Annotated in this window: 50 protein-coding genes, 4 tRNA genes and 1 pseudogene (1 of these 55 only partly in view); 26 read left to right on the forward strand and 29 right to left on the reverse strand. The window is 61.8% G+C overall.

The window, feature by feature from the left end; genetic code table 11:
- Window positions 1-92: 92 nt before the first annotated feature.
- From msrQ to mrcB, 9 genes are all read right to left on the reverse strand, one after another.
- Window positions 93-713 (reverse strand): protein-methionine-sulfoxide reductase heme-binding subunit MsrQ, encoded by a 621-nt coding sequence (gene msrQ, locus BMW74_RS11960; protein WP_093419444.1) that lies wholly within the window; start codon window positions 711-713, stop codon window positions 93-95.
- Window positions 713-1,726, reverse strand: a complete 1,014-nt coding sequence (gene msrP / locus BMW74_RS11965) for a protein-methionine-sulfoxide reductase catalytic subunit MsrP (protein WP_093419449.1) — start codon at window positions 1,724-1,726, stop codon at window positions 713-715. The genes msrQ and msrP overlap by 1 nt, the downstream gene beginning before the upstream one ends.
- A 63-nt stretch (window positions 1,727-1,789) precedes the next feature.
- Entirely contained in the window at window positions 1,790-2,647 is an 858-nt protein-coding gene (gene pssA, locus BMW74_RS11970; protein WP_093419454.1) for a CDP-diacylglycerol--serine O-phosphatidyltransferase, read from the reverse strand.
- Between the two features lie 144 nt (window positions 2,648-2,791).
- Window positions 2,792-3,808, reverse strand: a complete 1,017-nt coding sequence (ilvC, locus tag BMW74_RS11975; RefSeq protein ID WP_093419457.1) for a ketol-acid reductoisomerase — start codon at window positions 3,806-3,808, stop codon at window positions 2,792-2,794.
- 51 nt (window positions 3,809-3,859) lie between these two features.
- Window positions 3,860-4,351 carry an acetolactate synthase small subunit gene (ilvN, locus tag BMW74_RS11980; protein WP_003176102.1) on the reverse strand — a complete coding sequence of 164 codons (492 nt, stop codon included), beginning with the start codon at window positions 4,349-4,351 and terminating at the stop codon, window positions 3,860-3,862.
- A 2-nt stretch (window positions 4,352-4,353) separates the two neighbouring features.
- Entirely contained in the window at window positions 4,354-6,078 is a 1,725-nt protein-coding gene (locus BMW74_RS11985; RefSeq protein ID WP_093420481.1) for an acetolactate synthase 3 large subunit, read from the reverse strand.
- Window positions 6,079-6,563: 485 nt separating this feature from the next.
- Window positions 6,564-6,899, reverse strand: a complete 336-nt coding sequence (locus BMW74_RS11990; protein ID WP_093419462.1) for a YqcC family protein — start codon at window positions 6,897-6,899, stop codon at window positions 6,564-6,566.
- Window positions 6,899-7,651, reverse strand: a complete 753-nt coding sequence (locus BMW74_RS11995; protein ID WP_093419467.1) for a tetratricopeptide repeat protein — start codon at window positions 7,649-7,651, stop codon at window positions 6,899-6,901. The genes BMW74_RS11990 and BMW74_RS11995 overlap by 1 nt, the downstream gene beginning before the upstream one ends.
- Before the next feature lie 16 nt (window positions 7,652-7,667).
- Window positions 7,668-9,992 carry a penicillin-binding protein 1B gene (gene mrcB, locus BMW74_RS12000; protein WP_093419473.1) on the reverse strand — a complete coding sequence of 775 codons (2,325 nt, stop codon included), beginning with the start codon at window positions 9,990-9,992 and terminating at the stop codon, window positions 7,668-7,670.
- A gap of 116 nt (window positions 9,993-10,108) precedes the next feature.
- Between mrcB and BMW74_RS12005 the strand changes: the two genes are divergently transcribed.
- The 3 genes from BMW74_RS12005 (at window position 10,109) to BMW74_RS12015 (ending at window position 12,591) form a co-directional block, all read left to right on the forward strand.
- Entirely contained in the window at window positions 10,109-11,665 is a 1,557-nt protein-coding gene (locus BMW74_RS12005) for a bifunctional aminoglycoside phosphotransferase/ATP-binding protein (RefSeq protein WP_093419479.1), read from the forward strand.
- A gap of 91 nt (window positions 11,666-11,756) precedes the next feature.
- Complete coding sequence (locus BMW74_RS12010; RefSeq protein ID WP_093419485.1) at window positions 11,757-12,101, forward strand: pentapeptide repeat-containing protein; 345 nt, start codon at window positions 11,757-11,759, stop codon at window positions 12,099-12,101.
- Window positions 12,102-12,318: 217 nt separating this feature from the next.
- On the forward strand, window positions 12,319-12,591 hold the full coding sequence (locus BMW74_RS12015; RefSeq protein WP_093419490.1) for a TfoX/Sxy family protein: 273 nt from the start codon (window positions 12,319-12,321) through the stop codon (window positions 12,589-12,591).
- A 238-nt stretch (window positions 12,592-12,829) separates the two neighbouring features.
- Here BMW74_RS12015 and BMW74_RS12020 read toward each other — a convergent pair whose 3' ends face one another.
- The 3 genes from BMW74_RS12020 to BMW74_RS12030 are packed head-to-tail and all read right to left on the reverse strand — an operon-like array spanning window position 12,830 to window position 15,518.
- Window positions 12,830-13,597 carry a heme ABC transporter ATP-binding protein gene (locus BMW74_RS12020; RefSeq protein WP_093419495.1) on the reverse strand — a complete coding sequence of 256 codons (768 nt, stop codon included), beginning with the start codon at window positions 13,595-13,597 and terminating at the stop codon, window positions 12,830-12,832.
- Window positions 13,597-14,580 (reverse strand): FecCD family ABC transporter permease, encoded by a 984-nt coding sequence (locus BMW74_RS12025; RefSeq protein WP_175479209.1) that lies wholly within the window; start codon window positions 14,578-14,580, stop codon window positions 13,597-13,599. Before BMW74_RS12025 ends, BMW74_RS12020 begins: the two co-directional genes overlap by 1 nt.
- A gap of 50 nt (window positions 14,581-14,630) precedes the next feature.
- Window positions 14,631-15,518, reverse strand: a complete 888-nt coding sequence (locus BMW74_RS12030; RefSeq protein ID WP_093419505.1) for a heme/hemin ABC transporter substrate-binding protein — start codon at window positions 15,516-15,518, stop codon at window positions 14,631-14,633.
- Between the two features lie 174 nt (window positions 15,519-15,692).
- Between BMW74_RS12030 and BMW74_RS12035 the strand changes: the two genes are divergently transcribed.
- Window positions 15,693-16,010: a Rieske (2Fe-2S) protein gene (locus BMW74_RS12035; RefSeq protein WP_093419510.1), complete on the forward strand. Its 318-nt coding sequence runs from the start codon at window positions 15,693-15,695 to the stop codon at window positions 16,008-16,010.
- Here BMW74_RS12035 and sfsA read toward each other — a convergent pair.
- The gene (sfsA, locus tag BMW74_RS12040; protein WP_093419513.1) at window positions 16,007-16,720 is read right to left on the reverse strand and encodes a DNA/RNA nuclease SfsA; all 714 of its coding nucleotides are present in this window, start codon (window positions 16,718-16,720) and stop codon (window positions 16,007-16,009) included. The genes BMW74_RS12035 and sfsA overlap by 4 nt on opposite strands.
- A complete protein-coding gene (locus tag BMW74_RS12045) occupies window positions 16,720-17,892 on the reverse strand; it encodes a pyridoxal phosphate-dependent aminotransferase (protein WP_093419516.1) in 1,173 nt (390 codons plus the stop codon). Before BMW74_RS12045 ends, sfsA begins: the two co-directional genes overlap by 1 nt.
- A gap of 333 nt (window positions 17,893-18,225) precedes the next feature.
- On the opposite strand from BMW74_RS12045, the gene dksA reads away from it, so the two are divergent.
- From dksA to BMW74_RS12115, 13 genes are all read left to right on the forward strand, one after another.
- Complete coding sequence (gene dksA, locus BMW74_RS12050) at window positions 18,226-18,669, forward strand: RNA polymerase-binding protein DksA (protein ID WP_093419521.1); 444 nt, start codon at window positions 18,226-18,228, stop codon at window positions 18,667-18,669.
- A gap of 136 nt (window positions 18,670-18,805) precedes the next feature.
- Window positions 18,806-19,699, forward strand: coding sequence for a tRNA glutamyl-Q(34) synthetase GluQRS (gene gluQRS, locus BMW74_RS12055; protein WP_093419525.1), 894 nt, complete (start codon window positions 18,806-18,808; stop codon window positions 19,697-19,699).
- A 78-nt stretch (window positions 19,700-19,777) separates the two neighbouring features.
- Window positions 19,778-19,954, forward strand: a complete 177-nt coding sequence (locus BMW74_RS12060) for a hypothetical protein (protein ID WP_003176118.1) — start codon at window positions 19,778-19,780, stop codon at window positions 19,952-19,954.
- Window positions 19,938-22,892 (forward strand): sensor histidine kinase, encoded by a 2,955-nt coding sequence (locus tag BMW74_RS12065; protein WP_175479203.1) that lies wholly within the window; start codon window positions 19,938-19,940, stop codon window positions 22,890-22,892. Before BMW74_RS12060 ends, BMW74_RS12065 begins: the two co-directional genes overlap by 17 nt.
- Before the next feature lie 22 nt (window positions 22,893-22,914).
- Window positions 22,915-24,351 (forward strand): sigma-54-dependent transcriptional regulator, encoded by a 1,437-nt coding sequence (locus BMW74_RS12070; protein WP_093419534.1) that lies wholly within the window; start codon window positions 22,915-22,917, stop codon window positions 24,349-24,351.
- A 707-nt stretch (window positions 24,352-25,058) separates the two neighbouring features.
- Entirely contained in the window at window positions 25,059-26,462 is a 1,404-nt protein-coding gene (locus tag BMW74_RS12080) for a polynucleotide adenylyltransferase PcnB (protein ID WP_093419543.1), read from the forward strand.
- 4 nt (window positions 26,463-26,466) lie between these two features.
- On the forward strand, window positions 26,467-26,952 hold the full coding sequence (gene folK / locus BMW74_RS12085) for a 2-amino-4-hydroxy-6-hydroxymethyldihydropteridine diphosphokinase (RefSeq protein WP_093419548.1): 486 nt from the start codon (window positions 26,467-26,469) through the stop codon (window positions 26,950-26,952).
- A 297-nt stretch (window positions 26,953-27,249) separates the two neighbouring features.
- Window positions 27,250-28,050, forward strand: coding sequence for a 3-methyl-2-oxobutanoate hydroxymethyltransferase (gene panB, locus BMW74_RS12090; RefSeq protein WP_093419553.1), 801 nt, complete (start codon window positions 27,250-27,252; stop codon window positions 28,048-28,050).
- Entirely contained in the window at window positions 28,047-28,907 is an 861-nt protein-coding gene (gene panC / locus BMW74_RS12095; RefSeq protein ID WP_093419558.1) for a pantoate--beta-alanine ligase, read from the forward strand. Before panB ends, panC begins: the two co-directional genes overlap by 4 nt.
- Before the next feature lie 375 nt (window positions 28,908-29,282).
- Window positions 29,283-30,947: a glucose-6-phosphate isomerase gene (pgi, locus tag BMW74_RS12100; protein ID WP_093419562.1), complete on the forward strand. Its 1,665-nt coding sequence runs from the start codon at window positions 29,283-29,285 to the stop codon at window positions 30,945-30,947.
- A gap of 68 nt (window positions 30,948-31,015) precedes the next feature.
- Window positions 31,016-31,888, forward strand: coding sequence for an oxygenase MpaB family protein (locus BMW74_RS12105; RefSeq protein WP_093419567.1), 873 nt, complete (start codon window positions 31,016-31,018; stop codon window positions 31,886-31,888).
- 151 nt (window positions 31,889-32,039) lie between these two features.
- Complete coding sequence (locus BMW74_RS12110) at window positions 32,040-33,056, forward strand: class I SAM-dependent rRNA methyltransferase (protein ID WP_093419571.1); 1,017 nt, start codon at window positions 32,040-32,042, stop codon at window positions 33,054-33,056.
- Between the two features lie 94 nt (window positions 33,057-33,150).
- Window positions 33,151-36,096, forward strand: a complete 2,946-nt coding sequence (locus tag BMW74_RS12115) for a DUF748 domain-containing protein (RefSeq protein ID WP_093419575.1) — start codon at window positions 33,151-33,153, stop codon at window positions 36,094-36,096.
- Between the two features lie 159 nt (window positions 36,097-36,255).
- Here the strand turns inward: BMW74_RS12115 and BMW74_RS12120 are convergent, their stop codons facing one another.
- On the reverse strand, window positions 36,256-36,603 hold the full coding sequence (locus BMW74_RS12120; protein WP_093419578.1) for a BON domain-containing protein: 348 nt from the start codon (window positions 36,601-36,603) through the stop codon (window positions 36,256-36,258).
- A 192-nt stretch (window positions 36,604-36,795) separates the two neighbouring features.
- Window positions 36,796-37,212: a pilin gene (locus BMW74_RS12125; protein ID WP_093419582.1), complete on the reverse strand. Its 417-nt coding sequence runs from the start codon at window positions 37,210-37,212 to the stop codon at window positions 36,796-36,798.
- Window positions 37,213-37,450: 238 nt separating this feature from the next.
- On the opposite strand from BMW74_RS12125, the gene BMW74_RS12130 reads away from it, so the two are divergent.
- The 4 genes from BMW74_RS12130 to yacG are packed head-to-tail and all read left to right on the forward strand — an operon-like array spanning window position 37,451 to window position 40,351.
- The gene (locus BMW74_RS12130; protein ID WP_093419586.1) at window positions 37,451-38,659 is read left to right on the forward strand and encodes a type II secretion system F family protein; all 1,209 of its coding nucleotides are present in this window, start codon (window positions 37,451-37,453) and stop codon (window positions 38,657-38,659) included.
- Window positions 38,660-38,661: 2 nt separating this feature from the next.
- Entirely contained in the window at window positions 38,662-39,534 is an 873-nt protein-coding gene (locus tag BMW74_RS12135) for a prepilin peptidase (RefSeq protein ID WP_093419590.1), read from the forward strand.
- Complete coding sequence (coaE, locus tag BMW74_RS12140) at window positions 39,531-40,154, forward strand: dephospho-CoA kinase (RefSeq protein ID WP_093419595.1); 624 nt, start codon at window positions 39,531-39,533, stop codon at window positions 40,152-40,154. The genes BMW74_RS12135 and coaE overlap by 4 nt, the downstream gene beginning before the upstream one ends.
- Entirely contained in the window at window positions 40,151-40,351 is a 201-nt protein-coding gene (gene yacG / locus BMW74_RS12145) for a DNA gyrase inhibitor YacG (RefSeq protein ID WP_093419599.1), read from the forward strand. Before coaE ends, yacG begins: the two co-directional genes overlap by 4 nt.
- A 3-nt stretch (window positions 40,352-40,354) precedes the next feature.
- On the opposite strand, the gene BMW74_RS12150 is transcribed toward yacG, so the two are convergent.
- The 3 genes from BMW74_RS12150 to BMW74_RS12160 all read right to left on the reverse strand — a co-directional run bounded on the left by BMW74_RS12150 (window position 40,355) and on the right by BMW74_RS12160 (window position 42,329).
- The gene (locus tag BMW74_RS12150; RefSeq protein WP_093419603.1) at window positions 40,355-40,570 is read right to left on the reverse strand and encodes a hypothetical protein; all 216 of its coding nucleotides are present in this window, start codon (window positions 40,568-40,570) and stop codon (window positions 40,355-40,357) included.
- A gap of 63 nt (window positions 40,571-40,633) precedes the next feature.
- Window positions 40,634-41,320, reverse strand: coding sequence for an energy-coupling factor ABC transporter permease (locus BMW74_RS12155; protein WP_093419607.1), 687 nt, complete (start codon window positions 41,318-41,320; stop codon window positions 40,634-40,636).
- A 76-nt stretch (window positions 41,321-41,396) separates the two neighbouring features.
- Window positions 41,397-42,329 (reverse strand): LysR family transcriptional regulator, encoded by a 933-nt coding sequence (locus BMW74_RS12160; RefSeq protein ID WP_093419611.1) that lies wholly within the window; start codon window positions 42,327-42,329, stop codon window positions 41,397-41,399.
- A gap of 121 nt (window positions 42,330-42,450) precedes the next feature.
- On the opposite strand from BMW74_RS12160, the gene BMW74_RS12165 reads away from it, so the two are divergent.
- Complete coding sequence (locus BMW74_RS12165; protein WP_093419615.1) at window positions 42,451-42,681, forward strand: DUF2790 domain-containing protein; 231 nt, start codon at window positions 42,451-42,453, stop codon at window positions 42,679-42,681.
- Window positions 42,682-42,689: 8 nt separating this feature from the next.
- Here the strand turns inward: BMW74_RS12165 and BMW74_RS25615 are convergent, their stop codons facing one another.
- From BMW74_RS25615 to BMW74_RS12185, 4 genes are all read right to left on the reverse strand, one after another.
- Window positions 42,690-43,580, reverse strand: coding sequence for a methyl-accepting chemotaxis protein (locus tag BMW74_RS25615; RefSeq protein WP_305881714.1), 891 nt, complete (start codon window positions 43,578-43,580; stop codon window positions 42,690-42,692).
- Window positions 43,577-44,845: an OprD family porin gene (locus BMW74_RS12175; RefSeq protein ID WP_093419619.1), complete on the reverse strand. Its 1,269-nt coding sequence runs from the start codon at window positions 44,843-44,845 to the stop codon at window positions 43,577-43,579. The genes BMW74_RS25615 and BMW74_RS12175 overlap by 4 nt, the downstream gene beginning before the upstream one ends.
- Before the next feature lie 113 nt (window positions 44,846-44,958).
- On the reverse strand, window positions 44,959-46,161 hold the full coding sequence (locus BMW74_RS12180; RefSeq protein WP_093419622.1) for a benzoate/H(+) symporter BenE family transporter: 1,203 nt from the start codon (window positions 46,159-46,161) through the stop codon (window positions 44,959-44,961).
- Between the two features lie 97 nt (window positions 46,162-46,258).
- Entirely contained in the window at window positions 46,259-47,602 is a 1,344-nt protein-coding gene (locus tag BMW74_RS12185) for an aromatic acid/H+ symport family MFS transporter (protein WP_093419626.1), read from the reverse strand.
- A 325-nt stretch (window positions 47,603-47,927) separates the two neighbouring features.
- Here BMW74_RS12185 and BMW74_RS12190 point away from each other — a divergent pair.
- The 4 genes and pseudogenes from BMW74_RS12190 to BMW74_RS12205 all read left to right on the forward strand — a co-directional run bounded on the left by BMW74_RS12190 (window position 47,928) and on the right by BMW74_RS12205 (window position 52,896).
- Window positions 47,928-50,578 (forward strand): annotated as a pseudogene (locus tag BMW74_RS12190) (autotransporter outer membrane beta-barrel domain-containing protein).
- A 69-nt stretch (window positions 50,579-50,647) separates the two neighbouring features.
- Window positions 50,648-51,274 carry a DUF1780 domain-containing protein gene (locus tag BMW74_RS12195; RefSeq protein ID WP_093419630.1) on the forward strand — a complete coding sequence of 209 codons (627 nt, stop codon included), beginning with the start codon at window positions 50,648-50,650 and terminating at the stop codon, window positions 51,272-51,274.
- A gap of 89 nt (window positions 51,275-51,363) precedes the next feature.
- Entirely contained in the window at window positions 51,364-51,537 is a 174-nt protein-coding gene (locus BMW74_RS12200; protein ID WP_093419635.1) for a DUF3094 domain-containing protein, read from the forward strand.
- 60 nt (window positions 51,538-51,597) lie between these two features.
- A complete protein-coding gene (locus BMW74_RS12205; RefSeq protein WP_093419639.1) occupies window positions 51,598-52,896 on the forward strand; it encodes an NAD(P)/FAD-dependent oxidoreductase in 1,299 nt (432 codons plus the stop codon).
- Window positions 52,897-53,178: 282 nt separating this feature from the next.
- Here the strand turns inward: BMW74_RS12205 and BMW74_RS12210 are convergent.
- The 6 genes from BMW74_RS12210 to pgeF all read right to left on the reverse strand — a co-directional run.
- Window positions 53,179-53,255 (reverse strand) — tRNA-Pro (locus BMW74_RS12210).
- 95 nt (window positions 53,256-53,350) lie between these two features.
- Window positions 53,351-53,426 (reverse strand) — tRNA-Lys (locus BMW74_RS12215).
- Between the two features lie 5 nt (window positions 53,427-53,431).
- Window positions 53,432-53,508, reverse strand: a tRNA-Pro gene (locus tag BMW74_RS12220).
- A gap of 9 nt (window positions 53,509-53,517) precedes the next feature.
- Window positions 53,518-53,593, reverse strand: a tRNA-Asn gene (locus tag BMW74_RS12225).
- Between the two features lie 300 nt (window positions 53,594-53,893).
- Complete coding sequence (gene clpB, locus BMW74_RS12230; protein ID WP_093419649.1) at window positions 53,894-56,458, reverse strand: ATP-dependent chaperone ClpB; 2,565 nt, start codon at window positions 56,456-56,458, stop codon at window positions 53,894-53,896.
- A 131-nt stretch (window positions 56,459-56,589) separates the two neighbouring features.
- Window positions 56,590-57,021 carry the 3' portion of a peptidoglycan editing factor PgeF gene (gene pgeF / locus BMW74_RS12235; protein WP_093419657.1) on the reverse strand. Its footprint extends 294 nt past the window's final position, so only the last 432 of its 726 coding nucleotides appear in the window; the start codon falls outside the window, past its right edge; it ends in the stop codon at window positions 56,590-56,592.

Here is a 57,021-nt window from a genome sequence, read left to right on the forward strand (position 1 = left end):
CATAACTCTTTGTTTACCAAGGAGTTTTCCGTTTCGACTGCGCCGGAAGTGGGGCGAATTATAGACTTCCAGGATCTGCCGTCAAGCGCTTATTACGCTTTTGTTGCAACAGGTGCTTTTCTAGCTATCAGCCGGGGGATTCGACGGGCTACCGGGGGTATACGCAGCACCAATAGCGTTGCGCCAATAGAGGCATAGATAACCCACTCCTGCAGATCCGCTCGAACAATCCAAAGCATGTGCAGCAACCCAAGCCCAAGAATCAGGTAGACCAGGCGGTGCAACTTCTTCCAGCGTGCCCCCAAACGGCGCTGACTGTAGCGATTGGAGGTGACCGCCAGCGCGAGTAAACACAGGAACCCCAGGCCACCGACAATAATGTAGGGCCGCTTGCTCAACTCCACACCCAACTGAGACCAATCCAATCCCAGGATAAAAACCAGGTAGGCACTCACATGCAGCACCCCATAAGCAAAGCACCACAACCCCAACTGCCGCCGTACAGCGATCCACCCCGCCCACCCCGTCAGCTTCTGCATGGGCGTCATACTCAGGGTGGACAGCAGCAAAATCAGCACCCCCAACCCAAGTCGGTCAACCAGCACCTTTCCCGGGTCCGGCCCCAGCGCGGAGTTCCAGGCCTCATACAGCCAAAGCAGCGGCCAAACCGCAGCCACCATAAAGATCCCAGCGCGCCACACGGGAAACCGCATCAGTAGTTCTTCCGCAAATCGAGGTTGCTATAAAGAGAAGCCACTTCATCCGCATAGCCATTGAACATCTGCGTATCGCGCACATTCGGCTTGAACAGCCCGCTCGGCAACCGCCGCTCTCGCGCCTGCGTCCAGCGCGGGTGATCGACCGTCGGATTCACATTTGCGTAAAAGCCATACTCATCGGCCGCAATACTCTGCCAAGTGGTTTTTGGCTGCTCACTCACCAGGCTGATCCGCACAATGGACTTGATGCTCTTGAACCCGTACTTCCATGGCACCACCAAGCGCAATGGCGCACCGTTCTGATTCGGCAGCTCACGGCCATACATCCCGACCGCCAGGATAGCCAAAGGGTTCATCGCTTCATCTATACGTAGCCCTTCGACATAAGGCCAATCGATCAGCGCAAACCCCGAACGCTGTCCGGGCATGCTTTTGGGGTCCTGCAAGGTTTCAAAGCGAATGTACTTGGCCTTTGAACTCGGCTCGACCTGACTGAGCAGCGCCGAGAGAGGAAAGCCAATCCACGGAATGACCATCGACCATGCCTCGACACAACGCAGGCGATAGATACGCTCCTCCAGTTGATACGGCTTGATGAAGTCCTCCAGCGCATAACGCCCCGGCTTGCCTACCTCACCATCAACAATCACTGTCCAAGGCTCGACCTTCAAGGCCCCCGCGTTCGCCGCCGGATCGCCCTTATCAGTGCCGAACTCATAGAAGTTGTTGTAGTGAGTGGCGTCTTTAAACGGGGTAATCGCCTCGCCCTGGACGGACACCGCCCCCCATCGCGTGGAAGGTAGCTTTTCAGCGAACCAGGAAGGCGCCGTGCCAGGCTCGACATCGGCGTAGCGCGCCGCGTCATCGGCACTGGCCCAACGCGGCAGACCGCCAACGGCGATACCGGCAAGCGCGCCACCCAGCAATGTGCGACGAGACAGATAGAGGGACTCAGGCGTGACATCCGACTCATGGCAGTCGGATGGCTTGGGGAATTTGAACAGCATGGCAACTCCGCAGGATTGGAGGACAGATGCACCAATAGACTGCGGAGTATGGGGGAAATTACATCACTCGGCTTTTTTGTGCCGACGCAGGTGCAACAGGTATTGCACGGGGCCGGAAGCCGCATAGGCAAGGAACACCAGCAACAAGATACGCGGCGGATCGCTGAACACGACTGCAAACACCAACACCACGGCCAGGATCGCCACGAACGGGACGCGCCCCTTCAAGTCCAGCTCCTTGAAGCTGTTGTACTTGATGTTGCTGACCATCAGCATGCCCGCAGCAGCCACCATCAGCGCGACCAGGAAGGACATCTTCGATCCCTGGATCCCGTAGTCGCTGAAGGCCCAGACAATCCCCGCCACCACACCGGCAGCCGCCGGACTGGCCAGACCGATGAAGTAGCGCTTGTCGGCGGTGCCTACCTGAGTATTAAAGCGCGCCAGGCGCAACGCGGCGCCCGCTACATATATGAAGGCGACCATCCAGCCGACCTTGCCCATATCCCCCAACGCCCAGCCAAAGGCCAGCAATGCCGGCGCAACGCCAAACGCGACCATGTCCGACAACGAGTCGTACTCGGCACCAAAGGCGCTCTGGGTGTTGGTCATGCGCGCAACCCGACCGTCCAGGCCGTCGAGCACCATGGCGACGAAAATGGCAATGGCCGCGAAAGCAAAGTACTTGCTCGCGCCGGCCGCATCACCGGCACTCAGGGCGCTCTGGGCGCTCATGGAGTTGATGATGGAGTAGAACCCCGCGAACAGGTTCGCGGTGGTGAACAGATTCGGCAGCAGATAGATACCACGATGCCGGACTTTACGGCCTTCAGCGTCATGCCCTTCTTCGACATGCTCATCGATGGGCAGCAGGCTTTCGGCGTCAGAGGCCTGGTTTGGCTCTTCGGGACGTTCGCTCATGGACATTACCTTGCAACGGTGTGGAAAGTTTCGACAGGTGCCTGCGGCAACGGTTCGCGCGCAAACGATGCAGCTTTATACCAGAACCGGCCCGCCAAACGAAAAAACGCGGCCTAGGCCGCGTTTTTCGTACAGGCTCGCGACTTAGTTTTTGGCTTTGTCGACGATCTTGTTGGCACCGATCCACGGCATCATCGAGCGCAGTTGCTCGCCGATGATCTCGATACCGTGCGCAGCGTTGTTACGACGCTTGGCAGTCATCGAAGGATAGCCGGTAGCACCTTCGCTGATGAACATCTTGGCGTACTCGCCATCCTGAATACGTTTCAGGGCATTGCGCATGGCCTGGCGGGATTCAGCGTTGATGACTTCAGGGCCGGTCACGTACTCGCCGTACTCGGCGTTGTTGGAGATCGAGTAGTTCATGTTGGCGATACCGCCTTCGTACATGAGGTCAACGATCAACTTCAGTTCGTGCAGGCACTCGAAGTAGGCCATTTCCGGCGCGTAGCCAGCTTCAACCAGGGTTTCGAAACCGGCCTTGACCAGTTCAACGGTACCGCCGCACAGAACGGCTTGCTCGCCGAACAGGTCGGTTTCAGTCTCGTCCTTGAAGGTGGTTTCGATGATGCCGGTACGACCACCACCCACGCCAGCGGCGTAGGACAGTGCAACGTTCTTGGCATTGCCCGAGGCATCTTGATAGATAGCGATCAGGTCCGGAATACCGCCGCCCTTGACGAACTCGGAACGCACGGTGTGGCCCGGGGCCTTCGGCGCGATCATGATCACGTCGAGGTCGGCGCGTGGCACTACCTGGTTGTAGTGAATCGCGAAGCCGTGGGAGAAGGCCAGGGTGGCGCCTTTCTTGATGTTCGGCTCGATTTCGTTGTTGTACAGGGCAGACTGGAACTCATCCGGGGTCAGGATCATGACCAGGTCGGCAGCAGCAACGGCGGAAGCAACGTCAGTCACTTTCAGGCCATGGGCTTCAGCCTTGGCAACAGTGGCCGAGCCTTTGCGCAGGCCAACAGTCACGTCAACACCGGAGTCTTTCAGGTTGCACGCTTGAGCGTGGCCCTGGGAACCGTAACCGATGATGGCAACTTTCTTGCCCTGGATGATCGACAGGTCGCAGTCTTTATCGTAGAAAACTTTCATGAATTTCCCCTATATATCCAGGCCGTTCAGGCCATTCGCTAATTTTGATTGTTAGATGCTGAGTACTTTGTCGCCGCGCGCGATCCCGGTCACGCCACTGCGGACGGTCTCCAGGATCGAGGCGGTACCAATGGACTGGATGAAGCTGTCGAGCTTGTCGCTGGTACCGGTCAGTTGAACGGTATACACGCTGGCGCTGACATCGACGATCTGCCCACGATAGATATCGGTGGTGCGTTTGATCTCGGCGCGCTGGGCGCCGGTCGCCTTGACCTTGACCAACATCAGTTCACGCTCGATGTGAGCACTCTCCGACAGGTCGACCAGTTTGACCACTTCGATCAGTTTGTTCAGGTTCTTGGTGATCTGCTCGATGACTTCATCGTGCCCTACGGTGGTCAACGTCAGGCGCGACAAGGTCGGGTCTTCGGTCGGTGCCACGGTCAGGCTTTCGATGTTGTAGTTACGCTGCGAGAACAGACCCACTACACGAGACAGAGCGCCCGGTTCGTTTTCCAGAAGCAAGGAGATAATGTGCCGCATGATTAAGTACGCTCCGTCTTGCTCAGCCACATATCGCGCATGGAGCCGTCTTTGATCTGCATCGGGTAGACGTGCTCGCTGGTATCGACCGAAATATCGAGCACTACCAGGCGATCCTTCATGGCAAACGCTTCTGCCATCTTCGACTTCAAGTCTTTGGCGTCGGTGATGCGCATGCCGACATGGCCGTAAGCTTCTGCCAGCTTGACGAAGTCAGGCAACGACTCCATGTAGGAGTGCGAATGACGGCTGCCGTAGCTCATGTCCTGCCACTGACGGACCATACCCAGGACGCCGTTGTTCAGGATGACGATTTTCACCGGCAGACCGTATTGCAGGCAGGTCGACAGTTCCTGGATGTTCATCTGGATACTGCCCTCGCCCGTGACACAGGCAACGTCGGCATCCGGAAAGCTCAACTGGATACCCATGGCCGCCGGGAAACCGAAGCCCATGGTGCCCAGGCCGCCGGAGTTGATCCAGCGATTAGGCTTGTTGAACGTGTAGTACTGCGCCGCGAACATCTGGTGCTGGCCCACGTCAGAAGTCACAAAGGCATCGCCCTTGGTCACTTCGCACAGGGTCTCGATCACGGTCTGCGGCTTGATCTTGCTGCCATCGCCCTTGTCATACGGGAAAAGACCGCGATCACCGCGCCACTCGTCGACCTGCTTCCACCAACTGGCAACGGACTCCTGGTTCGGGGTCTCGCCGATTTCCTTGAGGATCGCGACCATTTCGCTCAGGACGCTCTCAACCGGACCCACGATCGGCACATCGGCCTTGATGGTCTTGGAAATCGAAGCCGGGTCGATGTCGATGTGAATGATCTTGGCGTTCGGACAGAACTTGGCCGGGCCGTTGATCACGCGGTCATCGAAGCGCGCACCCACTGCCAGGATCACATCGGCATGGTGCATGGCCAGGTTGGCGGTGTAGCTGCCGTGCATGCCGAGCATGCCAATGAACTGACGGTCGGTGCCAGGGTAGGCACCCAACCCCATCAGGGTATTGGTCACGGGCAGGTTGAGCATTTGTGCCAGTTCGGTCAGCGGCGCGGAGCCACCACCGAGGATCACGCCGCCGCCTGCGTACAGCACAGGACGCTTGGCCGCCAGCAGCATCTCTGCCGCCTTGCGGATTTGCCCGGAGTGACCGCGTACAGCCGGGCTGTAGGAACGCAGCTTGGCTTTTTTCGGGAAGATGTATTCGAACTTCTCGGCCGGGTTGGTCATGTCTTTCGGGATATCGACAACGACTGGGCCAGGACGACCGGATTGCGCCAGGTAGAAGGCTTTCTTCATGACTTCCGGGATTTCCGAAGCGTGCTTGATCATGAAGCTGTGCTTCACGATCGGCCGGGAGATACCGATCATGTCGGTTTCCTGGAACGCATCGGTGCCCACCATGGTGCTAGGCACCTGGCCGGAAATGATCACCATCGGAATGGAGTCCATATAGGCCGTGGCAATACCGGTAATGGCGTTGGTTGCACCCGGACCCGAGGTCACCAGTACCACGCCAGCCTTGCCGGTGGCACGGGCATAACCGTCTGCCATATGGGTTGCCGCTTGCTCATGACGAACCAGGATATGGGTCACTTCCGGCTCTTTGAACAGGGCATCGTAGACATGAAGAAGAGCACCGCCCGGGTACCCGTAGATGTATTTGACGCCTTCGTCACGCAAAAAGCGGACGAGCATCTCACCGCCAGATAAAAGCTCCACGTTGTTCACCTCTAAAACGCCAGAATACCGCCCACATGAAACAGGACGGGTCTTAATAGGTTTACTTCCCAGCAGAGCATGAGCGACGGTGGTCGCCGACTACGTCAGCACTGACTGAGCAAGTATTGGGATAGCTCCAAGTGTTGCGGAGCTTTCCCACCCAGCGCGAGGTAACGCGTTGCGGGTGTAGCAGGTCGGCGCGGGTGTGCGCCTCATGATCTGCTGTGCGGGCCTGCTTCTGGCAGTCCCTCTACAGCGGACTTTGGATTCTTCTGTTTCGCCCTCTGCAAGTCAAGCCGTCTATGTGCCTAATTCGAACTAAGCGCATGAGAACGCAAGAAAAAACCTCTAAACCCCACGCCGGATAACTTCGATTGCGCACTTTTGGCAAGGAAATGGCATGCGAACGTACCGGCCTGTCATCAAGGGATTGGTTGGCGTGAGAGAAACGAAACAACTGCCAGCGGGCGCCGGCAGTTGTGGCATCACCGGGAGGCGGTGATGAGCAGGTCGAATTGCTTGAGCAAGTGCTGCAACTGGCGGTCCTTGCCTTGGACATTGCGTCCGGCAAATACCATCTCGGCCATTTCCTGGATGCCGGAGGCATTGGGCAGCGGCAGGTCCTGCTCAAGGATCACTTTCATGCGCGGCAAGAAGATCCATTGCAGCCACTGCTCGAAATCCAGGGTATCGACGCTGAACGGCTCGACACTCGACAGCGCCTCCCGGGAAGGCGCGACTTCATCCCACCAGCCTTGCAGCCGTAGCTCACACTCGATCAGCAACAACTGTTCGGCTATTTTCGAAAAACGGACGTCCATCAGAGCGAAACCTTGGCCTTCTGACGCGCCTGGGCGGCGCCAGCAGCATCGCCCTGCTTCTCACGTGCCTGGGCGATCAAGTCCCACAAGCTGGCCTGAAGCGCCGGACGTCCATTGGCGAAGGTCAACCCACGACGGGCAAACTGCTCGGCCTGTGGGGCGTCGCCCTGGGCCATGCGCACTTGTGCCAGGCGATAGAGCACCTGTGGCTCACGCGGGGCAACCCGTTGCGCGCGCTCAAGACTTGAAGAGGCACCGTTGAGGTCACCACTGGCCTGCTGCTGTTGCGCCGTAGTCAACAACGCCAGGACCGGGCCATCGAGTTGCTCATCGGCAGACAGGCCGCCCACACTGGCGCTGCTCGCCGGTGGAATGCCACTCGGCGTCGATGGCAGGGTGTAGCTGCCCTGGTTGATCGGGCCACTATCGAACGTCGGGCCCGGGGTGATCGGTCCGGAGCTGGCTGGACCGGGGGTGATCGGCTGGGTGCTGATCGGCATCGAGGTCGTCGCGCCACCGCCCGGAATCATCACGACCACGCCGCTATCACCCTGCGGGATAGCCTGGGCCTGTGCCTGCCCTGGGCGCGTCACAGTGGTCTTGCGAAACCCGCCGGTGGCGGACAAACGTTCGCTGTTGGAAACCGCCGTGCCGGAATCAACCACCGGGATCGAGCCACGCTGTACGCTGGAGCAACCACTGAGCAAAGCCAGCGCGGTCAACGTTACCGCTGGAATAAACCACTTGTTCACTTCAAACCCTCTTTGCTTAATTCATCCAGCCCTTGACCCAATCCATCACCGACTCGTCAGATCCGGGGCCGGAGCCACCGCATGCTGCGCCGGGAGGCGGTTCGCTGCCGCGAATATACGGCATCTGCACTGCGCCTGGGCAGCTGGAATCCGAGCCCTGTCCGGTTCGAGAATCAATCCAGGCCTGGACGATGTTTTCCGGCTGCGGCATGTCCAGCGGCAACGGGTCGGCCTTGCGCATGAAACTGCTCCAGACCTGCAATGCCCCCGTGGCGCCGGTGAACGGTGTTTTGCCGTTGTCATCACGGCCCAGCCACACCACCGCCAGCAGATCCTGGCTGAAGCCGGCGAACCAGCTGTCTCGCGAATCGTTACTGGTACCGGTCTTACCCGCCAGCGTCAGCGTCTTGGGCAGCACGTTGTAGACCGAACTACCGGTACCTTCGCGCATGACTCGCTGCATGGCGCTCTGGATCAGGTAGATGGAGGCCGGATCAAAGCGTTGCTGAATCTGGAACGGATAACGCTTGAGCGGCTCACCTTCAGCGGTCAAGACGCTGCGAATCCCCCGCATCGGCGTATTGAAACCACCGTTGGCCAGGGTCTGGTACATGGTGGCCACTTCAATCGGCGTCAAGGCGCCCGCCCCCAGCAACATCGACGGGAAGGCCGGGAACTCACGGGTGACACCCAGGCGACCCAGGGTTTTCAGGACGTTGGGAACTCCGACTTCCAGCCCCAGGCGGGCCGTCGACAGGTTGTAGGAGTGCGCCAACCCTTGGTACAGGAACACCGTACCGTGGGAGCGACGATCGTAGTTCTGTGGTTTCCAGACCTGACCGTCGGCGCCCTTGACCGAGAAGGGTTCATCAGACAGCCAACTGGTCAGGGTGTACTGGCTTGGTTTCTCCAGCGCAGTCAGGTACACGGCCGGCTTGATCAGCGAGCCAATCGGCCGCACCGCATCCAGCGCCCGGTTGAACCCGGCGAAACCCGGCTGGCGGCTGCCGATCATGGCCTGGACTTCACCGGTTTCCGGGTTGGTCACCACCATGGCCGCCTCGACGTCTTCCGAGCCCTTGCGCCCGGACAGCCGCTTGAAGGTGTCACTGACCGAGGCTTCGGCTTTCATCTGCAGAATCGGATCGAAACTGGTGAAGATCCGCAGCCCTTCTTCGGTCAAGTCTTCGTCGCGGTAATCTTCGCGCAACTGGCGTTTGACCAAATCGATAAAGCCCGGGAACGAGCTGTCGGCGAGTTTGCCGCGCGTCGTCACACCCAGTGGCATTTTCTTCGCGGCAGCGACCTGCTCGGCCGTGGCAACGCCCTGCTGCTCAAGGACATCGAGCACCAGATTGCGCCGTTCAAGCGCCCGTTCCGGGTTGCGACGCGGATTGTAATAGGACGGCCCCTTGACCATCCCGACCAGCAAGGCAACTTGATGCAGCTTCAGCTCGGACAACGGTTGCCCGAAGAAGAACTGGCTGGCCAGGCCAAAACCATGCACCGCCCGCTGACCGTCTTGGCCGACGAACACTTCATTGAGGTAAGCCTCAAGAATCTCCTGCTTGTCGTAATGCAGCTCAAGCAGCATCGCCATCATGGCTTCGGTGAGCTTACGACTCAGGCTGCGCTCGTTGGTCAGGTAGAAGTTCTTGACCAACTGCTGGGTCAGCGTACTGCCGCCCTGGGTCATCTTGCCGCCAGACGTGTTGACCCAGACCGCGCGGGCAATCGATTTCGGTGACACGCCCCAGTGGCCATAGAAATCCCGGTCTTCCACGGCAACCAGGGTTTCGAGCAAGTACGGCGGGACCTGATCGAGCTTGATCAAGATCCGATCTTCGAGATTCTTCGGGTAAATCCCGCCGATCAACAGCGGCTCCAGGCGCACCACGGAAAGCTTCGAGCCGTTAAGGGCGGAAAGCTCGGCCACATAGTCGCCGGAGAAACGCACACGCACCGGCTGGGCCTTCTCCATGCCTTCATAGAACTGGAAGCCACGGGTATTGAGGTCAACGGTGTTGCCACTGACCGCCGCAGCACCGGGGCCATTGGCGACGCCTTCGCGGCGATAGCCCAGGGCGTCGAGCTCGGTGAGGAAGTCGGCCTTACTGAGCTTTTGTCCGACGAACAGCTCCAGTGGACGCGCATAAACCTTGGCCGGAATGGTCCAGCGTTTGCCGGAGAACTTCTCCTGAACCACGGCATCGAGGTAAACGGCGAAACCTGCGAGCACCACAAGACCGACCAGGCTGAGCTTCAGCGCCCAGCCCAGCCAGGGGCGCAGGCCGCTGGAGGGACGTTTTTTAGCTTTGCGGGGGGATCGTGTTCGAGTCATGGCGGCGGATTATACGCACTTTGCTGCCGATCAACATGAGCCCGGCGAGGTTTGCGTTAGCCTCGCTTGCAGCCATAATGGCGGCCTCGAATTTTCCGAACTCTGAAGGATCGCCCGTGAGCCAGTCACTGATCGCCGCCCTGCAAAACCCCGCCCTCTATCCCCACCCGGTAGACGGATTCCAGGTCATCGAAACCCACATCTCCTGGGTGCTGCTCACGGGCCCCTTTGCCTATAAAGTGAAAAAGCCGGTCAACTTCGGCTTCCTCGACTTCACGGCGCTCGATGCCCGCGAACACTTCTGCGGCGAAGAGCTGCGCCTGAACCAACGCCTGACCAACGACCTGTACCTGGAAGTACTGCCCATCACCGGCAGCGTCGATGCCCCGCAATTGGGTGGCACTGGCCCGGTCCTCGACTACGCGCTGAAAATGCGTCAGTTCCCGCAAAGCCAACTGCTCAGCACCCTGCAAGCCAACGGCGAACTGACCACCGCGCACATCGACGCCATGGCCCAGCAGATCGCCCGCTTCCACCTCGACGCGCCTCGAGTGCCTGCCGATCACGAAGCCGGGACCCCGGACAGCGTGATGGCACCGGTACGCCAGAACTTCGATCAGATCCGTCCGTTCCTCAGCGACAAGGCCGACCTGCTGCAACTCGACGCCCTGCAAGCCTGGGCCGAAAGCAGCTTCGAGCGCCTCAAGCCACTGCTGGCCCAGCGCAAGGCCGACGGTTTCATCCGCGAATGCCACGGTGACATCCACCTGGGCAACGCCACGCTGATCGACGGCAACGTGGTGATTTTCGACTGCATCGAATTCAACGAGCCGTTCCGCTTCACCGACGTGTACGCCGATACCGGCTTCCTGGCGATGGACCTGGAAGACCGTGGCCTCAAGAGCCTGGCCCGTCGCTTCATCAGCCAGTACCTGGAGCTGACCGGGGACTATCAGGGCCTGGAGCTGCTGAACTTCTACAAAGCCTACCGTGCGCTGGTACGCGCCAAGGTCAGCCTGTTCAGCATGCCCTCCGAGGCCGATCCGGTACAGCGCGCCACCACCCTGCGCCAGTACCGCAACTACGCCAACCTGGCTGAAAGCTACAGCACGATCCCCTCGCGCTTCATGGCAATCACCCACGGTGTTTCCGCCGTCGGCAAGAGCCACGTCGCGATGCGCCTGGTAGAAGCGCTGGGGGCGATTCGCCTGCGCTCCGACGTCGAGCGCAAGCGTTTGTTCGGCGAGCAGCAGGTACCCAACACTCCGCAAGCCGGCATCTATAGCACCGACGCCAGCGCCGCGACCTACACCCATCTACACAAAATCGCCGACGTGATCCTGCGGGCCGGCTTCCCGGTAGTGATTGACGCGACGTACCTCAAGCGTGAGCAACGCGATGGCGCGGCAAAAGTCGCCGAGGCCACCGGGGCACCGTTCCTGATCCTGGATTGCAATGCACCACAGGCGGTCATCGAAAACTGGCTGGCACTGCGCCAGGCAGACAAGGTCGACCCGTCCGACGCGAACCTGGCAGTCATCGCCGAGCAGCAGGCCACGCGTGAGGCACTGACGCCTACGGAGATCCTGTGCAGCAAACGCGTACAAACCAATGAAAGCGGGACCCTCGACACTGTCGTGGCGCAGATTCGTCAGCGCCTGCCGGGCTTGTAAGAAACTATTTCAGGCGTGAAGACCTAACCGGCTTCACGCCTGCAAGATAGTGGCACTATAATGGCGTCATAAAATCAACAGGTGACGCCCCATGAGCCAGCCAAAACTTCTCGATACCCCGCTGTATGCCCTGCTGCATAAAGACGACATCACCGGCTTCAATCGCGAAAGGCCCAAGTCCGGGCCTATCGACATGGTGGGCGGTGATTTTCGTGGTCTCGACCTACGCGAACTGAACGCCGAAGGTGTCGACTTCAGCAATGCTTACTTTCGCTCCGCCGACCTGCGTGGCATCGACTTCCGTCATGCGGCCCTTGAGGGTGCAAGCCTGGCCCATGCCCAAATCTCCGGGGCTTACTTCCCCGCTGAGCTCTCGGCCGACGAAATCCTGATGTCGATGAATTTCGGCACACGTCTGCGCTACCGTACGCGTTAACCCCGCCTCCCAGCAGTCCGGCCTCTTATTTGCGCCGGGCTCGCCTTGTCGTTCTCGTCTGCATCCGCCCCCGCAAACGCCTTCTCCAGGGCTGCCTGGGGTATTCCCTTAGAAGCTTTTGCATTCAAACCGACCAAAGAACCACGCTTTTCCTACTGACCGCTACACTCCTGTGAGGCCCGCACCACGCACGCTTAGCCCGTCGCAAGGAGGCTTGATGAATGACGAACTGCAGCATCTGAAAAACCTGGGTAAGACGTCGGCGCAATGGCTGCATGCCGTGGGCATTCACAGTGCCTCGGACCTGCGCCGACTGGGGGCTGTGGATGCTTACCGGGCGGTGCGTACTCGCGGGTTTCGGGCGTCGAAGGTGTTGCTCTACGCCATTGAAGGCGCACTGATGGACGTGCACTGGAATGACATCTCCGCCGAACGCAAGGACGCCCTCAACAAGCAGCTGGAAGCGATTTCCGCCCGGCACAAGAACTGAACCGACATCGACACCCGGAACAATCCGACCAAGGCTTTGGCGACAGGCTAAACAATTCCAAAGACATTGGTTGACACGGAAATGAGAATCGTTATGATTGGCACAGCTGGTCGCGAGGCCAGCCGATCATTTGGAAGGCCAGTGGTTCGGACTCTCAGATTTTCTCCTCATCAGGCTAATCACGGTTATTTGACCCGGCTCTTGCCGGGTCTTTTTTTACCCGGGCAAAAGCATTGTCTCAGCGAGCGATGATCAGCGGATGACCGCGCTCGGGGTGCGGTTGCACCAGGACCTCCAGCCCGAACACACGTTTGAGCAACTCCGGGCGCAGCACCTGTTGCGGCGTGTCGAGGGCCTGGGGCCGGCCATTTTCCAGGAGCAGGATACGGTCGCAGTAACGCGCCGCCAGGTTCAGGTCATGCAGGATCACCAGCACGGCCGCGCCGCGGTCGGCGAACTCACGGATCGCCTTCAAAATGGTGTGCTGATGCAGCGGATCGAGCATCGATGTCGGCTCATCGAGCAGCAAGGTCTGCCCCGCCTCCCCCGGCCAAAGCTGTGCCAACACCCGCGCCAGGTGCACCCGTTGGCGCTCCCCCCCGGAAAGCGCGGTGTAGCGGCGCCCGCTCAGGTGCCCGACATCGGCGGCCTGTAGCGCACAGGCGATGATTTCATCATCACGAACCCGACCGGTCTTATGAGGCAAACGCCCCATGCCCACCACCTCTTCGACACGAAACGCGAAGTCCAGGGTCGAGGTCTGCGGCAACACCGCCAGGCGCTGGGCGCGCTGCGGCCCCTCCCAGTCGGGCAGTTCGCGCTGATCGAGCCAGACCCGGCCATGATCCGGCCGCAACTCGCCACACAGGGCGCCAAGTAGCGTACTTTTACCCGCCCCGTTGGGGCCCAGCACACCCAGCACTTCCCCCGGCTTGAGCTCAAGATCAATGTCTGCCAGCACGACATTGCGGCCACGGCAGATCTGCAGGCCCTCCACTCGCAGCATCAGGCACGACCTCGTAACAGCAAATAGAGAAAGAACGGTGCGCCAATAAAGGCGGTGACAATGCCGATTGGCAGTTCCGCCGGGGCCAATGCCAGACGCGCCACCAGGTCGGCAAACAGCAACAGCGTGGCACCGGCCAGTACCGAGGCCGGCAGCAAGACCCGATGATCGGGGCCCGCCAGCAACCGTACCAAATGGGGCACCACCAGGCCGATAAAGCCGATCATCCCCGCTGCGGCCACGGCCGCACCGACGCCCAACGCCGTACAGAACACCAGCTCACGCTTGAGCCCTTCGACGTTGATCCCCAAATGACTGGCTTCGGATTCACCCAGCAACAGCGCATTCAATGCCTTGGCCCGACGCGGCAACCACAGTGCCACACCCACCGTCACCAGCAGCAAGGGCCATAACCGCGAATAGCTGGCGCCATTGAGGCTGCCCAGGTTCCAGAAGGTCAACGTGCGCAGCGTCGCGTCGTCCGCCAGGTAGGTGAACAATCCCACCGCCGAACTCGCCAAAGCGGTCAGGGCGATACCGGCCAGCAACATGGTCGCCACGTTGGTCTGGCCGTCACGCCGCCCCAGGCGATACACCAGCGCCGTGACCCCAAGCCCACCGAGGAACGCACACACCGACAACAGGTACGGCCCGACCGCCTCAGGTAGCCCGCCAAACAACGCGCCGCCGACAATCGCAATCGCCGCCCCCAGCGCAGCACCGCTGGAGACCCCGACCAACCCCGGATCCGCCAGCGGGTTGCGAAACAATCCCTGCATGGCCACACCGGACAACGCCAACACGCCCCCCACCGCCAGGCCAAGCAACGTACGCGGCAAGCGGATCTGGCCGAGAATCAACTCCGCCTGCTCCAGCCCCTCGGCCGATACCGGCAGCCCGAACAAACGCATGGCAACGCGCAAGGTGTCCAGCAGCGGCAAGCTGACCGGGCCCAAGGCCAGTGACAACCAGATCGCCAGCAAGCACAGCAGACTCAGGCCAACGAACAACGCACGGGGTTTGACCAGAGTTTTCATGGGGCAGCATTGGCCTGCGCAGGTTGCGCCGGGTAGAAGCCCGCGGACAGCTTGACCAGGCTGTCAGGCACGCGCGGTCCCAGGCCACCGACCAATAAGGTGGGGTCCAACTCCAGGACTCGCCCGGCCTTGGCCGCAGGTGTCGAGGCCAGGATCGGGTTCTCCTTGAACAACGCCGTGCGCGCGGCGTCGCCCGTCAGGGCGCGATCAGAGAACACCAGTACCTGCGGCGACAGGCCGGCCAGTGACTCGACGGAAAACGGCTTGTAGCCACTATGGGTCGCCAGGTTGTGCCCACCTGCCTGCTGCAACAGCCAATCCGCAGCCGTGTCTTTACCGGCGATCAACGGTTTGCCGCCCGCGTGCCCCAGCAGCAACAGGACGCCCGGGGCCTGCTGTTTGGTCTGCGCCTGAACAACCCAGGCATGCAGTTGCTCAAGTGCCTGTTGATAACCCTGGAACAACCGCACGGCCTGCTGCTCGTTACCCAGCAACGTACCCAACTGCTGCAAGTTGCCCTGCAAGGTCGCCAGGTTCGGCGCTGCCGAGAACAGTTCGACCTGCACCCCGGCACTGCGAATCTGCGACAACACCGGCGGCGGGCCCATTTCCTCGGTGCCAATCAGGATCTGCGGGCGCAGGCTCAAGATGCCCTCGGCCGACAATTGCCGTTGATAGCCGATACTCGGCAAAGCCTTGAGCGACGCCGGATGCTGGCTGGTCGTGTCGACGCCCACCAGTTTCGATTCGCCCCCCAGCGCACTCACCCATTCCGACAACGCGCCCCCGGCGCTGACCCAGCGTTGCGGCAACTCGGCGGCCACCGCGACAGCGTTGACCAGAAGTCCGACACAGAGCGCGATAGCGCTGGTACTCAGGCGCATAACAGGGTTTCCTTTGAGGAGTTTTCCCGCAGAATTGAAGGCGTTTTCGACAGCGACGGCCTACAGACGAAGCCGGCATTTGATAATTGTTAACATTTGCCCGTCAAGCACGGACACATTTGCTAACCAGCCCCCACCGCTAGAGGTCAACACCAGCGGCACTTGAGGATAGTCATGAAGTTTCTTTGCACCAGCGCCGAGCTGGTCGAAAGCCACAGCCGCGGGTTCGAGATCGACGGGCGCAAGCTGTTCGCCGTGCGCCGTGAAGGCCGGGTCTACCTGTACGAAAATCGCTGCCCCCATCGTGGGGTATCCCTGGAATGGCAGCCCGATCAATTTCTCGACCCCAGCGCCAGCCTGATCCAGTGCGCCACCCATGGCGCGCTGTTTCTGATCGAGAACGGCGAGTGCGTTGCAGGCCCTTGCGAGGGCCAATCGCTCAATGCCCTGGCGTGCCGTGAGGACAGCCAGGGCATCTGGGTCCAGCCTTAAGCGCCGAGCAACACGTCCAGGCGGCGGTCGACACGCACCGCTTGCGACGTCAGGCTCACACCATACGCCAACACCTCGACGCCGGCAGCCTTCGCCTCACGCAGGGCCGCCGCATAGCCCGGATCGATCTCCTCGGCGGGACGCACCGCGTCGATCCCGGTCAGATTCACGCAGTACAACTGCACGGCGCGCACCCCTTCCCGGGCCAGGTGCGCCAGCTCACGCAGGTGCTTGGCGCCACGTTGGGTCACCGCGTCGGGAAACGCCGCCACCGCCGAGCCATCAAAGCCCAGCGTGACACTTTTGACTTCGACAAACGCCGGGCCACCGGGGTAATCGAGGCGAAAGTCGATGCGGCTGTTTTCCTGGCCGTAGGGCACTTCGCGCTTGAGCCCGGTAAACCCGTTGAGTTCAGTGATCACGCCGGCACGCAGCGCTTCCTCGATCAAGGCATTGGCCCGCGCCGTATTGACGCAGGCCAGGCGCCCTTGCGGGGTTTCGCTGATTTCCCAGGTGCCAGGCAACTTGCGCTTGGGGTCGTTGGTGCGACTGAACCAGACCTGGCCACCTTCGACCATGCAGTTGAGCATCGAGCCGGTGTTGGGGCAATGAATGGTGAGCAGTTCGCCGCCAACGGTTTCGATATCGGCGAGAAAACGCTTGTAACGTCGGATCAACCGACCTTCTTCCAGGGGAGGATTGAATAACATCAGCCTTGCCAACTCCGCAGGCCACGGGCGATCCGCTCCACCGCCTCTTGCAGGCGCGGCAGGCTTTGGGTGTAGGCAAAGCGCACATGATGACCGGCCTGGTACCGGCCAAAATCCAGGCCTGGGGTGAAGGCGATGTGTTCGGTTTCCAGGAAGTGCCGACAGAAGGCAAAGGCATCGCCGCCAAACGCACTGATGTCCGCGTACAGGTAGAACGCCCCTTCAGGCTCAACCGCAATGCCAAAGCCCAGCTCACGCAAGGCCGGCAGGAGATAATCGCGGCGGCGCCCGAACTCGGCGCGGCGCTCTTCGAGAATGCTCAAGGTCGCGGGATCAAAGCATGCCAGGGCCGCATACTGGGCCATGCTTGGCGCGCTGATGTAGAGATTCTGAGCGAGCTTCTCCAGCTCACCGATCGCCGCTTGAGGCGCCACCAGCCAGCCAAGGCGCCAACCCGTCATGCCGAAGTACTTGGAAAAGCTGTTGAGCACAAAGGCGCTGTCATCCACTTCCAGCACGCTGGCAGCCTCGGTGCCGTAGGTCAGGCCGTGATAGATCTCGTCGACCACCAGATGGCCATTACGGCCCTTGATCGCCGTAGAGAGTCCCGCCAGCTCGTCGCGGCTCAGGATGGTGCCTGTTGGGTTGGCCGGCGACGCCACCAACGCACCGACGCTGTCGTGATCCCAATAGCGCTCGACCAGGTCCGGGGTCAGTTGGTAACGCACCTCCGGCCCCACCGGAACCAACTGCGCCGCGCCCTCGACCAGCCGCAGGAAGTGTCGGTTGCAGGGGTAGCCCGGATCGGCCAGGAGCCAGTGCTTGCCCGGGTCCACCAGCAAGGCGCTGGCCAGCAGCAGCGCCCCCGAACCACCCGGCGTGATCATGATTCGCTGCGGGTCGATGTCCAGGCCATAACGCTGCTGGTAGAAGCCAGAGATCGCCGCACGCAGCTCCGGGATGCCCCGCGCCGCCGTATATCGGGTTTTCCCGGCCGTGAGGGCGGCCTGGCCAGCCTGGATGATGGGCTCGGCGGTGGTGAAGTCCGGTTCGCCGATTTCCAGGTGAATCACGTCATGGCCAGCGGCCTGCAGCTCATTGGCGCGTGCCAGCAGGGCCATGACATGGAAAGGTTCGATAGCGCGGCTGCGCGCACTGTAGGGCTGAGCCATTAGCCTTCCTTCAACGGGGAAAAAGAATCGATTCTACCCAAGCGCAGGAACGAGCGAGCGCCTAATACGGTCACATTCCCGAGGCTCGCGTGTCATCAAGCCCAAACGCACGGCCCAGGATTGACTAAAATCAATAATTGATCAGGTCTCCAGAGCCGCCAGATAAGGCTTTGCAACCCTTTGTAAGCCTTGCGGGCCGCCGCCCCGACATCCAGGAGTAGCGCGGCCTGTTTTGATCTGGTAAGTTCGCCCGCTTGCAGCCGCAGGGCCGGCAGGTGTCGGTGATGGAGCAATCCTGCGCAATGGATTACAAGAGTAGAGGCGGTCCATTTCATGCCCACCCAAGCAAAGCATCAGGTAAACCAGTCGATCAGCGGCTTCGAGTCCTACAAAGAAGTGAAGGGCGAGGAGTACATGGGCAAGCCCATGCGCGCGCACTTCACCAAGATCCTGAACAAGTGGAAACAGGAACTGATGCAGGAAGTCGACCGCACGGTTGACCACATGAAAGACGAAGCAGCGAACTTCCCGGACCCGGCCGACCGTGCCAGCCAGGAAGAAGAGTTCGCCCTTGAACTGCGCGCCCGCGACCGCGAGCGCAAGCTGATCAAAAAAATCGACAAGACCCTGCAACTGATCGAAGACGAAGAGTACGGTTGGTGCGAGTCCTGCGGCGTCGAAATCGGCGTCAAGCGCCTGGAGGCCCGTCCTACGGCCGACATGTGCGTTGACTGCAAGACCCTTGCGGAAATCAAGGAAAAGCAAGTCGGCAAGTAACTGTCGGCTTGACCAAGAACGGAGCGTGCGAACGCTCCGTTTTTGTTTCCGATGTTTGCTGTGCCTTGAAAATCCCCCCTCGCGAGGGCGGCATCGAACCGTGCGCTGAACCGGCGCCACTACGTAATATCCAGCCATGACTACCTCCGCCTCCCCCTACATCGGCCGCTTCGCCCCCACGCCCAGCGGCCATCTGCACTTCGGCTCGCTGGTCGCGGCGCTGGCTTCTTATCTTGATGCCCGCTCGGTAGGCGGCCGCTGGCTGCTGCGCATGGAAGACCTGGACCCGCCCCGCGAAGTGCCTGGCGCCCAGACTGCGATCCTCAAGGCCCTGGAAGCCTACGGTTTTGAATGGGACGGCGAGATGGTCCGCCAAAGCGCGCGACACCCCGCCTACGCCCAAGTGCTCGAACAACTGTTCAATCACGGTCTGGCCTACGCTTGCACCTGTTCGCGCAAACAACTGGAGCCCTATCACGGGATCTATCCGGGACTTTGCCGCAACGCCGGGCACGGCCCCGAAGAGGCCGCGATCCGCCTGCGAGTTCCAGAGCTGGAGTACCACTTTATCGACCGCGTGCAAGGTCAATACCGCCAGCACCTGGCCCGGGAAGTCGGGGACTTCGTGATTCGCCGCCGCGACGGGCTGTACGCCTACCAGTTGGCGGTCGTGCTCGACGACGCCTGGCAAGGCATCACCGACATCGTGCGCGGTGCCGACTTGCTCGACTCCACCCCGCGCCAGCTCTACCTGCAAGAACTGCTCGGCCTGCCCCAGCCGCGTTACCTGCACCTGCCACTGATCACTCAACCGGACGGCAACAAGCTGGGCAAATCCTACCGTTCACCGCCTTTGAACGCCGACCAGGCCACCTTTATGCTGCTGCGCGCCCTCCGGGCACTGGGCCAGGCACCTGGCCCGGAACTCAATGACGCCAGCGCCGTCGAGGTCCTCCAGTGGGGCATCGGCCACTGGGATGCCACACTGATCCCACGCACCCTGACCCTGCCCGAGGCGCAATTACGCTGAGCAGGCTTGCAGGTTGGCGCCCATCCGTTACCATCGCCGCACGTTTTTCGGGCACACGCACAATAAAGAGAGGCCGGGATGTACATCTATCGCTTGGTCCTGCTGCTGGTAGTGGGGATCTATCTGTTCTCCCCCGCCATCATGGACTGGTGGATCGACGCCACTGGCGCCTGGTATCGCCCGTATCTGCTGTGGCTGATCCTGATCGTCGTGACCTTCATCCTGCAGAGCCAAAAAGATGCCGATGAGCTTTAGCCTGACCCAGATGATCCTGATCAGCGCCGCGTACCTCGCGGTGTTGTTCGGCGTTGCCTGGATCAGTGAACGCGGAATGATTCCGCGGGCGATCATTCGCCACCCACTGACCTACACCCTGTCACTGGGCGTGTATGCCAGCGCCTGGGCGTTCTACGGTACGATTGGCCTAGCCTATCAGTATGGCTACGGTTTTCTTTCCAGCTATCTCGGGGTGTCCGGGGCATTCCTGCTGGCGCCCGTGCTGCTGTACCCGATCCTGAAGATCACCCGCACCTACCAATTGTCGTCCCTGGCCGACCTGTTCGCCTTCCGCTTTCGCAGCACCTGGGCCGGTGCGCTGACCACCATCTTCATGCTGATCGGCGTATTGCCGCTGCTGGCCCTGCAGATTCAGGCCGTGGCGGACTCGATTGGCATCCTCACCCGCGAACCCGTGCAGCATCGCGTGGCCCTGAGTTTCTGCGCGCTGATTACCCTATTCACGATCTTCTTCGGCTCCCGGCACATCGCCACCCGCGAAAAGCACGAAGGCCTGGTGTTCGCCATCGCCTTTGAGTCGGTGATCAAATTGATCGCCATCGGCGGCGTCGGCCTGTATGCGCTGTACGGTGTCTTCGACGGTCCGCAACAGCTTGAGCTTTGGTTGCTGCAAAACCAGACCGCCCTCGCCGCCCTGCACACGCCCCTGCAAGAAGGCCCTTGGCGCACATTGCTGCTGGTGTTCTTCGCCTCGGCCATCGTGATGCCGCACATGTATCACATGACCTTCACCGAGAACCTCAACCCGCGCTCGCTGGTCAGCGCCAGCTGGGGCCTGCCGCTGTTCCTGCTGTTGATGAGCCTCGCGGTACCGCTGATTCTCTGGGCCGGCCTGAAGCTGGGCGCCACCACCAACCCGGAATACTTCACCCTCGGGATCGGCATTGCCGCCAACAGCAAGGCCTTGGCGCTGCTGGCCTACATCGGCGGATTGTCAGCGGCCAGTGGCCTGATCATCGTCACCACCCTGGCGCTGTCGGGGATGGCCCTGAACCACCTGGTGCTGCCGCTGTATCAGCCACCGGCCGAAGGTAATATCTACCGCTGGTTGAAGTGGACCCGCCGGGCGCTGATCGTCGCCATCATCATGGCCGGTTACGGTTTCTACCTGATGCTGGGCGCCGAGCAGGACCTGGCCAACCTGGGTATCGTCGCCTTCGTCGCCACCTTGCAGTTCCTGCCCGGCGTGCTGTCGGTGCTGTACTGGCCGACCGCCAACCGCCGCGGCTTCATCGCCGGCCTGCTGGCAGGGATCCTGGTGTGGCTGGTGACGATGCTGTTGCCGCTGGTGGGCAACCTGCAAGGTTTCTACATCCCGTTGTTGAACATGATCTACGTGCTCGACGACACCAGTTGGCACATGGCAGCGATTGCCTCGCTGGCCGCCAACGTCTTGATCTTCACCCTGGTCTCGCTGTTCACCAACGCCAGCACCGAAGAAGCCAGTGCTGCCGAAGCCTGCGCCGTGGACAACGTACGCCGCCCGCAACGGCGCGAACTGCATGCCGCGTCCCCCCAGGAATTCGCCACCCAACTGGCCAAGCCACTGGGCGCCAAGGCCGCGCAAAAGGAAGTCGAGCAAGCCCTGCGCGATCTCTACCTGCCCTTCGACGAACGACGTCCCTATGCCCTGCGCCGCCTGCGCGACCGCATCGAGGCCAACCTCTCCGGCCTGATGGGCCCGAGTGTCGCGCAAGACATGGTCGAGACCTTCCTGCCCTACAAGGCCGGCGGCGAAAACTACGTCACCGAAGACATCCACTTCATCGAAAGCCGCCTCGAGGACTATCACTCGCGCCTCACCGGGCTTGCCGCCGAACTCGACGCCCTGCGCCGCTACCACCGCCAGACCTTGCAAGAATTGCCGATGGGCGTTTGCTCGCTGGCCAAGGACCAGGAAATCCTCATGTGGAACAAAGCCATGGAGGAGCTGACCGAGATTCCCGCCCAACGCGTGGTGGGTTCACGCTTGAACACCCTGGGCGAGCCGTGGAAAGAACTGCTGCAGGGCTTCATCAACCTGCCCGACGAACACCTGCACAAACAGCACCTGACCCTCGATGGCCAGACCCGCTGGCTGAACCTGCACAAGGCAGCGATTGACGAACCGCTGGCGCCGGGCAATAGTGGCTTGGTGCTACTAGTTGAAGACCTGACTGAAACCCAAATGCTCGAAGACAAACTGGTGCACTCCGAACGCTTGGCCAGCATTGGCCGACTGGCCGCTGGCGTTGCCCACGAAATCGGCAACCCGATCACCGGTATCGCCTGCCTGGCGCAGAACCTGCGCGAAGAACGCGAAGAAGACGGCGAGCTGACGGAAATCAGCGGCCAGATTCTCGAACAGACCAAGCGGGTGTCGCGCATCGTCCAATCGCTGATGAGCTTTGCCCACGCGGGCAGTCATCAGCACAACGACGAGCCGGTGTGCCTGGCCGAGGTCGCGCAGGATGCCATTGGTCTGCTGGCGCTCAACCGCCGCAACTTCGAAGTGCAGTTCTTCAACCTGTGCGACCCCGAGCATTGGGTCGTGGGCGATCCACAACGACTCGCCCAAGTCCTGATCAACCTGTTGTCCAACGCCCGCGACGCCACGCCAGCCGGCAGTGCGGTACGGGTAAAAAGCGAAGCCAGCGAACACACGGTCGATTTGATCGTGGAAGACGAAGGCAGTGGTATTCCCGCGAACATCAAGGATCGGCTGTTCGAACCTTTCTTCACCACCAAGGATCCTGGCGAAGGTACCGGTCTGGGCCTCGCACTGGTCTATTCCATCGTTGAAGAGCATTATGGACAAATCACCATCGACAGCCCGGCTGATCTTCAAAGCCAACGCGGCACCCGTATCCGGGTGACTTTACCGCGTCATGTCGAAGCGACGTCCGCTGTGAACTGAGACCGTCGAGAGAACCGAATCAATGCCGCACATTTTGATCGTCGAAGACGAAACCATTATCCGCTCCGCCTTGCGCCGCCTGCTGGAACGCAACCAGTACCAGGTCAGCGAAGCCGGCTCAGTGCAAGAAGCACAAGAACGCTTCAGCATTCCCACGTTCGACCTGATCGTCAGTGACCTGCGTCTTCCAGGAGCCCCGGGGACTGAGCTGATCAAGCTTGGCCAGGGCACCCCCGTGCTGATCATGACCAGCTACGCCAGCCTGCGTTCGGCGGTCGACTCGATGAAAATGGGTGCGGTGGACTACATCGCCAAGCCTTTCGATCACGACGAAATGCTCCAGGCCGTGGCGCGCATCCTGCGTGACCGACAAACGGCACAAAGTACCGCCAGTGAACGTCCTGCGGGCAAAGGCGCCACGGGCGCAGACAAGCCGGGAGCGGATAACAGCAACGGCGAGATCGGTATCATTGGCTCCTGTCCACCGATGCAGGACCTATACAGCAAGATCCGCAAAGTGGCACCGACCGACTCCAATGTCTTGATCCAGGGCGAGTCCGGCACCGGCAAGGAATTGGTGGCCCGCGCCCTGCACAACCTCTCCAGGCGCGCCAAGGCACCGATGATCTCGGTGAACTGCGCGGCGATCCCGGAATCCCTGATCGAGTCCGAACTGTTTGGCCACGAGAAAGGCGCGTTTACCGGTGCCAGCGCCGGCCGTGCCGGACTGGTCGAAGCGGCGGACGGTGGCACACTGTTTCTCGATGAAATCGGCGAACTGCCACTTGAGGCCCAGGCCCGCTTGCTGCGAGTCCTGCAGGAGGGTGAAATCCGCCGCGTGGGCTCGGTGCAATCGCAAAAGGTCGATGTGCGCCTGATTGCCGCGACTCACCGTGATCTCAAGAGCCTGGCCAAGATCGGCCAGTTCCGTGAAGACTTGTACTACCGCCTGCACGTTATTGCCCTGAAACTGCCGGCCTTGCGTGAACGTGGCGCCGACGTCAATGAAATCGCCAACGCCTTCCTCGCGCGCCAGAGTGCGCGGGTCAATCGCACTGACCTGAAGTTCGCCGCCGATGCCGAGCAGGCCATTCGTCAGTACTCATGGCCCGGTAACGTGCGCGAACTGGAAAACGCCGTCGAGCGCGCGGTGATCCTGTGCGAGAACCCGGAAATTTCCGCCGAACTGCTGGGCATCGATATCGAGCTCAATGACCTGGAGGAGGACGACTTCATCGGCCTGGCACCACAACAGGGCAGCACGGGCAACACCAGCCATGAGCCGACCGAAGACCTGTCACTGGAAGACTACTTCCAGCACTTCGTCCTGGAACACCAGGACCACATGACCGAGACCGAGTTGGCGCGCAAGCTCGGGGTCAGCCGTAAATGCCTGTGGGAACGCCGCCAGCGCCTGGGCATCCCGCGGCGCAAGACCGGGGTTGCCAGCGAAAGCTGAACGCCCGCTGTAGAGCCTGTGGATAACAGGTGACCATGTGAAAAAACTGTTACCGCCGCTATTTTGCGTAACAGAAGCCGGGGCTAAAGGTAACGAAGCCCCGGTTTTTTTTGGCCCTTAAAAACCTGCAAAACACCTCTAACCCCTTGTTTCATTAGGCTTCGCAAAAGTTGGCACGGCTTCTGCTATATGCTTAGTACAAAAACAATAACAAGCAATGCACAAGACAATAAAAATAAGACGTATCGACTCACGCACAATAAAAACAAGACGGCGAGAGGCGTAGCTAACTGATTCTTTTGGAGAAGCGTTGTATTTGGGGCTTGCCCCACAACCAGGCCGAGAACAACAAAAACTGTCCTAAGACAGAGCCTGAACTGGTTGGATCGAACAGATCATTGCAGCACAGCGATCAAAGCAATCCGTTTGCTCTTGACTCCCGATTGGGAGCGTCATGAAGGCAAACCTCATGGCAAGGGCGCAACACAAAAACAAGAAGCCCGAAACCAATAATAAAAATAGAACACGCAACTACTTCTTGGGGAGCTTCGGCTCCCCTTGTAGTTTCTGGCGTTTAGCCCCGAAAGACAGCCGCTACACAGATCCGCGCAGCTTCCTACACCATCCCCTGACTAAATGCTAGAATCCCCGCCCATCATGCGGTCATTCTTCGTTATGGCCGAACATTCCTTCAAACAGTGCATCCCATGCTGAAGAAGTTGTTCCAGTCATTCCGTTCTCCCTTGCGTCGTACGCAACACATTCGCAGCACGCCTGAAGTGCTCAACAGCGGCCAACATTCGCTGCAAAAAGCGCAGTTCAGCCGTTATGCGGTGAACATCGTCGAACGCCTGCAGAACGCCGGCTACCAGGCTTACCTGGTCGGCGGTTGCGTGCGCGACATGCTACTCAACATCACACCCAAGGATTTCGACGTCGCCACCAGCGCCACGCCGGAACAGATTCGCGCCGAGTTCCGAAATGCGCGAATCATTGGCCGCCGCTTCAAACTGGTCCACATCCACTTTGGTCGTGAAATCATCGAAGTGGCGACGTTCCGCGCCAATCACCCGCAAAACGACGACGAGGAAGACAGCAACCAATCCTCGCGTAACGAAAGCGGGCGCATCCTGCGCGACAACGTCTACGGCACCCTGGAAGAAGACGCGCAACGCCGCGACTTCACCATCAACGCCCTGTATTACGACCCGGTCAGCGAGCGCATCCTCGACTACGCCAACGGCGTACACGACATCCGCAATCACTTGATCCGCCTGATCGGCGATCCGACCCAGCGCTACCAGGAAGACCCGGTACGCATGCTGCGTGCCGTGCGTTTTGCCGCCAAGCTGAACTTCGGCATCGAAAAGCACACCGCCGCGCCGATCCGCAAACTGGCACCGATGCTGCGCGAGATCCCGTCGGCGCGTCTGTTCGAAGAAGTGCTCAAGCTGTTCCTTTCGGGCCACGCCGCTGACACCTTCGAGATGCTGGTCGACCTGCAGTTGTTCGACCCGCTGTTCCCGGCCAGCGCCGAGGCACTGGAACACAACCCGACCTACACCCACACCCTGATCAGCGAAGCGCTGATCAATACCGACCTGCGCATCAAGCAGAACAAGCCCGTGACACCCGCGTTTCTGTTCGCTGCCCTGTTGTGGCCTGCGTTGCCGGCCCGCGTACTGCGCCTGCAAGACCGTGGCATGCCGCCGATCCCGGCGATGCAGGAAGCGGCCCACGAGCTGATCAGCGAACAGTGCCAGCGCATTGCGATTCCAAAGCGTTTCACCCTGCCTATCCGCGAGATCTGGGACATGCAGGAACGCCTGCCGCGTCGCAGCGGCAAGCGCGCCGACCTGTTGCTGGACAACCCGCGTTTCCGGGCGGGATACGACTTCCTGCTGCTGCGTGAAAGCGCTGGCGAACAGACCAACGGCCTGGGCGAGTGGTGGACCGACTATCAGGACGCCAACGACAGTGAGCGCCGCGACATGATCCGCGACCTCAGCAGCAAGGACGATGGCCCTGGCGCGGCACCGCGCAAACGTCGCCGCAGCAGTGGCACCAAGCGCAAACGTACCGCCGATGCACCGGGCGCGTCAGGCGAGTAAGTCAATGGAACGCATCTACATAGGCATGGGCAGCAACCTCTGTGCCCCCGCCGAACAACTGCACAGCGCTGTCCAGGCGCTGGCGCAGTTGCCCCGCACGAGCCTGGCCGGGATGTCGAGCCTCTATCAAAGCGATTCCCTGCTGCCCGGCCAACCGCGCTACACCAATGCGGTGGCGGCGCTGGACACTGACCTCGCCCCGCTGGCGCTACTCGATGCCCTGCAAGCCATCGAAAACAGCCAGGGCCGCGAACGCCTTGAGCGCTGGGGGCCACGCACCCTGGACCTGGATATCCTGCTGTTCGGAGATCGCCTGATCGACGAGCCTCGCCTCAAAGTCCCTCACTACCAGTTGCAGGAACGCGCCTTCGTACTCTATCCACTGGCGGAACTGGCACCCGCTGACCTGCACCTGGCAGACGGCCGCAGCTTGCGCGACCTGCTCAAGGCCTGTCCGTTTGTCGGATTGGAACGCCTGCTCCAGCCCTGATGAAGCCCCAGCGGGCGCCGCTCACGCCCACAAAAGCCCTCCCTGTGAAGTCGACCCGATGTGCTGAATCGCATCAGTAACGCCGGTAACACCCCAGCCGTAACCTTGCGGTAACACATCCAATTGACTTCCCGAGTCCTCCTCACGACTATAGGCGTCCCGCTGCCGCCAACACGGCACAAAAGGGCGCCATCCAGGCTTTTCAAGCACGACAAAAAGACCGTGCGCCTGAGCAAATGAAGAATCACGCGCGTTACTCGCAGTAGTTTTCCAAGCGCCTGAACGAGGATCCTTTTCATGCCAGCTATTACTCTCACCACCTTGCAGACCCTCAAGCACAAGGGTGAAAAAATCACCATGCTGACGTGCTACGACGCGACCTTCGCCCATGCCTGCAATGAAGCCGGGGTCGAAGTGTTACTGGTGGGCGATTCCCTCGGCATGGTGTTGCAGGGCCATGACAGCACCCTGCCGGTCACCACCGACGAAATGGCGTATCACGTGGCTGCGGTCAAGCGTGGCAACACCGACGCACTGATCCTGGCTGACCTGCCGTTCATGGCGAACGCCACCCTTGAGCAGACCATGACCAACAGCGCCCGCCTGATGCAAGCCGGTGCACACATGATCAAGGTTGAAGGTGCGCTGTGGCTGGCCGAGTCGATTCGATTGCTGGCCGAGCGCGGCATCCCGGTGTGTGCGCACATGGGCCTGACACCGCAGGCGGTGAATATTCTGGGTGGCTATAAAGTCCAGGGGCGCAACGAAAACCAGGCCCGGCAGATGCGTGCGGATGCCATTGCCCTGGAACAGGCTGGCGTGTCGATGCTGCTGCTCGAATGCGTCCCGAGTGAATTGGCCCATGAGATCACGCAGGCGGTAAACATCCCGGTGATCGGTATCGGCGCCGGCAGTGCTACCGACGGCCAGGTCCTGGTGCTGCACGACATGCTCGGCCTGTCACTCACCGGTCGCGCACCCAAATTCGTGAAGAACTTCATGGCCGGCCAGGACAGCATCCAGGCGGCCTTGGCGGCCTACGTCAGCGAAGTCAAAGCCGTCACCTTCCCCGGTGCCGAACACGGATTCTCTGCATGAACACCGTCAAGACCGTACGCGAACTGCGGGCTGCCGTCGCCCGCGCCCGCAGTGAGGGCAAGCGCATTGGCTTCGTGCCAACCATGGGCAACCTGCACAGCGGCCACGTGGCACTGGTGACCAAGGCATCCCAGCGGGTGGACTTCGTGGTGGCGAGCATTTTCGTCAACCCGCTGCAGTTCGGCGCCGGCGAAGACCTCGACAAGTACCCGCGCACGCTGCCCGCCGACCAGGAGAAACTCCTGCAAGCGGGCTGTCACCTGCTGTTTACCCCGAGCGTTGAAGAGATGTACCCCGACGGCATGGCTGGCCAGACCCGTGTCAGTGTCCCGCAACTGTCCGAGGGCCTGTGCGGCGCCAGTCGCCCGGGGCATTTCGAAGGCGTGGCCACCGTGGTGAGCAAGCTGTTCAACATGGTGCAGCCGGACCTGGCGGTCTTCGGCCAAAAGGACTTCCAGCAACTGGCGGTCATTCGCGCCCTGGTGCACGACCTGAACATGCCGGTCCAGATCATTGGCGAACCGACTGTACGGGCCGCCGATGGCCTGGCCCTGTCCTCGCGCAACGGTTTTCTCGATGAACAACAGCGCGCTGTCGCACCTGTGGTGTACCGCACGCTGAGCGAAATCGCCGACGCGATCAAACACGGTGACCGGGCTTACCCGGCGCTGCTGGAGCGCATGCTCAAGCAGCTCGAAGACGCCGGTTTGCGTTCGGACTACCTGGAGATCCGTGAGGCCCGCACCCTGCGCCCCGCAACGGCTGATGATCGTGACCTGGTGATTCTGGTAGCGGCCTTCCTGGGCACCACCCGCCTGATCGACAACCTGCACCTGAACCTCGACACCCCCGCCTGAACACCCCAGCCTCCTGTTGGAACACGCCTGCTCGCGACGGCCGTCAACCCGTCACGCTTTCGCGAGCAGGCTCGCTCCCACAATGGCCATGGGTTACGCCGCAACACCCCCCAACCGTTATTGCCGGCCACCCAGCCTTCGGGCAAACTGCGCGCCGTTCCGATCACTGAAACCCCGCCCGCGCCACGACAACCCCGTACCGGCCGCAGGTCAGACAAAGCCAAGACAGATCTTGCGTTGAGGTTTACTGTTATCGACCTCTGCGCTGTTTAATCGTCTACTCGCAGTGAGATCGGAAAATGCCTGGCGCCCGGTAGGACATTCCGGGCTTTTCAGTGTCCTAAAGGCAGTTCAAGCAAAAGGAAAACCGCAGCGATGGCGTACTACCGCACTCCTCAAGACGTTACCGCTCTGCCAGCCTGGCAGGCGCTGAATGATCACCGCCAAGCCATGCAGGATTTCAGTATGCGTGAGGCGTTCAACGCCGATCCGCAGCGATTCACCCAATTCACCCTGAGCAGCTGTGGGCTGTTCCTGGATTACTCGAAGAACCTGATCAACACCCAAACCCGCGACCTGCTGGTGGGCCTGGCGAACGAAGTCGGCCTGCAGGACGCCATCAAAGCGTTGTTCAACGGTGAGATCGTCAACGCCTCCGAGAACCGCCCTGCCCTGCACACGGCCCTGCGCCGTCCAGTCGGCGACAAGCTGTCGGTCAATGGCGTCAACGTGATGCCCGACGTGCACAAAGTGCTGAACCAGATCACTGACCTGGTCGGCCGCATCCATGACGGCCTGTGGCGCGGCTACACCGAGAAGCCGATCACCGACGTGGTGAACATCGGTATCGGCGGCTCCTTCCTCGGCCCCGAGCTGGTTTCCGAAGCGCTGTTGTCCTACGCCCAGAAAGGCGTGCGCTGCCACTACCTGGCGAACATCGATGGCAGCGAGTTCCACGAGCTGACCCTCAAGCTGCGCGCCGAGACAACGCTCTTCATCGTTTCGTCGAAATCCTTCAATACCCTGGAAACCCTGAAAAATGCCCAGGCCGCCCGTGCCTGGTACCTGGCCCAGGGTGGCTCGGAAGCCGAGCTGTATCGCCACTTCATCGCCGTTTCCAGCAACAACGCGGCAGCCGTGGCCTTCGGTATCCGTGAAGAAAACATCTTCCCGATGTGGGATTGGGTCGGCGGTCGTTACTCGCTCTGGTCGGCCATCGGCCTGCCGATTGCCCTGGCCATCGGCATGTCCAACTTCAAGGAACTGCTGTCCGGTGCCTACACCATGGACCAGCACTTCCAGACCGCCCCGTTCGAACAGAACATGCCCGTCCTGATGGCCTTGCTGGGCGTGTGGTACGGCAACTTCTGGGGCGCGCAAAGCCACGCGATCCTGCCGTACGACCACTACCTGCGTAACATCACCAAGCACTTGCAACAACTGGACATGGAATCCAACGGCAAGAGCGTGCGCCAGGACGGCACGCCAGTGTCCACCGATACCGGCCCGGTGATCTGGGGCGGCGTGGGCTGCAACGGCCAGCATGCCTATCACCAGTTGCTGCACCAGGGCACCCAGTTGATTCCGGCCGACTTCATCGTGCCGATCGTCAGCTTCAACCCGGTGTCCGACCACCATCAATGGCTGTACGCCAACTGCCTGTCCCAGAGCCAGGCCCTGATGCTGGGCAAGACCCGCAGCGAAGCCGAAGCCGAGTTGCGCGACAAGGGCATGGGCGAGGACGAGGTACAGAAGCTGGCACCGCACAAGGTGATCCCGGGCAACCGCCCGAGCAACACCCTGGTGGTCGAGCGCATCAGCCCTCGTCGCCTCGGCGCCCTGGTGGCGCTGTATGAGCACAAGGTGTTCGTGCAAAGCGTGGTCTGGGGCATCAACGCCTTTGACCAGTGGGGCGTGGAATTGGGTAAGGAGCTGGGCAAAGGCGTCTACAACCGCCTGACCGGCACCGAAGAAGCACCGGCCGACGATGCTTCGACCCAGGGCCTGATCAACTACTTCCGCGGCCGTCACCGCGGCTGATCCCCCCTCGGCAACCCCTGTGGGAGCAAGCTTGCTCCCACAGTTGCGTTTACCCGGACCGAACCGCCATGGACTTCATCCGCACCCGCATCGAACGCCAGATCATGAGCCTCACCGGCCTGTCCCTGGGCAAGCTGGACCTGGAGAACCCCAAGGGCGATCCCGGCCTGTTTGGCCCCGACTCGGTGAGCTGGCAGGTACACGGCGACTTCAGCAGCATGCTCATCGGCGGTATCAGCGCCCTGATGCTACAAGCCTTGCACCCGTTGGCCCTGGCCGGGGTCTGGGATCACTCCAACTTTCGCCAGGACATGCTTGGGCGCCTACGCCGCACCGGGCAATTCATCTCCGGCACCACCTTTGGCTCACGCCGGGACGCCGACTGGCTGATCGAGAAGGTGCGCACCATTCACCTGCACGTGGTCGGCACCGCCCCCGACGGTCGTCCTTACGCCGCCAGCGATCCCGATCTGCTGACCTGGGTCCATGTGGCGGAAGTCAGCAACTTCCTCGCGGCCCACTTGCGCTATCGCAACCCGGCCCTGTCGCTGGCCGACCAGGACCGCTACTACGATGAAATCGCCTTGGTCGCCGAACGCCTGGGGGCCCGGGATGTGCCGCGTTCCCGGCAGGCCATTGCCGACTACCTTGAGCGAATTCGCCCGCAACTGCTGTGCGACGAGCGCAGCCGCGAAGTGCTGCGCCTGCTGCTCGACGCGCCTGCCCCCAGCCGCTTGGCCAAGCCTTTTGGCAGGCTGATGATGCAGGCCGGCATCGACTTGTTGCCCGACTGGGCCAGCGACATGCTCGGCGTGCACCAGAACCCGCTGCAACGCCAACTGATCCGCACCAGCGTCAAGCGCAGCGTGCCGATGCTGCGCTGGGCCGTGCGCAATGGCTCAGTGCAGCGGGCCAGGCGGCGGATGGGATTACTCAGCTAGAACTGAAACGCTTCGCGAGCAGGCTCGCTCCCACAATGGACCTGTAACGAACGCGTGTGGGAGCAAGACCGGCAAGCCAGCGAAGGCAACACCTCGGTCCCACGCCAAACTGGTAAACTCCCGCGCCCCATTCCCCAGCAAGGCGCATCGCATGTCTTCCTTGAATCAGGCGCTGCGCGCCGCCCTCGATCATCGCCAGGACCTGCTCGCCGAGTTGCACAGCCAGGGCACTGACTGCTACCGCCTGTTCCATGGCAGCCAGGAAGGCGCCGGTGGCCTGACCATCGACCGCTACGGCCCGCAACTGCTGGTCCAGAGCTTTCACCAGGCCCTGGAGCGCGACGGGTTGCTGGCACTGCACGCGGCCATCAACCAGCACCTGAATCTTGACCTGCTGCTGGTCTACAACGACCGCTCGCGGGGCAACTCGCGTATCGACCGCGAAGACATCGTGTACCGCGCCGACGACGCCGCACTGGTTGACCTGGTCGGCCATGAATGGGGCCTGAACTACCGGGTGCGCGGGCGCCATGCCGGGCAAGACCCGTTGCTGTTTCTCGACCTGCGCAACGCTCGCGGCTGGGTCAAGGCGCACAGCCAGGGCAAGCGCGTGCTGAACCTGTTCGCCTACACCTGCGGCGTGGGCCTGAGTGCCGCAGCCGGGGGTGCGCGGGAGGTGTGTAACCTGGATTTTGCCGAAGGCAACCTGGCCGTGGGCCGCGAGAACGGCCAGCTCAACCCGCACCTGCCGGCCATGCAGTTCGTACAGTCGGACTATTTCCCGGCGATCCGCCAGCTCGCCGGCCTGCCGATCAACCAGCGTCGCGGACAAAAGCTGCCCACCTACCCGCGCCTGGAACAACGCCAGTACGATCTGGTGCTGCTCGACCCTCCGGCCTGGGCCAAGAGTGCCTTCGGCACTGTCGACCTGCTGCGTGACTACCAAAGCCTGCTCAAGCCGGCATTGCTGACCACTGCCGACGATGGCGTACTGATCTGCTGCAACAACCTGGCAAAGGTCAGCCTGGACGACTGGCGTGAACAGGTGCTGCGTTGCGCGGAAAAAGCCGGGCGTCCGGTGCGCGAGTGGGAAGTGCTGACTCCCGGCAGCGATTTTCCGTCCATGGATCAGCAACCGCCCCTCAAGACCCTGATCCTGCAGCTCTGAACCCGGGCGGGCAAATCTGAACAATCCTGAACACGGTCATTGCTTCGGAACCAGAATCGCGTGCCATACTCCAACGCACTTCCGATTCGACTAGATGAAGCCGCACATGCCCAAAGGATTGATTCGCGCCATCGGCGCCGTGTTGACTGCGCTTGCCCTGTACAGCTTGCTGGGCTTTCTGATTGTGCCGGGCATCGCCTTGCGGATCGCCAACCAGCAACTGGCGAACTACGCCACGGTGCCGGCGACGATTCAACGGATCGAGCTCAACCCATTCAGCCTCGAACTGAGCGTGTGGGGCCTGAACATCGGCGAACCCGGCAAGGAACAGATCGGCTTCGAACGGCTCTATGCCAACGTGCAGCTCGACAGCCTGTGGACCCGCGCCGTGCACCTGGCCGACGTGCAGTTGGACAAGTCCAAGACCTCGGTCCTGTTCAGCAAGGATGGCCGTCTGAACCTGACCCAGTTGTTCAAGCTGCCCGCCAGCGAGCCGACGCCTGCCGACCCGAATGCCAAGCCATTCCCGGTGCGCATCGACCGCATCAACCTGGCCGGTGGCTACCTGCACTTCCAGGACCTGCGCCCCAGCGAGCCCATCGAATTTCTCTACGACAAACTCGACTTCGAGTTGAAGAACCTCAGCACGCTGCCCGACGACAACGCCGAAATGAACCTGGTGGCCATGGGTCCCGCCGGTGGCCAGGTCGACTGGAGCGGGCATATCAGCCTGATTCCGATTGCCTCCAAAGGCACCCTGAAGATCACCGACGGCAAGATGAAAGCCTTTTGGCCGTACGTGCGCGACGCCGTGCCGTTGGTACTCGAAGACGGCACCGTCAGCCTGAGCACCGACTACACGCTCAACCTGTCCAAGGCAACCGAACTGCTGCTGAGCAACACCTCGGTCAGCATCGCGCCCTTCGCCATCAAGGCCCCCGACGGCCGGCCGCTGGTGCGCCTGGAACGCCTGGACGTCAGTGACACCACGGTCGACCTGGCCAAGCAGCAAGTCATCGTCGGCAAGATCCGCAGCCAGAAGCTCGAAACCTGGGCCGCTCGCGAGGCCGACGGCCAGCTCGACTGGGTGAAACTCTTCGCCAGCCAGCCTGCCAAGCCCGCGGCAAAGGCCGAAGCAAGCAACGCACCGGCGGCTGCCGACTCGCCCAAGGCGCAACCCGCGGCGCCCAGCAAACCGTGGCAAGTGCTGCTCAAGGATGTCGAGCTGCGCAACTATCAGGTTCACCTCGCCGACCGCCAGGCCAAGCCCGCCGTGGCCCTGGAGCTTGGCCCACTGAACCTGGACCTGAAGAACTTCGACAGCCTCAACGGCTCGCCCTTCACCCTCAAGCTCGACACCGGGCTGGGCAAGCAAGGCAAGGTCCTGGCCGAAGGCGAAGTCAACCTGGCGCCGATCAGCGCCCAGCTCAAGGTCCAGACCCGGGACATCGACCTGCGTGTCGCCCAGTCCTACATCAGCCCGTTCATTCGCCTGGAACTGCGCTCCGGGATGCTCGGCAGCGACCTGGCAGTCAACCTCAAAAGCACCGAACCACTGGCCTTGAGTGTCACCGGCCAGGCCCACGTGGATCAGCTCCACACCCTGGACACCCTGAAGAACCGTGACTTCCTCAAGTGGCAGACGGTCACCGTCCAAGGCCTGAACTACCAGCACGATGCCAGCCTGTCGATCGACAAGATCAACCTGCAACAGCCCTACGCGCGCTTCATGATCAACGATGACCGCACCACCAACATCGACGACCTGCTGATCCCGCAACCGGCAGGCGGCGCCAAGGGCAGTGACGCAAAACCAGCAGCAAGCGCGAGCAAGCCGCTGGCCATCCACATCGGTGGCATCGCGATCAACGACGGCTCGGCCAACTTCGCCGACTTCAGCCTGACCCCTAACTTCGCCACCGCCATCCAGCAGCTCAACGGCCAGATCGGCACCATCGACAGCCGCCAGGCCAAGCCCGCCAGCGTCGACATCAAGGGCAAGGTCGACCGCTATGCGCCGGTCACCATCAAGGGCAGCGTCAACCCGTTCGACCCGATCGCCGCGCTGGACATCGCCACCAGTTTCAAACGGGTCGAGCTGACCACCCTGACGCCCTACTCCGGCAAGTTCGCCGGCTATCGGATCCGCAAGGGCCGGCTCAACCTCGACGTGCACTATTTGATCACCAAGGGCCAACTCAAGGCTGAAAACAAAGTCGTGGTCGAACAGTTGGAACTGGGCGAGAAAGTCGACAGCCCGGACGCCGTCAGCCTGCCGCTGAAACTGGCGATTGCCCTGCTCAAGGACGTCGACGGCAAGATCTCCATCGAACTGCCCATCACCGGCGACTTGAACAACCCACAATTCAGCATCATGCCGATTGTCTGGCAAACCCTGCGCAACCTGATCGTCAAGGCCGCCGCCGCGCCGTTCAAACTGATTGGCGGGTTGATCTCCGGGGGCGGTTCAGAGGACCTGGGCAGCGTCTCGTTCGGCCCCGGTTCAAGCGAGTTGAGCACCGACGCCCAAGGTGCCCTGGACAAATTGGCCAGTGCCCTCAAGGAGCGTCCGGCGCTGCGCCTGGAGATCGAAGGCACCGCGGCCAAAGACAGCGACGGTCCGCTGATCGCCCAGCAACGACTGGAGCGCGAGTACCAGTACAACTACTACAAGATCCTGCAACGGCGTGGCGACAAGGTGCCGGCCCAGGCGTCCTTGCTCCAGGTCCCGGACAGTGAAAAAGACCCGCTGCTCGAAGGCATCTACCGTACGCGCCTGAAGACCCAGCCACCCGTCGAATGGAAGGACCTGGGCAAGGAAGAGCGCTACAACAAGATGCGTGACGGCATCATCCAATTCTGGGGCGCCAGCGACGTGTTGCTGCGCCAACTGGGCCAGGACCGCGCCAGCAGCATCAAGGACTACCTGGTGGACAAGGCGCAGTTGGCTGACGACCGGGTGTACTTCATCGACGCCAACCTGGGCCAGGCCGAGAAGGACGGCCGGGTGATCACCCCGATGCACCTGGACGCGGAGTAATCCCCCCAAAAAACAGGCCCCGACACGAATGTCGGGGCCTGTTTCATTTCAGTGGACCACATCTGGGTGGTCGATCGCCTGGAGATCAAAGGGGCGGCAGGCGTATCACTCGGCCCGCCTGCCGCGTCTTCTCCCAGTCCAGGCGAGAAGCCTTGGGTCTTAGTCGGTTTTCAGGCCGTCAGCCGATACCGCTTTGACGCCTTTGATGTTCTTGGTGATGGACACTGCCGTCGCCTTCTGCGACGCGGTCAGGGCAACCGTCGAGGACAGCGAGACGACGCCTTTGTTGGTCTCGACCTTGATGTCGGTACCCGGGATGCCTTTCTCGGTGAGCAGGTCGCTTTTAACCTTGGTGGTGATCCAGGTATCGGAAGTGGCTTCCTTGACTTCAGTCACTTCACCGGTAGCCACCATCATGGGCGACTGGGTGGCCTGGGCAAAAGCAGCGTTGGCCATGGTCAGGGTCAGAGCGGTAGCCGTTGCGGCAGCGATAGCGAACTTCTTCATACGGGTAACTCCTGTTTTCCTAGAAAGTCTGCTGTATGCCTTCTCAGCAGGGTTACCTAGGTAGTTGCGAAGGCTGTGCCAACTTCCAACAATTCAATAAATACCTATAAATCAACAAGTTACATAAATCACAAAAAACCGGAATCATGCAATTTGCATGACTTGGGTGTTCTCGACATGCAAGTTGCAGGTTCAGCCGCCCTGGGTATCACAGCCCTTGGGAGCGTCGTCCGGCGCCAGCGTGGTCTCGCAGCGCCAGCCCGCCTCCTGGCTTCGCCTGAGGATGATGGCCTGGCCGAGTACCGGTCCGGGGGCATTGAGCAGCTCGCAGCGAATGCTGCCGCCCCCCGTGACCGCATCCCCCTGTGCACTGAAGCGGCAATGGCGGGTGGCGGTCGTGGCACCGATCAGGCCGGGTGTCGGGTTGAGGCCCTGGTTGATGACGTCCTCGAAAGGCACCTTCAATGCCGTCACCTCCACCAGCCCGGCGGTCACCTTGGCCCGCGCCTGGTACTTGGCGTACAGCGGCAAGGCGAACGTCGCCAGGATGCCGATGATGGCGACCACCACCAGCAGTTCGATCAGGGTAAATCCCTTGGGTTGTTTCATCGTTCAGCTCCCTGCATGGGGCGAAATCCCATGCCCTGACCCCTCACAGCACAGCCCATGCCAGGGCCATCGTGCCTTGCCGGCCGGGGCATCACGCCGCCCATCGCCCCTGGCCGGCGCGCGGATAACCGCACTATCTGACACTTTTTGTCACCGCCTGCGGGTAACGACCGGCCGCTGCCTTAGCTAGGCTTTGCAAACCCAGCCAAGCCGTCCACCGGCCTTCAAGGATCGAACCATGGCAGCCAAGATCAACCGCTACGCCTGGGAAGGCACCCACCGCACCGGCCGGAAAGTCAGCGGAGAACTGCACGGGCGTGACCCGGCACTGATCCGCCTACAGTTGCGCCGCGAGGGCATTACCCCGGCCAAGGTGCGCAGGCAGTCCACTTCGCTGTTCGGCGCAGGCAAGCGCATCAGCGCCCAGGACATCGCCCTGTTCACCCGGCAACTGGCGACCATGGTCAAGGCCGGTGTCCCCCTGCTGCAGACGCTCGGCATCATCGCCGACGGCGTCGACAAGCCGAACATGCGCACCTTGGTGACCCAGTTGAAGCGGGCCATCGAAGGCGGCAACAGCCTGGCCGGCGCGTTGCGCAAACAGCCCCGGTACTTCGACGAACTGTATTGCAACCTGATCGATGCCGGCGAGCAGGCCGGAGCGCTCGACACCCTGCTGGAGCGGGTCGCCACCTACAAGGAACAGAGCGAACACCTCAAGGCGCGGATCAAGAAGGCCATGACCTATCCCCTGGCCGTGGTCCTGGTGGCGATCATCGTCAGCAGCCTCCTGCTGATCAAAGTGGTGCCACAGTTCCAGTCCGTGTTCGCCGGGTTGGGCGCTGAGCTTCCGGCGTTCACCCTGCTGGTCATTGGTTTGTCCGACTGGATGCGGGCCGGCGGATGGCTGCTGCTGGGGGGACTGCTGGTGGCGGTGCCGGGTGTACGCCACCTCCGCCAGCGTTCGCCGGGGGTTCGTGACTGGCTGGACAGGCGCGCGCTGAAACTGCCGCTGGTGGGAACCCTGTTGCACCAGTCGGCCATCGCCCGCTATGCCCGCACCCTGTCGACCACCTTCGCCGCCGGAGTGCCGCTGGTGCAAGCCCTGCACGCGGTGGCCGGCGCGACCGGCAACAGCGTGTTCAGGCACGCTGTGCTGGGCATCAAGGGTGATGTGGCCGCCGGCCTGCCGTTGCATGTCGCGATGCGCTCCAGCGGTGTCTTTCCCGGCATGGCGATCCAACTGACCGCCATTGGCGAAGAGTCCGGCGCCCTGGACACCCTGCTCGACAAGCTCGCGAACTACTATGAAGCGCAAGTCGATACTATGGTCGACAACTTGAGCAGCCTGCTGGAGCCCTTGATCATGGTGATCCTTGGCCTCATCGTCGGCGCGCTGGTAGTTGCCATGTACTTGCCCATCTTCCAATTAGGCGCTGCGATCTGAACATGCCCTTGAATGAATGGTTGTCCGCCAGCCCCCTGGCCTTTATCAGCGGCGCGTTCGTGCTCGGGCTGATCGTTGGCAGCTTTCTCAACGTGGTGGTGTGGCGCCTGCCGCAGATGCTCGAGCGCGATTGGCGGCAACAGGCCCGCGAGGTATTGGGCCTGCCCGGCGAACCCGCCGCCGCGCCCTACAACCTGATGCTGCCCCACTCCCATTGCCCACACTGCGCCCATCGACTGCGCGCCTGGGAAAACATCCCGCTGCTCAGTTACCTGCTGCTGCGCGGTCGTTGCTCGAACTGCCAGGCCCCGATCACACGTCGCTACCCGTTGGTTGAACTGCTCTGTGGCGTGTTGTCGGGATTCATTGCCTGGCACCTGGGCTTTGGCTGGCAGGCGGCGTGGGTGCTGGTGCTGAGTTGGGGCCTGTTGGCGATGAGCCTGATCGACGCCGATCACCAACTGCTGCCCGACAGCCTGGTGCTGCCCCTGCTGTGGCTGGGGCTGATCGTCAATGGCTTCGGGGTGTTCGTGCCGCTGCATGATGCGCTGTGGGGCGCGGTGTTCGGCTACCTGGCGCTGTGGTCGGTGTATTGGCTGTTCAAACTGGTCACCGGCAAGGACGGTATCGGTCACGGTGACTTCAAGTTGCTGGCGTTGCTCGGGGCCTGGGGCGGCTGGCAGATCCTGCCGCTGACGATCCTGCTGTCCTCGTTGCTGGGCGCGGTGGCGGGGCTCATCGGCTTGCGGCTCAAGCAGGCGAAAACCTCGACACCAATCCCCTTCGGACCCTATCTGGCGATTGCCGGCTGGATTGCGTTGCTCTGGGGTGGTCAAATGACCGACTTCTATTGGCAGTTTGTCGGTTTCAAATGAAAAGCTCTGTGGCACAACCCTGGATTCTCGGCCTGACCGGTGGCATCGGCAGCGGCAAAAGTGCCGCGGCCCAGCACTTCATCGACTTGGGGATCCATACCGTGGATGCCGACCACGCGGCACGCTGGGTGGTCGAGCCCGGGCGACCGGCGCTGGCCCGGATCGCCGAGCACTTCGGCGATGGCGTGTTGCTGGCCGACGGCCAACTGGACCGCGCGGCCCTGCGCAAGCGGGTCTTTGAAGAACCCGAACAACGCCGCTGGCTCGAAGCCCTGCTGCACCCGCTGATCGGCCAGGAAGTCGCCGCCCACCTGGCCCGCGCCGAGTCGCCCTATGCGATCCTGGTGTCGCCGTTGCTGGTTGAATCCGGGCAGCACAAAATGACCCAGCGCGTGCTGGTGATCGATGCGCCACAATCGCTACAGATCGAACGGACCTTGCGACGTGACCAGACCAGCGAAGCGCAGGTCCAGGCGATTCTCAAGGCCCAGTCCAGCCGCGAAGAGCGCCTGCGCCATGCCGACGATGTGCTGGTCAACGACCGCGACCGGGCCTGGCTGCACAGCGAAGTCGAGCGCCTGCATCACTTTTACCTAACTTTGCGTGGAGGCCAGTCATGAGCCAACCCCCTGTCGTTGAATGCCCAACCTGTGGCGCCCCTGTCGAGTGGAGCGCCGAGAGTACCTTCCGGCCGTTTTGCTCGGACCGCTGCAAACTGATCGACCTGGGGGCCTGGGCCTCGGAGGAACACAAGATCCCGGTCAGCCCGGACGCCGAAGACGAGCTGTTCAGCGAAGACTTCGAGCCGCGCCACTGATCCTCAAGGCCGCATGAACGCGTAGTCCTGGCTGTCATCGAGGTTCTCGGCCAGGAACAGCAACTCATCGGCCAGGTCCTCGAGACTGCGCACCGCCTTGCTCTGCTGCACCACCGCACTGAGCAGGGCACGCAGGCTCAGGCCCGGATCAAAACCAATCTCCTGCGCCAACGCCTGACTGCCCTGCACTTCCCGCCTTGCCCACTGGTAAACGCTCATGCCGATGCCCTCTAGGATTTGCCGGAGCATAGGGGCGCCCACTTTGCCGCGATTTGACCGGGATCAACGCTTGTCATCGTCGTTCCAGGGGGCCGACAAGTAGCGTGTGCGGTTGAACGTCTCCAGCCACTCGGGGCAGAACACCACCAGCGCGCTGATGACCATGCCGTTGATGAACGCCTCTGGAAAGATGATCAGCCACAGGTAACCGACAAAGTCTTCCAGCCACTCGGGCATCGCAAAGCGCTCGTCGAACCACAGCACGCCCAATGCCAGCAGCAGGCAGAGCAAGGCCGACAACGCCGCGGCGAAGAACCCCGAGCAGAAGATGTAGACAAAGGGATTACGCGGCTGCGCGCGCTCCACCAGGATCGCGCAGGCTTCGGTGACCAGCACCGGCAACACGATCAACAAGGCACCGTTGACCCCCATCGCTGCCAGGTCCTGGCGCCCCAGCAACACCAGCCCCACTTGCGCCACCAGCCCGCCGACCAGCGCCAGCGGCCAGTCCAGCAGCAGGGTCACGGCCGTCATGCCGATGAAGTGATAGGACACGCCGGTGTCGAAGTCGCGGCGGACCAGCCACAGCAGGAACACCGCGAACACCGTGCCGAACAGCAGGTGCTGGCGCCGACTGTCGCTGAACAACTCGACCCACGGCGCCCGGGCCATCGCCCACAGCAACACCGGCACGTAGATCAACCACCCCACGATGAGGGTGGCGGGGGACAACAACTGGGCACTGATCATGCCGCGCGCCCCAAGCGATAGACCTTCACGCAAGACTCCTTGCCCACACGTAACAGGCCGCCAGTCTACAACGCCCTCACGCCCAATGCCGTGGATCGTTGATCACGCCATCGTGCTCAGCCAATAGCTTGGGCAGTTCGGCCTTGAGAAACGCCACCCAGGTGCGCACCTTGGCATCGAGAAAATGCCGCGAGGGGTACAGCGCGTAGACGTTGCGCTCGCGCAGGCGATAGGCCGGCAACAGGCGTCGCAAGGTGCCATCGGCCAGGGGCCGCGTCGCGGTGTAGAACGGCAACAGGCTCACCCCCATCCCGGCCTCGCAGGCCTTGACCATCGACTCGGCGACGTTGCACTGGAACGTGCGGCCCGGGCTGACCGCGTGCTCGCCGTGTGCGTCGGCGAACAGCCACTGATCGTCGTACAACGGATCGAGCATGCGCAGGCAGCGATGCTCGTTCAGGGCCAGCGGATGCGCGGGCACGCCCTGGCGCTCGAGGTACTCGGGCGCGGCACAGGGCACGCTGTAGACCTGCCCGATGGCCTGGGCCACCTGTTGCGAGTCCGCCAACTCGCAGGCCATCGAAATCACCACGTCGTAGCCTTCCTCCAGCGGGTCGGGATTGCGCTGGGACAGGGTCAGCTCGAACACCACGTCGGGATACAACTCGCCATAACGGGCGATCAACGGTGTGATCAGGACCCCCAGGCCATTCATGCTGTGAACCCGCAACCGACCACTGGGCTCGAGGTGGGCACCACGGGCTTCGGCGGTGGCTTGCTCCATCTGTTCGAGGATCTGCCGGGCGCGCAGCAGGAAGCGCTCACCCGCCTCGGTCAGGCTCAAGCGCCGGGTGGTACGTTGCAGCAGGCGGGCCTGGACGTGCTGCTCCAGGTCCGCCACCAGGCGCGATACCTGCGCGGTGGACAGATCGAGCGCATCGGCGGCAGCGGTAAAGCTGCCGCAATCGACCACGCGCACAAACACCCGCAGGTTGTTGAGTAAATCCATCCGCCCTCCAGGGGCTATGACTGTTACGTTTCATGTAACGCTGCATCAAGCGCCCGCCCCTTTATCACGGGCAGACACCGGCTAGACTTCAGGCACCGAGACACACACGGAGCCGCGAAAAATGAAAACCTTGATCAGCCTGTTTCTCAGCCTTGTCGCCAGCGCCGCCATGGCCACCGACAGCACACCCTACGACCCCGCGCAGCCGCTGGACATCGCCCGGGTGATCTCGGTAACGGACACCGCGACCGCCTGCGAGGTGGTGCCGGCGACCATGGTCTACGTCGACCACCAGGGCCAGACCCACAGCGTGACGTATTCCGTGATGGGCGCCTGCACCAGCAGCCTGTGACCCTGGCCCTACACCACCATGCGCTTGGCTTGCACCGCCAGGTCATGCAGGCCGGCCAGGCGCACCATGATGCGCTCGACCACCTCGACCCTGGCCACCGCACCGGTTTGCAGCTCGCCCATGGAATGCAGCGCCACCTCGGCTTTCTCCAGGCCCAGCCGGGCCGAGCCGGACAACTGCTCAATGCCTGAACGCGCCTGTTCGGCGGACTGCTCCAGGCTGGTGGCGATTTGTCGGATCTGCTCGCTGGAGTCGGCCGCCTGGCGCGACAGGTTGCGCACTTCGTCGGCGACCACCGCAAAGCCGCGGCCATGGCTGCCAGCCCGCGCGGCTTCGATGGCGGCGTTCAAGGCCAACAAGTTGGTCTGGCGGGAGATGTCCTGGATGCTGCCGACAATCGCGCTGATGCGCATCGACTGGCTGCCCAGGCCATCGAACACTTGATCCAGGCTCTGCATGTACACATTCAAGTCCGCCAGCACCGTGGCCGACGATTGCATGCTCTGCGCGCTGGCCTTGACCCGCTCGCCCGCCGTGCGCGCCAACTGATTGGCAAAGCGCATGTCCTCCTCGGTCTGCGCCACCGACTCGGTCAGTTGCTCCAGCGTGCCGTGGACCCTCGTGCCCGGCCATTCGCGCTCGGGCGGCGCGACCGCGACAGGCGCAACGTCCACCCGCGCCTCACTCGGTGCGGCCAGCGCCCACGCGGGCTCCGGCGCTTCGACCGGCCTTGGCTGGCGGCGATACAGCAGTGCCGCGGCCAACAGCAGCCCGTTGATCCCGGCCGCCAGCAGCAACTGCTGGCCGTCGTCCCAAGCCATCACCACACTACCCATACCGACAATTAGCAGCAGTGTGTCGGCACAGAGCTTGAAGGTGGCGCTGTGCGAATCCGTCATAGCAGGATCCAGGTGTAGCTGAGGATCAGGCGGTTTTCGTCGATGTCACTGCGGTAGTTGGAACGCGCCATCACGTTCCGCACGCGGATCCCCAGGCCCTTGAGGTCGCCGCCTTGCACCACGTAGCCGAGGTCCAGGTCGCGCTCACGGTCCTTGCCTTCGAAACCCTGGCCGGTGTCGACGTTGTTACCGGTGATGTAGCGCACAGTGCTGGTCAGCCCCGGAACGCCGAGGGCGGCGAAGTCGAAGTCGTGGCGCGCCTGCCACGAGCGTTCGTCGGTGTAGGCGAACTCGTAGGTCGGCACTTCGTTGCCCAGCGGCGTGATGTTGGCGAATACGCGGGGGAAGGCACTGTCGCCATACATGGCCTGATAGCCGACATAGAACGTGTGGCCGCCGTGCTTGGCCGACAGCAGGGAGAAGAACGCCTGGTTGTCGATGTTGCCCAGCAGTTGCTTGCCGTCTTCCTTGGAGTCGTAGTAGCCCAGGTTGGCGCCCAGGGTCCAGTCGCCCATCGGCTCGCTGTGCTTGAGACCGAGGAAGCGCTGGTTGTAGATATCTTCCAATTGCCCGTACCAGGCACTGACCGAGCTGCGCTTGTCATTGAACGCGTAGTCGGCGCCGCCGTAGTTGAACGCGTCACTGCTGACCTGACGCTGCGGCACATGGCCGAGCATGGCTTGCAAGTCGCTGTGGCCGGCTTCGTTGCGCAGGCTGGTGGAGTTCAAGTGACCGCCCTGCAGGGTCAGGCCATTGATCTCGCCGGAAGTGATGCTTGCCCCCTGGTAGCTGGGCGGCAACAGGCGGATGTCACTGAAGGCCAGCACCGGCAGGTTGGGTTGCAGCTCACCGACCCGCAACTCGGTCTTGGAGTAGCGCACCTTCAACGCCCCGGCCAGGCGGCTGTAGTCGTTGGCGGCACGGCCATCGTCCTTGACCGGCAACAAACCGGTGTTGACCCGGTCCGGGCTGCTGTCGAGCTTGAGCCCGAGCAGGCCAATCACATCCACGCCAAAGCCGACGGTGCCCTGGGTGTAGCCGGACTTGACGTTGAGGATGAAGCCTTGCGCCCACTCTTCGGCCTTGGATTGCTGGTTGGCGCCGACGATGTCGGAGAAGTCGCGGCTGAAGTAATAGTTACGGGCCTGCAAGGTGGCGCTGGTGTCTTCGATAAAGCCTTGTTCGGCGGCCATCGCACCACCCGAGAAACCCGAGGCGACAGCCAGGGACAACAGCGAACCGGCGGTTGGGAGAGTCTGTTTCATCGTTGTGCTCTTATTGTTATAGATCGACAGGTTGAAGCGCTCCGCCCGCAACGACACCGTTGCGGGGGGCAGGTGAGGATAAAAAGGGCGGTGAGAGGCGGTCGCTGAATCGATCAGCGCACGACCTCAGGTGACGGGACCACCGGGGCCGGGCGTCGAGCGGTCAGCAGCAGGTGCGTGGCCATGCCGAAGATCAATCCCCAGAACGCGGCGGACAAACCGAACAACGACATGCCCGAGGCCGTGGTCAGAAACGTCACCAGCGCGGCCTCGCGATCGTTGGGCACCGCCATCGCCCCGGTCAGCGCCCCGGCAATCGCGGCGAACAGGGCCAACCCCGCCAGCGCCGCAATCAGTTCCTTGGGAAAGGCCGAGAACAACGAAACCAGAGTCGCGCCGAAGATCCCCAGCACCAGGTAACACAGGCCACCCACGATCCCGGCGACATAACGCTTGCGCGGATCCTCATGGGCCTCGCGGCCGGTGCAGATGGCCGCCGTGATCGCCGCGGGGTTCAAGCCATGGCAGCCGAACGGCGCCAACAACGCGGTCCCCAGTGCGCTGCTGGCAATGATCGGACTGGCGGGCGTCTGGTAGCCACTGGCACGCAGCACCGCCATCCCCGGCACGAATTGCCCGGTCAGCGCCACCATCACCAGCGGCAAGGCAATGTTCAAGGTGGCACTGAGGGTGAACTGCGGCGTGATCCAGACCGGCGTCGCGAAACCGAGCACCAGCGCATCCAGGTGCAGGTCGCCGGATGCAAAGGCAACCAGGCACCCCACCACCAGCACCATCAGCACCGCATAGCGCGGCATCAGGCGTTTGCACACCAGGTAGGTCGCGAACATCAACAGCACCAGCAACGGTTTGCCTTGCAGCGAAACGAACAGGCCAGTGCCAAAGCTGAACAAAATCCCGGCCAGCATTGCCGCGGCAATCGCCGATGGCAACTTGCTGATGATCCGGTCGAACGCCCCGGACACCCCGACCACAAAGATGATCAGGCTACTGACCAGGTACGCACCCACGGCTTCGCCCATCGTGATGCTCGGCATCAGCGTCACCAGTAAGGCCGAACCTGGTGCCGACCACGCAATGATCACCGGGACCCGATAACGCCAACTCAGGCCGATCCCCAGCAGCGCGCTGCCGATGGAGATCGCCCAGACCCAGGACGACACCACTTCGCGAGACAGGTGCGCCGCATCGGCGACCTGGAAAATGATCACCATGGGCCCGGCAAAGGAAATCACCGTGGCGATAAACCCGGCAACCGCCGCCGACAGGGAAAAATCGTTGAGTAACGCTTTCATGCAACCTCGCCGCAAGACTCATCAGGCAACCATAGCCGCAGGCCTGGTCGCTCTTTGTTATCGGGCAGTGACACGCGCGTGCCACTGCCGTTTTCACTCACGCACCGCTTGGCACCAGGCCTGCCGTCGCACGGTTGCTGCTGCGCTGGCTGCTGATGGCAAACACGGTCATCGCAATCGCGGCCACCGCGCCAGGCAAGGCAAACGCCATGAAGTTCAGTTGCAACGGCAGGTTGATCCCCAGCAAGGCCCCGCCCAGCAACGGACCGACAATGGCGCCGTTACGGCCGATACCCGAGGCCCAACCCAGGCCGGTGGAACGAATGGCCATGGAGTAGAACTGCGCGGTGCAGGCGTACAGCAAGATCTGCGAACCGATGGTGGTGGCGCCGGCAATCGCGATCAACAAGTACAGCATCGGCATCGGGCTATTGAAGCCCAACAACGTGATCGAGACCGCCGCCAGCGTAAAGAACACCGCCAGTACCCGTGGCAGGTTGAGCTTGTCACCCAACACACCACCGCCCACCGCACCGAAGATCGCACCGAAGTTCAGTACCAACAGGAACGACAGGCTCGAACCCAGGCTATAACCCGCGTTGGCCATCAGTTTAGGCAACCACGAACTCAGGGCGTAGACCATCAGCAGGCAGCAGAAGAACGCCAGCCACAGCATCAGGGTGCGCAATGCCCGACCTTCACGGAACAACTGCAGCACCGGGGTGCCCGTGCCCTTCACTTCGTGCATCTCAAGCAGGTCGTCGGCCTTGGCGACGTAGGCCGGGTCGACGCGCTCCAGCACTTTGCGCGCTTCATCGTTGCGGCCCTGGCGCAGCATGAATCCCACCGACTCGGGCAGGAAGTACATGATCAACGGCAGCATCAGCAACGGCAGCACCGCTACATAGAACACCGACTGCCAGCCGAAACTAGGGATCAGCACGATGCCCAGGCCGGCCGACAGCATGCCGCCGACCGAGTAGCCGCTGAACATGATCGCCACCAGGGTGCTGCGAATTTTCTTCGGCGCGTATTCGTTCATCAACGCCACGACGTTGGGCATCACCCCGCCAATGCCCAGACCGGCAATGAAGCGACAGATACCAAATTCAGTGGGGTTGCGGGCGAAGCCGTTGAGCACGGTAAAGCCGCTGAAGAGGATAACGCACAGGGTGATGGTCTTCTTGCGACCGATCTTGTCCGACAGCGGGCCGAAGAACAGCGCCCCGAACATCATGCCAAACAGCGCATAACTCCCCAGGGCCCCGGCTTGCAGCGGGCTCAGGCCCCATTCCTTCATCAGCATCGGCAGCACCACGCCGTAGATCACCAGGTCGTAGCCGTCGAAGATGATGATCAGGGCACACCAGAACAGCACCATCCAGTGGAAACGGTTGAAGCGAGCGTTATCGATCACCTCATGTACGTCAATCTTGCGCATGGCAGATTTCTCTTGTTGTTGTTTTTTTAAGAGCATTGGTAACGCATTAGCGTCCGTACTACCGAGGGTAGGGAGTTGGCGGGCGCGGCAATATCCGCTTTGCGCAGATCGTTATCCGTTTTGTGCACGGACGAGTGGCACGGATGGCGGGCCGTCGGTCGGGTAAACCGGCCCTGCGGGGAAAACCAGCTAGTACTTGAAACTACTGAAGGAGCAGTTCTTAACGCGCTGTTAGGTCATCGGTTTCAAGCGTGAACACGTGGTACGACTTGGCCCCCTATGCATGATCAGGACGATCCGCTAGCTATTCATAAAGGGGCAAGTCATGCGACTCATCACGAAAATACCCTCGGCGCTGGCGGTCTCGACATCACTGCTGATCGCCACCGGTTCAGACGCGCAAGCTGCCTGCGTGCTGACAACCAGCGCAGGTAACTCCTCCTACACCTGCGACAGCGGTACCAGCGGCCCCCTCACCGACACCACCGGCAACAACACCCTGACCTTCCCCGCCAACGGCACCGGCACCATCAATGGCGATGTCACCTTTGGCGACGGCGCCGACCGGGTGCAGATGGATTCCGGCACCCTCACCGGCCAGTTGCACATGGGCAACGGCACCAACACCTTGCTCATCAGCGCCGGGCAAATCACCGGGGACGTGACCCAGGGCGACGATGTCGACACCTTCGTGATGACCGGCGGGCGTATCCAATCCTGTCCCAGGGCGATAGCCACGACAGTTTTCTCATGGAGAACGGTGTCATCGTCGAGGGGTTTGATGATGGTGACATCGCGAAGATGACCGGCGGCACCATTGGTCGGGTGAACATGAAGCTGGACAACAATGTCTTCGATATGTCGGGCGGCAGTATTATCGGCAACCTGGTCACCGGGCTCGGCCGGGACACCATCATCGTCTCGGGCGGCACGATTGGCGGCAACATCAGCACCAGTGGCGGCGACGACAGCATCACCCTCAGCGGCGGGGTCATCTCCGGGCAGATCCGCAGCAGCACTGGCAACGACCATTTCACCTGGACCGGCGGCCAGATCAAATCGGCGGTGCTGATGGGCGATGGCGACGACACGGCGCAGCTCACGGGTCTCACTGAAAGCCTGCTCAGCGCGACCCCTTCGGTCGACGGCGGCCTGGGCAATGACCGACTGACGTTCGACAGCACCACCTCCGGCACGCCAGGCCGCTACATCGGCTGGGAGAGCGCCAGCCTGACCAACAACTCACACTTCGACCTGGCCGGGGACTTTTTCCTCGGGGACAGCGCCAGCGGCACCGGGGTGTTTTCGATTGACGGCAGCAGCACCCTGGCCGTGACCCAAGGCGGCATCCGCCCCTACACCGCGGGCCAATTGGCCACGCTGAACAACGCCGGCATCATCGACATGACCACCGGCAGCACCAGCGCCACTGACTCACTGACGGTGCACGGCAACTATGTCGGCAGCAACGGCCAACTGCGCCTGCAAACCGTACTCGGTGACGACAACTCGGCCAGCGACAAGCTGGTGGTGTCCCAAGGCAGCATCAGCGGCACCACCCAACTGGGCATCAGCAACCTCGGCGGTGCCGGCGGCCTGACTCGCCAGAACGGCATCGAAGTGGTCGAGGCACAAAACGGCGCCACCAGCACCGCCGGCGCCTTTGCCCTGGGCCGTTCGGTGTCGGCCGGTGCCTATGAGTACTACCTGTTCAAAGGCGGCGTGACGGCCGGGACGGAGAATAATTGGTACCTGCGCTCGTCGGTCGTTGCCGTACCACCGCTGTCGGTCCCGCCTGAGCCGCCACCGCCGCCAGTGATCCCCCTCGCGCCACCGCCGGTTGCCCAGCCCGCGCCGGTCGTCGACCCGGACGAACCCATCGTCGAGGCGCCCACCGCCCGGCCCGTAGCGCCCGTGGCCCCCGTCGATCCCACCTCCACGCAGGTCGCCCAGACCTCGCCGACCCCGGCCGCCACCACCCCGCCGATCCCCAAGGCCGTGGCCGGCGCGCAACCGATCCCGCTGTATCGCCTGGAGGTGCCGGTGTACTCGGTGGTCATACCTGCCGCGCAGATGATGACCCTGCAAGCGCTGGGCACCTTCCATGAGCGCCAGGGCGAGCAAAGCCTGCTCACCGAGACCGGCAACGTACCGGCGGGCTGGGGTCGGGTCTACGGCAGCAACCTGCGTAAAAGCTGGACCGGCACCGTAGCGCCGAGCTTCGACGGTTCGCTCCAGGGCTTCCAGATCGGCCATGACCTGTTCGCCTCGACCACCGATGGCGGGCAACTGCAACGCGCTGGCTTCTTCGTCGGCCACAGTGACCTGCGCGGCGATGTCGATGGGTTTGCCGAAGGCTTCCAGGACCGGCGTTCGGGCCGGGTCAAGCTCGACGGCGATCATCTTGGCGGCTACTGGACCCTGGTGGATCCGAGCGGCTGGTACCTCGACACGGTGGCCATGTGGACGCGCCTGGACGGCGACAATCGCTCCGAGCGCGGGGTAAAAATGAACACCGATGGCCACGCCCTCGCCCTGTCGCTGGAGGCCGGCTACCCGATGGCCGTATCGCCGAACTGGGTGGTCGAGCCCCAGGCACAGGTGATCCACCAACAGATCGACCTGGACAACCAGAACGATGGCATCTCCGACGTGTCGTTTGACGCCCAGGACTACTGGACCGGTCGCGTTGGCGCCCGCCTCAAGGGCCGCTATCTGGTCCAGGACGTCCCGCTCGAACCTTACCTGCGGGCCAATCTGTGGCGCACATTCGGCGGCTCCGACACGGTCACCTACGACGACACCACCCGGATCAAGACCGAGCACAAAGCCTCTTCGGCGGACGTCGGCGGCGGATTGGTGGCCAAACTGTCGTCGAGTGTCAGTGTGTACGGCAGTGTCGACTACAGCACCCACCTGGACAGCAACGACTTGAACGGCGTGTCCGGCACACTGGGCCTGCGCATGAGTTGGTAGCACGCCCCACGATGGCCCAGGCGACAAATGTCTTCTTGATCCACGCATTTGGACGCTAAGCTTGGGCTTATGGATGACTCAGATTACCTGCGCCTGCTGACCATCGCGGCCGAGCAAGCCAATGCGTTCCTGTCCAATGCCCGCAAATGGGAGCGTGAGCGTTGGGTCTGCCAACGCCTGTTGCAAGGCCTGAACATTCCCTACCGCGCCGACGAATTCAGCCCGGCAGGCGAGCCACCGGACGTACTGTTTCGCGAGGCCAATTTCGAGGTGTTCTTTGTCCTCGACGAAGGCCGGCGGCTCAACGACGAGTGGCGCGACGAACTGCAACGCCGGCGCAGCGCCTTCTCCCTGAGCCAACTGGTGCGCCGCGAGGCCAAGCCCAAGCGCATCCCGGCCAACGAGTTCCTGCTGCGACTGGCGCCGACCTTGCGCAAGAAAGCCCACAACTATAAAGAGCGCGGCATGGACCTCGGCGAGCTGGACATCATTGCCTTCGCCAGCCTCAAGCGCGAAGTCCTGGACCTCAACAGCCATTTCCCCCCGCCCACTGAGTACCTGCGCCAGGGCTGGCGCTCGCTGTCCCTGGTCGGACCGACCTTTGCCCGCGTGCTGTTCGCCCACCCCGAGGCGCCGGACTTCCTGCGCAGCAACCTGGGGCGCAGCATCGTGTTCGACGTCGGGGTCAGCCTCTGAACAACCAACAGCTATGCTACGTTCACGCCAGGGTGAATTCCCTGTAGCGTCTCCACATTCAGCAACGTCTACCCCTGACGAGGCCCGCGATGACCAACCGCCTGAACCCCGATGACCAACAGCATGTCGAAGCGTACCTGCGACTGTCCCAGCACCAAGTCGAGCGCCGGCCTTTCCGGCCGTGGATGCTCCTGGTGGTGGTGCTGGGCGTGACCATCGGCCTGGGCCTGCTGAGCCGCCTTATCAGTTACCTGACGCTATGAGCTGCCTGGCGCTCGCTCGGGTAACCGCACCGATTTCCTTTAGCCTTGCGAGATATCCCCATGACTCATCGTATTGTCATCGTTGGCGGCGGCGCCGGCGGCCTGGAGTTGGCCACCCGCCTGGGCAAGACCCTGGGCAAGCGTGGCACCGCCAGTGTGATGCTGGTGGACACGAACCTGACCCACATCTGGAAACCCCTGCTGCATGAAGTGGCGGCCGGCTCCCTGAACTCCAGCGAAGATGAACTCAACTACGTCGCCCAGGCCAAATGGAACCACTTCGAGTTTCAACTGGGGCGCATGAGCGGGCTCGATCGCACGCAGAAGAAAATCCAACTGGCCGCCACCTACGACGAGCACGGCCTGGAGCTGGTACCGGCCCGGGAAGTGCCCTACGACACCCTGGTCATTTCCGTCGGCAGCACCACCAACGACTTCGGCACCCTGGGCGCGGCGCAGCACTGCCTGTTCCTCGATACCCGCAAACAGGCCGAACGTTTCCACCAGCAGTTGCTCAATCACTACCTGCGCGCCCACGCCGGGCAGACCGACACCGTCGAGCAAATCAGCGTGGCCATCGTCGGCGCTGGCGCCACCGGCGTGGAACTGGCCGCCGAACTGCACAACGCCGCCCATGAACTGGCGGCCTACGGCCTGGATCGGATCAAGCCGGAAAACATGCACATCACCCTGATCGAGGCCGGTCCCCGGGTATTGCCGGCCCTGCCGGAACGCATCGGCGGGCCTGTGCATAAAACCCTGGAGAAACTCGGGGTCAATGTGCTGACCAATGCCGCCGTCAGCGAAGTCACGGCCGACAGCCTGCTTACCGCCGACGGCAAGGAAATCAGGGCCAGCCTGAAAGTCTGGGCCGCGGGCATTCGCGCCCCCAGCTTCCTCAAGGACATCGACGGCCTGGAGACCAACCGCATCAACCAACTGCAGGTGCTGCCGACACTGCAAACCACCCGCGATGAAAACATCTTCGCCTTCGGTGATTGTGCCGCGTGCCCACAGCCGGGCACTGACCGCAACGTCCCACCCCGCGCCCAAGCCGCCCACCAACAGGCATCGTTGCTGGCCAAGTCACTGAAACTGCGGATCGAAGGCAAGTCGCTGCCCACCTACACCTACACCGACTATGGCTCGCTGATCTCGCTGTCGCGTTTTTCGGCGGTTGGCAACTTGATGGGCAACCTGACCGGCAGCGTGATGCTCGAAGGCTGGCTGGCGCGGATGTTCTACGTGTCGCTGTACCGCATGCACCAAGTCGCGCTGTACGGCATGTTCCGCACCGCGATGTTGATGCTGGGCAGCAAGATCGGGCGCGGGACCGAGCCGCGACTCAAACTGCATTAACACCGCAAATCCTAGTGGGAGCGAGCCTGCTCGCGAATGTGCTCTACCCGTCAGCCAAGACGTTGCCTGACACGACGCTTTCGCGAGCGGGCTCGCTCCCACAAGGGATCGAGTTCACCCGCCAGAGACCAGCAGGCTGTCAGGCCGCCATCGCGAGCAAGCCGGGCTCGCTCCCACACCAGGCCAGCCGTCAGGCTCACCCCCACAGGTGCCTTGCGGTGCACCTGAGATTCTCGTGGACAAAAAAAATCCCCGTATCTTTCGATACGAGGATTTTTAATATGGTCGGGGTAAGGGGATTCGAACTCCTGACATCCTGCTCCCAAAGCAGGCGCGCTACCGGACTGCGCTATACCCCGGTAAAAAAAAGGCACCTTTAAAAGGCGCCTTCTACGATCAGCGCTTTTGGCCTCTGATCTTAAGATTCGATTCCAGCGTTAACTGGTTTCAAAAATGGTGGGTCGTGTGGGATTCGAACCTACGACCAATTGGTTAAAAGCCAACTGCTCTACCAACTGAGCTAACGACCCAAAAATGGTCGGGGTAAGGGGATTCGAACTCCTGACATCCTGCTCCCAAAGCAGGCGCGCTACCGGACTGCGCTATACCCCGGCTTGAAATTGGCTCCGTGACCAGGACTCGAACCTGGGACCCAATGATTAACAGTCATTTGCTCTACCGACTGAGCTATCACGGAACTACATATTTCAATTACAACATTGACGCTTTACAGCACTCTCTTCGACCCGTTCGCATCGCTGCGTTCGTGTGTCTGAGGCGCGCTATTCTACAATCTTAAGCACCTCTGTCAACCCCCTAAATTGCTTTCAAGACAATGATTTGCAACTTATTTAGGTTTTTGACTTGGGGAGCCAAAACCCTTTGGGGCGACTTACTGCGGGGCGCACTTTACAAGCCTTTTCCTTACAGTTCAACACCCTAAGAAAAAAAAGGCCCCGCAATGCGGGGCCTCTGTCATTAACGTGCAACGAACGCTTTAGTTGAAAACGATTTCGTCGTTCACAACGGTGGCCGTCACACTGCTGCCTGGCAAGAAGCTACCGGACAGAATCAGTTGGGCCAGCGGGTTCTCGATCCAACGCTGGATCGCTCGTTTGAGCGGCCGCGCGCCATAGACCGGGTCGTAACCCACAGCAATCAACTTATCCAGCGCATCGCTGCTCAGTTCCAGTTGCAGCTCACGCTCAGCCAGACGGCTACGCAGACGGCCCAACTGGATCTCGGTGATGCCGGCAATCTGATCGCGGGCCAAAGGCTCGAAGATCACCACTTCGTCGATCCGGTTGATGAACTCCGGACGGAAGTGAGTCGACACCGCGTCCATCACCGCCGCACGCTGAGCGTCACGATCACCGACCAACTCCTGGATCTGCGCCGAGCCCAGGTTGGAGGTCATGACGATCACCGTATTGCGGAAATCCACGGTGCGACCATGACTGTCGGTCAGACGACCGTCTTCCAGCACTTGCAGCAACACGTTGAACACATCCGGGTGGGCCTTCTCGACCTCGTCCAGGAGGATCACCGAGTACGGCTTGCGACGCACAGCCTCGGTCAGGTAACCGCCTTCCTCATAGCCCACATAGCCTGGTGGTGCCCCGATCAGCCGCGCCACGGAATGTTTCTCCATGAACTCGGACATATCGATGCGCACCATTGCCTCTTCAGTATCAAAGAGGAACTCGGCCAGGGCCTTGCACAACTCGGTCTTACCCACGCCGGTTGGACCCAGGAACATGAACGAGCCGCTTGGGCGGTTCGGGTCGGACAGCCCGGCCCGGGAGCGCCGCACAGCGTTACTCACCGCCACCACCGCTTCTTCCTGGCCAATCACACGCTTGTGCAACAGGCTTTCCATCTTCATCAGCTTGTCGCGCTCGCCCTCGAGCATTTTCGAGACCGGGATGCCGGTCCATTTCGACACGACCTCGGCAATCTCTTCCTCCGTCACCTTGCTGCGCAGCAACTGGTTTTCGGGCTTGCCGTGCTGGTCGACCATCTGCAGGCTGCGCTCCAGGTCCGGGATCACCCCGTACTGCAACTCGGCCATGCGGTTCAGGTCGCCTTTGCGCCGGGCGGTCTCCAGTTCCTGGCGGGACTGCTCGATCTTTTGCTGGATCTGGGCAGAACCCTGCACTTCGGCTTTTTCCGAGGTCCAGATTTCTTCCAGGTCGGAGTACTCACGCTCCAGTCGAGCAATCTCTTCCTGCAGTTTTTCCAAGCGCTTGATCGCGGCTTCGTCGTCTTCTTTCTTCAAGGCCTGGGATTCGACCTTGAGCTGAATCAGGCGACGCTCCAGGCGGTCGAGCACTTCCGGCTTGGAGTCGATCTCCATGCGGATCCGGCTGGCCGCTTCGTCGATCAGGTCAATCGCCTTGTCAGGCAACTGCCGGTCGGTGATGTAGCGATGGCTCATCTTGGCCGCAGCAATGATCGCACCGTCGGTGATCGCCACCTTGTGGTGAACCTCGTAGCGCTCTTTCAAGCCCCGCAGGATGGCGATGGTGTCTTCTTCGCTCGGCTCTTCGACCAGGACTTTCTGGAAGCGCCGCTCAAGGGCCGCGTCCTTCTCTATATATTGGCGATATTCGTTGAGCGTGGTTGCGCCAACGCAATGCAACTCGCCACGGGCCAAGGCCGGCTTGAGCATGTTGCCCGCGTCCATCGAGCCTTCGCCCTTACCGGCGCCGACCATGGTGTGCAGTTCGTCGACGAACAGAATGATCTGCCCTTCCTGCTTCGCCAGCTCATTGAGCAGGCCTTTGAGGCGCTCTTCGAACTCGCCACGGAACTTGGCACCGGCAATCAGCGCGCCCATGTCCAGGGACAGCAAGCGCTTGCCCTTGAGGCCGTCCGGCACTTCACCATTGATGATGCGCTGGGCCAGGCCCTCGGCAATCGCGGTTTTACCCACGCCAGGCTCACCGATCAGCACCGGGTTGTTCTTGGTGCGACGCTGCAAGACCTGGATGGTCCGGCGAATCTCGTCGTCACGCCCAATGACCGGGTCGAGCTTGCCGTCTTCGGCGCGCTTGGTCAGGTCGATGGTGTATTTGTCCAACGCCTGGCGCGACTCTTCGGCGTTCGGGTCATTCACCGCTTCGCCGCCGCGCAGGTTGTTGATCGCGTTTTCCAGGGCTTTTTTAGTCACGCCCTGACCGAGCAGCAACTTGCCCAGCTTGCTGTTCTCGTCCATGGCCGCGAGCAGCACCAGTTCGCTGGAAATGAACTGGTCGCCTTTCTGCTGGGACAGGCGATCAGCCTGGTTGAGCAGGCGCGCCAAGTCCTGCGACATGTTCACGTCGCCGGTGGGATTCTGGATTTTTGGCAGCTGGTCGAGCTCTTTGCTCAGCTCTTTGCGCAGGCTGTTGACGTCAAAGCCCACTTGCATCAGCAACGGCTTGATCGAGCCACCTTGCTGCTCCAGCAGTGCCTGCATGAGGTGCGCAGGCTCGATGCTTGGATGATCGAGGCCCACCGCCAAGGATTGGGCATCGGACAAAGCCAACTGTAGTTTGCTAGTTAAACGGTCTATACGCATGGGTCACCTTCCTTTTGAGCAGGCCGGACCAAAGAAACCATCCTGAATGAAGAAACCTGCCAGATACCGCTATAGATGCGGTCGATTCTGCGAGTTTCAAGCGCCATGGGGTTGACGCAGGTCAGGAGAGTCTAGCGGGCCAGCCAGATAAGGGAGGCAAACCGGCCGGTGCGCGGGGCACGGCGGTAAGAAAAGAAGCGTGGATCGGTCACGGTGCAAAAACCGCCACCATAGACGGCCGTCACGCCATAGGCTGCCAAGCGTAGCCGGGCGAGATGGTAAATGTCGGCCATGAACTTGCCCACATTGGCGCTCGGCACAAAGGCCTCGGCGGCTTGCGGCAGTTGGGCCATGAAGACTTCGCGCACTTCGGGACCGACCTCAAATGCCCGCGGGCCAATCGCCGGGCCAAGCCAGGCCAGGACGTCGGCGGGGGCGACCGCCAGGCTGTCGACTGTCGCCTCCAGCACGCCCGCCGCCAACCCGCGCCAACCGGCGTGAGCGGCGGCGACACGCGTACCGGCACGGTCGCACAACAACACCGGCAGGCAGTCTGCCGTCAT

It is taken from the genome of Pseudomonas sp. ok272 (assembly GCF_900109995.1).
Classification (GTDB): domain Bacteria; phylum Pseudomonadota; class Gammaproteobacteria; order Pseudomonadales; family Pseudomonadaceae; genus Aquipseudomonas.

What these genes read in the sequence shown, in the direction of transcription:
- pssA (WP_093419454.1), bottom strand. Translation starts at nt 2,647, where the DNA reads ATGAGCGAACGTCCCGAAGAGCCAAACCAGGCCTCTGACGCCGAAAGC.
- gluQRS (WP_093419525.1), top strand. Translation starts at nt 18,806, where the DNA reads ATGACTACCTCCGCCTCCCCCTACATCGGCCGCTTCGCCCCCACGCCC.
- BMW74_RS12200 (WP_093419635.1), top strand. Translation starts at nt 51,364, where the DNA reads ATGACCAACCGCCTGAACCCCGATGACCAACAGCATGTCGAAGCGTAC.
- clpB (WP_093419649.1), bottom strand. Translation starts at nt 56,458, where the DNA reads ATGCGTATAGACCGTTTAACTAGCAAACTACAGTTGGCTTTGTCCGAT.
- BMW74_RS12205 (WP_093419639.1), top strand. Translation starts at nt 51,598, where the DNA reads ATGACTCATCGTATTGTCATCGTTGGCGGCGGCGCCGGCGGCCTGGAG.
- BMW74_RS12020 (WP_093419495.1), bottom strand. Translation starts at nt 13,597, where the DNA reads ATGCTGCGAGTGGAGGGCCTGCAGATCTGCCGTGGCCGCAATGTCGTG.
- BMW74_RS12175 (WP_093419619.1), bottom strand. Translation starts at nt 44,845, where the DNA reads ATGAAACAGACTCTCCCAACCGCCGGTTCGCTGTTGTCCCTGGCTGTC.
- BMW74_RS12180 (WP_093419622.1), bottom strand. Translation starts at nt 46,161, where the DNA reads ATGAAAGCGTTACTCAACGATTTTTCCCTGTCGGCGGCGGTTGCCGGG.
- ilvN (WP_003176102.1), bottom strand. Translation starts at nt 4,351, where the DNA reads ATGCGGCACATTATCTCCTTGCTTCTGGAAAACGAACCGGGCGCTCTG.
- BMW74_RS12185 (WP_093419626.1), bottom strand. Translation starts at nt 47,602, where the DNA reads ATGCGCAAGATTGACGTACATGAGGTGATCGATAACGCTCGCTTCAAC.
- BMW74_RS12120 (WP_093419578.1), bottom strand. Translation starts at nt 36,603, where the DNA reads ATGAAGAAGTTCGCTATCGCTGCCGCAACGGCTACCGCTCTGACCCTG.
- BMW74_RS12030 (WP_093419505.1), bottom strand. Translation starts at nt 15,518, where the DNA reads ATGCGCCTGAGTACCAGCGCTATCGCGCTCTGTGTCGGACTTCTGGTC.
- BMW74_RS12195 (WP_093419630.1), top strand. Translation starts at nt 50,648, where the DNA reads ATGGATGACTCAGATTACCTGCGCCTGCTGACCATCGCGGCCGAGCAA.
- BMW74_RS12060 (WP_003176118.1), top strand. Translation starts at nt 19,778, where the DNA reads ATGTACATCTATCGCTTGGTCCTGCTGCTGGTAGTGGGGATCTATCTG.
- pgi (WP_093419562.1), top strand. Translation starts at nt 29,283, where the DNA reads ATGGCGTACTACCGCACTCCTCAAGACGTTACCGCTCTGCCAGCCTGG.
- panC (WP_093419558.1), top strand. Translation starts at nt 28,047, where the DNA reads ATGAACACCGTCAAGACCGTACGCGAACTGCGGGCTGCCGTCGCCCGC.
- BMW74_RS12070 (WP_093419534.1), top strand. Translation starts at nt 22,915, where the DNA reads ATGCCGCACATTTTGATCGTCGAAGACGAAACCATTATCCGCTCCGCC.
- BMW74_RS12010 (WP_093419485.1), top strand. Translation starts at nt 11,757, where the DNA reads ATGAGCCAGCCAAAACTTCTCGATACCCCGCTGTATGCCCTGCTGCAT.
- BMW74_RS12105 (WP_093419567.1), top strand. Translation starts at nt 31,016, where the DNA reads ATGGACTTCATCCGCACCCGCATCGAACGCCAGATCATGAGCCTCACC.
- BMW74_RS12015 (WP_093419490.1), top strand. Translation starts at nt 12,319, where the DNA reads ATGAATGACGAACTGCAGCATCTGAAAAACCTGGGTAAGACGTCGGCG.
- yacG (WP_093419599.1), top strand. Translation starts at nt 40,151, where the DNA reads ATGAGCCAACCCCCTGTCGTTGAATGCCCAACCTGTGGCGCCCCTGTC.
- BMW74_RS12130 (WP_093419586.1), top strand. Translation starts at nt 37,451, where the DNA reads ATGGCAGCCAAGATCAACCGCTACGCCTGGGAAGGCACCCACCGCACC.
- dksA (WP_093419521.1), top strand. Translation starts at nt 18,226, where the DNA reads ATGCCCACCCAAGCAAAGCATCAGGTAAACCAGTCGATCAGCGGCTTC.
- BMW74_RS12125 (WP_093419582.1), bottom strand. Translation starts at nt 37,212, where the DNA reads ATGAAACAACCCAAGGGATTTACCCTGATCGAACTGCTGGTGGTGGTC.
- BMW74_RS12135 (WP_093419590.1), top strand. Translation starts at nt 38,662, where the DNA reads ATGCCCTTGAATGAATGGTTGTCCGCCAGCCCCCTGGCCTTTATCAGC.
- coaE (WP_093419595.1), top strand. Translation starts at nt 39,531, where the DNA reads ATGAAAAGCTCTGTGGCACAACCCTGGATTCTCGGCCTGACCGGTGGC.
- BMW74_RS12115 (WP_093419575.1), top strand. Translation starts at nt 33,151, where the DNA reads ATGAAGCCGCACATGCCCAAAGGATTGATTCGCGCCATCGGCGCCGTG.
- msrP (WP_093419449.1), bottom strand. Translation starts at nt 1,726, where the DNA reads ATGCTGTTCAAATTCCCCAAGCCATCCGACTGCCATGAGTCGGATGTC.
- BMW74_RS12160 (WP_093419611.1), bottom strand. Translation starts at nt 42,329, where the DNA reads ATGGATTTACTCAACAACCTGCGGGTGTTTGTGCGCGTGGTCGATTGC.
- BMW74_RS11990 (WP_093419462.1), bottom strand. Translation starts at nt 6,899, where the DNA reads ATGGACGTCCGTTTTTCGAAAATAGCCGAACAGTTGTTGCTGATCGAG.
- BMW74_RS12155 (WP_093419607.1), bottom strand. Translation starts at nt 41,320, where the DNA reads ATGATCAGTGCCCAGTTGTTGTCCCCCGCCACCCTCATCGTGGGGTGG.
- BMW74_RS12150 (WP_093419603.1), bottom strand. Translation starts at nt 40,570, where the DNA reads ATGAGCGTTTACCAGTGGGCAAGGCGGGAAGTGCAGGGCAGTCAGGCG.
- BMW74_RS25615 (WP_305881714.1), bottom strand. Translation starts at nt 43,580, where the DNA reads ATGACGGATTCGCACAGCGCCACCTTCAAGCTCTGTGCCGACACACTG.
- folK (WP_093419548.1), top strand. Translation starts at nt 26,467, where the DNA reads ATGGAACGCATCTACATAGGCATGGGCAGCAACCTCTGTGCCCCCGCC.
- BMW74_RS12065 (WP_175479203.1), top strand. Translation starts at nt 19,938, where the DNA reads ATGCCGATGAGCTTTAGCCTGACCCAGATGATCCTGATCAGCGCCGCG.
- msrQ (WP_093419444.1), bottom strand. Translation starts at nt 713, where the DNA reads ATGCGGTTTCCCGTGTGGCGCGCTGGGATCTTTATGGTGGCTGCGGTT.
- BMW74_RS12035 (WP_093419510.1), top strand. Translation starts at nt 15,693, where the DNA reads ATGAAGTTTCTTTGCACCAGCGCCGAGCTGGTCGAAAGCCACAGCCGC.
- ilvC (WP_093419457.1), bottom strand. Translation starts at nt 3,808, where the DNA reads ATGAAAGTTTTCTACGATAAAGACTGCGACCTGTCGATCATCCAGGGC.
- mrcB (WP_093419473.1), bottom strand. Translation starts at nt 9,992, where the DNA reads ATGACTCGAACACGATCCCCCCGCAAAGCTAAAAAACGTCCCTCCAGC.
- BMW74_RS12110 (WP_093419571.1), top strand. Translation starts at nt 32,040, where the DNA reads ATGTCTTCCTTGAATCAGGCGCTGCGCGCCGCCCTCGATCATCGCCAG.
- sfsA (WP_093419513.1), bottom strand. Translation starts at nt 16,720, where the DNA reads ATGTTATTCAATCCTCCCCTGGAAGAAGGTCGGTTGATCCGACGTTAC.
- BMW74_RS12165 (WP_093419615.1), top strand. Translation starts at nt 42,451, where the DNA reads ATGAAAACCTTGATCAGCCTGTTTCTCAGCCTTGTCGCCAGCGCCGCC.
- BMW74_RS12080 (WP_093419543.1), top strand. Translation starts at nt 25,059, where the DNA reads ATGCTGAAGAAGTTGTTCCAGTCATTCCGTTCTCCCTTGCGTCGTACG.
- panB (WP_093419553.1), top strand. Translation starts at nt 27,250, where the DNA reads ATGCCAGCTATTACTCTCACCACCTTGCAGACCCTCAAGCACAAGGGT.
- BMW74_RS12045 (WP_093419516.1), bottom strand. Translation starts at nt 17,892, where the DNA reads ATGGCTCAGCCCTACAGTGCGCGCAGCCGCGCTATCGAACCTTTCCAT.